Source organism: Bradyrhizobium sp. LB14.3 (genome assembly GCF_040547985.1).
GTDB lineage: Bacteria > Pseudomonadota > Alphaproteobacteria > Rhizobiales > Xanthobacteraceae > Bradyrhizobium.
The window spans coordinates 1-52435 of the sequence record NZ_JBEPQT010000026.1 but is presented as its reverse complement, the minus strand read 5'-3'; the positions used below and the strand labels follow the sequence as shown (position 1 = coordinate 52435).

Here is a 52435-nt window from a genome sequence, read left to right as displayed (position 1 = left end):
GCCGGAACGCAGACGCTGGCGCCTCGCCCTCGCGCACCTCGTAGTTCGAGGTGATGCAGATTTCGGCGAGGTCGGTGTCGAACAGCGTCGCCAGCATGTCGCGGTCGGCGACATAGATCACCGGCGAGGCCTCCAGCGACGAGCCGATGTTCTTGGCGGCGCGCTCGAGCTCCAGCGCGCCGGTGACGACGCGGCGGACGTTGCGGATCGCTTCCCACTTCGCGGCGAGCTTGTCGTTGCGCAAGCTTTCGAGGTCGTGGGGAAACTGTGTCAGGTGCACCGAGGGTTCGGCGTCGGGCCTGTACATCCGCCAGGCTTCCTCGGCCGTGAAGCTGAGGATTGGCGCCAGCCATTTCAGGATCGCGTGACACAGCAGGTCGATCGTGGTCAGCGCCGCCTTGCGCGTCGGCGAGGACGGCGGATCGCAATAGAGCGTGTCCTTGCGGATGTCGAAATAGAACGCCGAGAGCTCGCTGTTCAGGAAGGCGGACAGGGTCGCGACCACGGTCTTGTAGTCGAACTCCTGATAGGCCTTGTGGACGACGACAGCACGGACCGCGAGTTCGTGCAGCATCAGCCGTTCGAGCTCCGGCATCTCGGCGGCCGCGACCGCGTCGGCCGGCTTGTAATGATGCAGCGTGCCGAGCATCCAGCGCACGGTGTTGCGCAGCTTGCGATAGGTCTCGACTGTGTTCTTCAGGATCTCGGGGCCGATGCGCTGGTCGTCGGTGTAGTCGCAGGCGGCGACCCAGAGCCGCAGAATGTCGGCGCCGGATTCCTTGATGACGGTCTGCGGCGCGATGGTGTTGCCGAGCGACTTCGCCATCTTGCGGCCGTGCTCGTCCTGGGTAAAGCCGTGGGTCAGCACGATATCGTAAGGCGCGCGACCGCGCGTGCCGCAGCTCTCCAGCAGCGAGGAGTGGAACCAGCCGCGATGCTGGTCCGAGCCCTCAAGATACATCACGGTATCCTTGCCGCCGTCGACCTTGCGCTTGATGCCGGCGAGGCCGGGGAAGTGCACGGGGTCTTCGAGCACGAAGGCGTGAGTCGAGCCGGAATCGAACCAGACGTCGAGAATGTCGTCGACCTTCTGCCAGTCCTCGTTCGCGTGCGGCCCAAGGAAGCGCTCGCGCGCGCCTTTCGCGTACCAGGCGTCTGCGCCTTCCTTCTCGAAGGCTTCGCCGATGCGCGTATTGACGGCCTCGTCCTGAAGGATCTCGGCCGAGCCGTCGCCCTTCTCGCGCACGAACACGGCGATCGGCACGCCCCAGGCGCGCTGGCGCGAGATCACCCAGTCGGGCCGCGACTCGATCATGCCGTTGATGCGGTTCTCGCCGGATGGCGGCACCCATTGCGTCACCGAGATCGCATGCAGCGCGCGGGCGCGCAACGTGTCGTCGGACTTGGTCTTGCCGCCTGCCGCAATATCCTTGTCCATCGCGATGAACCATTGCGGCGTGTTGCGGAAGATTACCGGCTTCTTGGAGCGCCAGGAATGCGGATATTGGTGCTTCAGCCGGCCGCGTGCCAGCAGCATGCCTCTTTCGACGAGCGCCTTGATGACGGCCTCGTTGGCCTCGCCCTTCTCGCCCTTGTCGTTGATGACGCGCTTGCCGGTAAAGCCCGGGGCATGATCGGTATAGGCGCCGTTCTCGTCGACGGTGTAGGGGATTGCGGTGTTGATGCCGCGCGCATCGAGATCGCGTGCCTGCGCCGTCCAGGCGTCGAAGTCCTCGCGACCATGGCCGGGAGCCGTATGCACGAAGCCGGTGCCGGTGTCGTCGGTGACGTGATCGCCTGGCAAAAGCGGCACGATGAATTCGTAGCTGTCGGCAAGACCCTTCAGCGGGTGGGCGCATTCGATCGCGTCGATGGTATCGCCGGGGATGTCGCGGACCTTCTTGTAGGCGGTCACGCGCGCCTGCTTGAACACTTCTTCGGCGAGCGCGTCCGCAAGGATCAGGAGATCGCCCGTCTTGGCCCAGTTGTCGCCAGGGGCGTCCGTGACCTCAAAGAGGCCATAGGCGATCTTCGGCGAGAACGAGATGGCGCGGTTGCCCGGCAGCGTCCACGGCGTCGTGGTCCAGATCACGACGCTGGCGGAGGCGAGCGCACCATGCGCGGGCGAGGTGACCGGGAATTTTACCCACACCGTATCGGACGTGTAGTCCTCGTACTCGACCTCGGCTTCGGCGAGCGCGGTCTTCTCGACCACGCTCCACATCACCGGCTTGGAGCCGCGATAGAGCGTGCCGTTGGCGGCAAACTTCATCAACTCGCGCGCGATCTGGGCCTCGGCCGGATAGCTCATGGTGGCGTAGGGATGGTCCCAGTCGCCGATCACGCCGAGGCGCTTGAATTCCTCGCGCTGCACGCCGAGCCAGTGCGTCGCGTAAGCGCGGCACTCTTTGCGGAAATCGATCATCGCGGCACTGTCGCGGAAGTCGGGCTTCTGCTTGCCCTTCTTGCGATAATGCTCCTCCTCGACTTTCCACTCGATCGGCAGACCGTGGCAGTCCCAGCCCGGCACGTAGTTGGAATCGAAGCCGAGCATCTGCTGGCTCTTGGTGACGAGATCCTTCAGGATCTTGTTCAGCGACGTGCCGATATGGATGTTGCCATTGGCATAGGGCGGGCCGTCATGCAGCACGAACTTGTCGCGGCCCTTGGCGCTCTCGCGCAGCTTCTCGTAGAGGCCCATCTCGTACCAGCGCTTGAGGATCTCCGGCTCGCGCTGCGGCAGGCCGGCGCGCATCAGGAATTCGGTCTGCGGCAGGAACAGGGTCTTGGAATAGTCTTTGGCGTCGGACTTTTGGATGTCGGACTTTTGCGGCTTATCGGACATGGGGCTGACTGGCTCGGAAGTGCGCGGGAACGGATGGCGATGCGGAATCGCGGGGTGAAACGACAACATCCCGGTCTTGCGCCGAGCCGAAGGCTCAGGCGGAAGCCGGGCCGCTAATCCCTATGATGCGCCGCGCAAACATGGGGCCCTCCATAGCAGCCGGGCCGGCGAAGCGCAAAGGCCCGGCAGGCCGGCTTTGGGACCTCAGTCAATCGCTCCAAGCCTCGGAAATGCGTCAGGGGCGGCTGCCAGGATGGCGCGGGCGCGGGCGGAATCGTCGTCCATCTGGCGGATCAAGGCATCCAGGTCGTCGAATTTCAGCTCCTCACGGATGAAGCCGACGAAAGCGCAATCCAGCGCCTGCCCGTAAAGGTCGCCCTTGAAGTCGAACAGGAAGATTTCCAGCAGCGGGGCGCCATTATCAAACGTCGGGCGGCGGCCGAAGCTTGCCACCCCGTCCAGCCGCTCGGCGCCGCGACCGACCCGCACCGCATAGATCCCGTGCTTCAGGCCGCAATTCGCGTCGAGCCTGATGTTGGCGGTGGGATAACCGAGATCGCGGCCACGCTTCTCGCCGTGGATGACTTCGCCGGTGATGAACCAGGGTGCGCCCAGCATGGTGGTGGCCTCGTCGAGCTGACCTTCGGCGAGTGCGATCCGGATCGCACTGGAGGAGACCGGCCGCTCGTCGATATCGACATGCGGCTGCACGTCGACCTCGATACCGAGCCGGGGCGCCTCGTTGACGAGGAGGCTCGGCGAGCCGACGCGACCCTTGCCGAAATGGAAGTCGTAGCCGACGGCGATTCCGCCGATGCCCAGGCGCCCGATCAGGTCATGGTGAATGAAGTCTTGCGCGCTGGTCCCGGCGCGGGACTTGTCGAAGGTCATGACAACGGCGCCGGCAAGTCCGGTGCCGGCCAGAAGCCGCAGCTTGGCCCGCTCGTCCGTGAGGCGGAATTGCGGGGTGTTGGGGCTGAAAAACCGGCGCGGATGCGGCTCAAAGGTCAATGCCAGCGCAGGGCGGCCATGCGTCCGGCCCATTTCCAGGGCTGCAGCGATCACGGCGCGATGGCCGAGATGAACGCCGTCGAAATTGCCCATGGCGACCACGGCGCCCCTCGCAATAGCGGAGTCCGGCGTGGTGTCGCGGATAACGGTAAAATGCGGAGCCATCAGGGGAATTCTCGAGCCGGCGGGACCGGCCGGGACCGTGGCGCGACGGGCCGGATGAAGTCAAGCGGGAGGGGCGGCCGCATCGAATGCGATTTCCGTTCAACGGCGGCCTCCCCGGTTAACGCGCTGTTTAACGCCTCGGTGTTAGTCCTTGAGCGTGGAACCGCCGGCTCCGGTCTGGCAGGTCCGATCGTAATATTTCCTGGGTTTGCGTTGGGGGAGTCGAGATGGCGGTTGATTTGTCGATGTCGGTTCTGGTGGTTGATGACTACAGCACCATGATCCGTATCATCAGGAACCTCCTGAAGCAGCTTGGCTTCGAGAATATTGATGATGCCAGCGACGGTTCGGCAGCGCTGAACAAGATGCGCGGCAAGAAATACGGGCTCGTGATTTCCGACTGGAACATGGAGCCGATGACGGGTTACGACCTGCTGCGCGAAGTGCGCGCGGATCCGAACCTCGCCACCACGCCCTTCATCATGATCACGGCCGAATCGAAGACCGAGAACGTGATCGCGGCCAAGAAGGCCGGCGTGAACAACTACATCGTCAAGCCGTTCAACGCGGCGACGCTGAAGACCAAGATCGAGGCGGTCTTCCCGGACATGGCGAGCGCGTAAGGCGCAATCGAAGCCATCATCGAATTCGGAAGGCCCGGGCATCGTCCCGGGCTTTCTGTGCTGGATTTGTCATTCGGGGTTCGATGCTCACATCACCCCGGAATGACGATCAGCTCGTTACCACTTCAGTTCGCGCATCAGCGCCTTCGGCGGATGGCCGAACAATTCCAGTACCGAAGCCGGATCGAGCTGGTCGAGACCCTCGAACTCCTCGGCATGGATGCCGCGGGTCACGAACAGGCAATCGATGCCGAATTCGCGCGCGCCGGTAAGGTCGGTGCGCACGGAATCCCCGATCGCGAGTACCTTCTTGCGGTCGATCTGGTGACCCTGGCGTTCGCCGGCCAGCGCCATCGCGCGCTCGTAGATCGGCCGGTGCGGCTTGCCGTAGAAGAGCACTTCGCCGCCGAGCTCGCGATAGAGCTCCGCGATCGCGCCGGCGCAATAGATCAATCGGTCGCCCTTCTCCACCACGATGTCGGGGTTGGCGCAGATCAGCGTCAGCTTGCGCTCGCGCGCCTTCAGCATCATGCCGCGATAGTCTTCGGCCGTCTCGGTCTCGTCGTCATAGAGGCCGGTGCAGACGATGTAATCGGCCTCTTCCAGCGGTGCGAGCACCGCGTCGAGGCCGCGATAGATCGAGTTATCGCGCTCAGGCCCGAGCCAGAACATCTTGCGGCCGGGATGGTCGGCGACATAGAGCCGCGTCAGGTCGCCCGATGAGACGATCGCGTCATAGGTCTCGTCGGCGACGCCGAGCTTGCGCAATTGCCGCTGCACGGAGTCGGCCGGGCGCGGCGCGTTGGTGATCAGGATCACCGTGCCGCCATGGCTGCGATAGGTGTGCAGCGCCTCGCAGGCTTCGGGGAAGGATTCGAGGCCGTTATGGACCACGCCCCAGATGTCGCTGAGCACGACGTCCACGCCACCCACGAGTTCGCGCAGGCTCTTGGCGAAATGCAGCGTCGTCATGATGCGTGCGGCCGATCAGATGCGGCGCGCAAGCGCCGCGTTGCCGGTGACGCGCTGTGGCGGAGGCGCAGCTGATGTCGCGCCTGAGCTGGGTGTGCCGGAGCCATTCGATTCCTGAGTGTCCTGTGCCTGGTTCGACGGGGCCCCGGCGGTAGCAGATGCCCCCTCCGGCCGCAATGGTCGGGGCGGCGCGAACAAAAACCCCTGGCCGAACCGCACGTCGTAGTCGAGCAGGTCGATCACGGCGCGCTCGCCCTCGATTCGCTCGGCGATCAGGTCGATGCCGAAGCGGCCGAGCAGATCCGAGAGGTCCGAGGGGTGGATGTCCGAGGTCGACGCCTGTTTGGGGTCGAGCAGCAGGGACGCCGGCACCTTGATGAAGCGCACGCCGCGGTCGGCGAGCTCGCGCGGCTCGATGCGCAAATCCGTGACATGGTCGATCGAGAAACGGAAGCCACGCTGGGCGAGCGCAGCGAGGTTCTCAGTCTCGGCCGCGCCGAGATTGCGGAAGATCGATTGCTTGAATTCCAGCACCAGCGAGGGCGCCAGCGCCCGATTGGCTTCGAGGAAGTCGAGGTATTGCGCGAAGGTCGTGGAATTGCCGAGCGTGGAAGCCGCGACGTTGCAGAACACGCCGACATCCTTGTTGCGCACCATCAGGCGCCGCAGCACCTGCACACAGCGCAGCATCACCATGTTGTCGATGCGCCCGATCAGGCCGGAGGCCTCCGCGAGGCTGATGAACTCCTCGGCCGCGATCAGCTGGTCACGCTCGTCGCGCAGGCGCGTCACGGCTTCGTAGAAGCGGACCTTGCGCTGCGGCAGCGTCACCATCGGCTGGAGGAAGATGTCGATGCGGTTCTCGTCGATCGCGTTGCGCAGCGTCGTCAGCAATTGGGTCTGGTTGCGGCCGTTCGCCGTCTGAACCGGATTGGCGGTCTGGATCTGGATCGCCGGTGGTGCCGGTCGTGGCGGCGGCGCGGGGACTGGGGCAGGGGCAGCCGGCCGCTCCTCGTCGAACGGAGCCATCAGGTCGAGCGGCCCCTCCGGCTCCAGCCTCGCGACCGGAGCGGGAGCCGGAGGCGGCGCGTTGCCGGCCATCAGATCCTCATGAGCCGACACGGTGGTGGCGAGCTGCCTGACCAATCCGCCGAGCTCGTTGATCTCGCCGACCACCGACTGGATGCGGTCGGCGTTGGTCGAATTGGAGGAGGCGATGCGTCCTTCGATCGTGGCAAGCCGGCGGCCGTACTCGGCCACCTGGCGGGCGAGGTCGGCGGTGCCGCGCGAAAGGTCGGCGATCTGGCCGCCGACGTCGCTGCGGTCGCGCAGCCGCATCGACACTGCATTGTAGAGGATCAGGAAGGTCAGCGCCGTCAGCGCCACGATCGCGGATTCGGTTCCGCTGATGCCGGCGACCGCGTACAGCACAAGGCCGAGCGAGGCCGCGACCAGAACCATGCAGATGGCGATGAAGATCGTCGAAATACGAATCATGCCGCGCGTTACGCCTCAAGAGCTGACTGCCTGACCGGGAAAACACGGGTGGCGTTTCGAACCCGTCACGCCCTATGCTCCCCCAAGCGAGCATGACGTTAGCATCATTGTTGATTCGAGGGGATAGCGGCCCTCCTGCAGAGTCAGGACGGCGCCGCAGCGCCGACCGTGTCGGCCGAGACGGCCTGACGGGTGCCAAGCGGCTTGGGCGGCCCGGTGGTCGTGTCGTGCAGGGTCTGCCGTTCGACCTCCGAGTTCAGCTCGGCCCCGAACATGATGACGATGGCCGACATCCACATCCACGTCATCAAGCCGATCGCAGCGCCGAGCGAGCCGTAGGTCGCATTGTAGTTGGCGAATTCCGAGAGATACCAGGACAGCAGCGCCGAGCCGGCGATCCAGAGGATCGCGGCCGTCACCGCGCCGAGGCTCAGCCATTGCCAGCGCGGCGCATCGCGGCTGGGCGCGAAACGGTAGAGGACGGCGAGCGCCGCAAGGAGAATGACGAACAGCACCGGCCATCGCGCCAGCGCCACGATCAGCTTGCTTTCGGGCGCCATGCCGAGATGATTGAGCGCGAGCGGGAAGGCGACGACGGCGCCCACCATCAGCAGCAGGGCAACGATGCCACCGACCGTGAAGGCCAGCGAGACCGCGTTAAGCCGGATGAAGCTGCGCTTTTCGCGCTCTTCATAAGCGACGTTGAGGGCGTCGAAGATGGCTTTGACGCCGGCATTGGCGCTCCAGATCGCGAGCACGAGGCCAAACAGGAAGGTGACACCAAGCGTCGCACCGCCGTTCGACACGACGCGCGCCACCTGGTCCTCGACGATCTGGAACGCACCCTCGGGCAGCATCATCGCGAGCGACTGCAGGTTGGAACTGATCGTCGAGGGATCGGCGAACAGGCCATAGAATGAAACCAGAGCTGTGACGGCCGGAAAGATCGCGAGCAGCCCGAAGAAAACGACGCCGCCGGCGGTCGCGAGCAGGCGATCGTCGCCGACGCGCTGATAGGTGCGCCAGAAGATGTCTTTCCAGCCAGCCCAGGGGATCGCGAACGGGCTTTTCGAGCGGCGGCCATGGCCGGGCTGCGTGGCTGCGCCTGTCGGGCTCGTTTCCGGCGAATTCGCCTCGCTGTTGCGATGGTCTTGCGGAGGTCCCGGCCGGATCAGGCCGGAATCCTGGAAATACCGTTCTGCAGTGAGCACAAACACGGTCGTGGCTGCCACCAGCAGCCAGCTGTCGAGTTGCTCGGCGCGCCGCACACGCATTTAGCTGTCCGCTCCGTGGCCGTGACGCCGCCGACGCGCTGCCGTGAGCCCTACCAGCCCGACAGCCGCGAGCATCAGCCCGAGTTGCACGGGCCGGTTGGATCGAACCGGCCATGTGCTGCCGCCATGTCCTCGTTCGTGGCCGCGTTCGCCCGGCGCGAGCGGCACCAGGGGAATTGTCGTCGCGACCTCTTTCACCGCCTGCTTTACCGTTCCGCGCGGGATGCGCGGGGTGGCGATAGCCGCGCGCAGGCGGCTGGCGAGCGGCACGATCGGCTTGGTCTTGCGCTTCATCTGAGCCATGGCCACGCCGGCGCAGGCGCCGGCCAGCACCAACAGCACGCCGCCGACGGCGCCGAACCCCCAGAATTGTCCGTAATGGATTGCAACCCAGCGGTACAGCGCGATCAGGCCGACGAAGAAGGCTGCAACGACGAACAAGCCGGCAACCGCGAGCAGTCCGGCCGCAACCGCGTACGACGTCATGCGCCCTGTGGCTTGATTGCTCCGGTCACGGGCATAGGACCGGGCGGCGCGCTTGAGATGGTTGAGCTTGAGCGCGACGCCGGCGCGCAGCAATTCGCCCGATGGCGCGAGCATGCGGATATCCTCCGAGAGCGAGACATTCGTCCGGGGATGAACGTGGCGGTATTTGACTTGTTCCGACGAGGTCTGCCGGTCGTGACGGATCAGCCGAGATCGGCTGCCGCGATCCAGAACACCTCGCCCTCGGAATCCTCGGTGTCGAGCCAGAGCAGCGGCAGCTCCGGGAAGGCCTCGTCGACCAGCTCGCGGCCGCGGCCGATCTCGCAGATCAGCCCGCCATCCGGCGTCAGGTGTTCGGGCGCCTCGCGCAGGATCCTGCGCACCACGTCGAAACCGTCGGCACCGCCGTCGAAGGCGAGCTTCGGCTCGGCCCGGCACTCCGGCGGCAGCGCCGCCATGCCTTCGGCGTCGACATAAGGCGGGTTGGTGATGATCAGGTCGTATCTGGTGTCGCCGAGCGGGGCGAACAGGTCGCCGCGATGCAGGCTGATCCGGTCATCGAGCCCGTATTCGCCGACATTTCGGCGGGCGACTTCGACCGCGCCCTTCGAGATATCGACGGCGTCTATCGTGGCGTTCGGGAAATGATGCGCGGCGAGAATAGCGAGGCATCCCGACCCTGTGCAGAGATCGAGCACGTGCTCGACGGCGGCGCGATCGTCGATCAGCGAGCCGGCTTCGCCGTCGCCGCCGAAATGCGAATCCAGCAGCTCGCCGATGAAGGAGCGGGGAACGATGACGCGCTCGTCGACATAGAAGGGCAGGCCGCGCATGTAGATCTTGTTGACGAGATAGGCGGCCGGTTTGCGCGTGGTGACGCGTTGATGGATGAGATCGATGATGGTCTTGCCCTCGGCGGCCGTGACGCGCGCGTTGGCAAAAATCTCGAACTGTTCGGGATGCAGATGCAGGGCTTCACAGACCAGGAAGGCCGCTTCCGCGACCGGATCGGTCGTGCCATGCGCAAAGGCGAGCTTGGCCTCGTTGAAGCGGCTCACCGCATAGCGGACGAAATCGATCAGCGCGACAAGCTCGCCGCGGCCCACTTTCGCGAGCTTTGGCGCGGCGCGACCGCGCATGGTCTTTTTGGATGTTGTTGCCATCAGGGTCGGGTCCAGCGTGCGGCGGCTTCGTCGTCGCGGGCCTGGGCCTCGACCCAGCCGGTGCCGGTGGCGCTCTCTTCCTTCTTCCAGAACGGCGCGTTGGTCTTGAGATAATCCATCAGGAACTCGGCTGCCTGGAACGCCGCCTGGCGGTGCTGCGAGGCGGTCAGCACCAGCACGATGTTCTGGCCGGGCATGAACCGGCCGACGCGATGGATCACAGTGACACCGTTGAGCGGCCAGCGCGCGGTGGCCTCGTCGGCGTGACGCCTGATCTCTTCCTCCGCCATACCAGGATAATGCTCGAGCGTGAGCGCGGCGATCTTTGCACTGTCCTCGTCGCCGCGGCAGATGCCGGAGAAGCTCACGACCGCGCCGATGTCGGTGCGGCTCCCGGTCAGGACCGCGATCTCGCGCGCGATGTCGAAATCGTCCTGCTGGATACGGATGGTGACGGGGCACGCGGTGACGGGAGAGGCGGTGACGGGAGAGGTCATGGCCTAGCCGCCGGTCATCGGTGGGAAGAACGCGATCTCACGGGCGCCCGCGATCGCGGCGTCCGGCTTGACGTGGGTATGGTCGATCGCGGTGCGGATCACCTTCGGCTTCTCGAACGCGTAGGCGTAGGCTTCGCTTTGGCCGGATAGCCAGGCGATCAGCTCTTCCACCGTGCGTACGGCCGCAGGCGGTTCGATCGTCTCCTCGGCCTTGCCGACGCGCTCGCGCACCCAGGCGAAGTACTTCACCTTCATCCCTCATCCTCCTTGATGAGGTGATGGATGCCGGCGCGGAAATAGTCGTAGCCGGTGTACATGGTGAGGATTGCCGAGGCCCAGAGCAGGACCAGTCCGACCATCGAGACCATGGGTATCACCTCATCGCCGGCCGGACCGGCCAGCAGGAAGCCGATGGCGATGAGCTGAACGGTTGTCTTCCACTTCGCAAGTTTGGTCACGGGCACGCTGACGCGCAGCGCGGCGAGGTACTCGCGCAGGCCCGAGACCAGGATCTCGCGGCACAGGATCACGATGGCAGCCCACAGCGACCAGCCGTGGATGATGCCGTCGGCGGCCAGCATGAGGAGGCACGAGGCGACCAGCAGCTTGTCGGCGATCGGATCGAGCATTCGGCCGAACGCCGATTGCTGATTCCATATCCGCGCGTAATAGCCGTCGAGATAGTCCGTGACCGCGGCCGCGATGAAAATGGCGACCGCAACCCAGCGCAGCCACAGAGGGCCGTCCACGATCGACTGCGCGTAAATGCACCCGACCACGACCGGGATCGCAGCGATCCGGCCGTAGGTCAGAAGGTTCGGGAGGGACATCGCGCGGCTGGTCGTCCCTCGTGTCGTGGCGATGTTCATCCGTCCTACCAATACCGCTGCAGCCTGAAGGTCAACCGGTCCGCTCCCCAAATGGGGTGCGAGATGCGACGACCATATGACCGCGGCCCCTTTAGATCACCCCGGCTGGGGGTGGAAATAGTCGAAAATCTTGCGGGCGCTTTCGGCGCTCACCCCCGGAACCTTGCCGAGATCGGCGATCGAGGCCCGTTCGATCTCCTTCAGGGTTCCGAAATGATGCAGCAAGGCACGTTTGCGTGACGGACCGATGCCCGCAATCTCCTGCAAACCGGCCTCGCGGATGTCCTTCTTGCGCAGCTTGCGGTGCGAACCGATGACGAAGCGATGCGCCTCGTCCCGCAGCCGCTGGATGAAATAGAGCACGGGGTCGCGTGGCTCCAGCTTGATCGCCTCGCGCTCCGGCATGAACAGGGTCTCGCGGCCGGCATCCCGGTCCGGCCCCTTGGCCACCGACATCAGCGCCACCTGGGTCAGGCCGAAATTCGTAAAGATCTCCCGGACGGCGTTGAGCTGGCCGCGGCCGCCGTCGATGATCACGAGATCCGGCCATTGCGGGAAATCATCGTCCTTGGCCTTGTCGTTTTCCTTGGCCGCACTGTCCTCGGGTGGATTGATCAGGCGCTTGAAGCGGCGTTCGAGCACCTCGCGCATCATCCCGTAATCGTCGCCGGGCGTGAGCCCTTCCGACTTGATGTTGAACTTGCGGTACTGGTTTTTCACAAAACCGTCCGGGCCGGCGACGATCATGGCGCCGACCGCGTTGGTGCCCTGAATGTGGCTGTTGTCGTAGACCTCGATCCGCTTCGGCGAATGCGGTAGGCTCAGCGTCGTGGCCATGGCGTCGAGCAGGCGGCTCTGCGTCGCGGTGTCCGCGAGCTTGCGGCCGAGCGCCTCGCGCGCGTTGGTGAGCGCGTGGGCGACGAGCTCCTTCTTCTCGCCGCGCTTCGGCGTGGAAACCTCGACTTTGCGGCCGGCCTTGATCGCCAGTGCACTGGCGAGCAGCTCGCTCTCCTCGATCTCGTGCGAGAGCAGGATATTCCTCGGCGGCGGCTTGTCGTCGTAGAACTGGGCGAGGAAGGAGCCGAGCACTTCCTCCGGCGTATACGTTTTCTCCGCGCGCGGAAAATAGGCGCGGTTGCCCCAGTTCTGCCCGGTGCGGAAGAAGAACACCTCGACGCAGGAGAAGCCGCCCTCCTGGTGGATGGCGAACACGTCGGCTTCTTCCACCGTGCGCGGATTGATGCCTTGCTGCGACTGGATCGCAGAGAGCGCGGCGAGGCGGTCGCGGTAGAGCGCGGCGCTCTCGAATTCGAGCTCGCCGGAAGCCTTCTCCATCTCGCCAGCGAGCTCCTGCTTCACCGCCTGGCTCTTGCCCGAGAGGAAGTCGGTCGCCTCGCGCACCAGCGTCGTGTAGCCGGGGAAGTCGATCTCGCGGGTGCAGGGGCCGGCGCAGCGGCGGATCTGGTAGAGCAGGCAGGGCCTGCTGCGGCTCTCGAAGAAGGAATCCGTGCAGGAGCGGACCAGGAACGCGCGCTGAAGCGCGGTGATGGTGCGGTTGACGGCGCCGGCGGAGGCGAACGGGCCGAAATAGCGACCGGGACGGGTCTGCGCGCCGCGGTGCTTCAGGATCTGCGGCGCCCAATGGTCGCCGGTGATCAGAATATAGGGAAACGACTTGTCGTCGCGCAGCTGCACGTTGAAGCGCGGCCGAAGCTGCTTGATGAGGTTGGCTTCCAGCAGCAGCGCTTCGGTCTCGGTGTTGGTCGAGATGATTTCCACGGTAACGGTGGCGGCGATCATGCGCAGGATGCGCGCCGGCAGCGGCGCACTCTGACGCGCATAATTCGACAGGCGCTTTTTGACGTTCTTGGCCTTGCCGACATAGAGCACGTCGGCATTCGCACTAAGCATGCGGTAGACGCCGGGCGAGGTGGGGGCGAGGCGAACCGCGCGCTCGATCGCCTCATGGCCGGTCGCCAGCGGCTCTTCGCCGACCGTGCCGCTCTCTTCCGGGATATCCGGCAGCCGTGCATCGTCCTCGTCGTCACCGCTTGCGGTCGCGGGATCGAGGTCCGGGGGCGCCGTTTCCGTTTCCTGGGGCGGGACGTCCGGCACGTTGCCGTGCACGGGTTTACGCGCGTGCATGTCGTCCGGATCGTCGGTGGAATCGTGAACCATGGAGCGAATTTAGGCGCTTGGGGTGCTGATTTGAAGTTCCGGCCGTGCGGCACGCACAGAATGGCGGCGCAGTTCCCGGTAACGCTTGCTTAAGCCTGTTAACAGCGCGGTAACCCGACTTAACAGGCCTTTAACTTAAAACTCTCGATAAATCTTACACGAAAAGGTCTTGGTTCCGTAACCATGCGGTTTTGCCTCGCGCGGCGGCGCAGGCATCGCACCCGGTGACGGCAGTTGCGTTGGAGTGTGTGATGAAGAGGCTCGTTGTGGGCGCAGCTGCGTTGGTTGCAGCCGGCTGGACGGCTTCGGCAAAGGCGGCCGATCTCAATTACGGGCAGCGTGCGCCCTACACGGTCAATCAGCCGCTCAACGGCTATAGCTGGGCGGGCCCGTATCTCGGCGGCAATCTCGGCTACGAATGGGGCTCGGTGAACAACAATCCCGCAAAGCCCTCCGGCTTCGTCGGCGGTGTTCAGGCCGGCTACAATTTCCAGAACGGCCCGTGGGTGTTCGGCGTCGAGGGCGACATCCAGGCCACGGGTGCCGACGACACCTTCGCGCCGTGGAAGTTCTCCAATCCGTGGTTCGGCACCCTGCGCGGCCGCGCCGGCTATGCCTTCAGCAACGTGCTGGTCTACGGCACCGCGGGCCTCGCCTTCGGCGAGCTGCGCGCGCAGACGTTCGGCTGGACGGAGTCGCACACCAGCGCCGGCTGGACCATCGGTGCCGGCGCGGAAGTTGGGTTCGCGCCGAACTGGAGCGCCAAGCTCGAATATCTCTACATTGATCTGTCGACGAGTCAGTTCGCGATTACAGGCGTGTCAAACGGCTATAGCGCCAGCGTTGTGCGCGCAGGCGTGAACTATCACTTCTGATACCCAAAGAAGAAAATACCGGACTACAGCCTCCCGGCCGCTCGCGGCCGGGATTTTTTTGGGGCCGGTGTTTTCGCGTGGGACTCGCTAGGAAAGGATGACTAAATCGACCGCCTTCGGCCCCTTCCCCTTCTTGTCCGGTTCGACTTCGAAAGTAATACGCTGTCCTTCGGCAAGGTCCTTTAATCCGGCCCGCTCCACGGCAGTAATGTGCACGAAGACGTCGCGGCCGCCGTCGTCCGGTTTGATGAATCCGTAGCCGCGCTCGCCGTTGAAAAACTTGACCGTTCCCGTCATGGCCATCGGGAAACTCCCCCTCATTGCTCCTCCGTCGCGACGCAGACGCACGTCACGACATGACCGGGCCTTACGAAGCCCGGGAGCTGGCCATCCTTGGGCAGACCATTCGGTCCGACTGGATCTTTCTTAGGCCTTCACTCCGCCGCAACCATTCGCGGAAGCGGAACGTAAAGCCAGTCACGGAAACAGCATAATACGGTTCTTTGCAGATTGACTACGGCTCTTGCATATTTTTCCCAAGAATGCCGGAGTGTTAGGGCCTCGGCACCTCTAATCGGAATCTGGCAGCGCCACCCTGGCCGAGCGGCATTTCCAGCTCGGGCAGGATCGTCTTGAGCTCGCCCTGCAGCGTGTAAGGCGGATTGACGATCAAGAGCCCGGTGGAGGTGAGAGTTGCGCCGTCGGCTTGCGGCGACACACTGAATTCGAGGCGCAGGCAATTTCCCGGCGGCTTTGCTGCGGCTGCGAGGCGCGCCACTGATTGCACCAGCGCGTCGGTGGCGCGCCGGCTCTTGGCGGGATACCAGATTACATAGATACCGGTCGGCCATTTCGCGAAAGCGGCCGAGAAGGCCTCGCCCAGCTTGTCGAACTCGTCCTTTGCCTCGAACGGGGGGTCGATCAGCACGAGCCCGCGCCGTTCCTTCGGCGGCACGAAAGCCGGCAGCGCCATCCAGCCGTCGAGATCGACCACGCGGGCCTGCTCGTCGTGGCGCAGCACGCCGATCAGCGCTTTCCGCGCCTTCGGCTCGAGTTCGCAGGCGACGAGGCGGTCCTGCGGCCGCATCAGGGCGCGCGCGATCAGCGGCGAGCCCGGATAAGCCTTGAGCTCGCCCTTCGGATTGTAGGCGCGGACGATATCGAGATAGGGCTTGGTCAGCGCGATGGTGTCGTTCGAGAAACGCGCCTGCATCAGCCGGGCGATGCCCGTCAGCCACTCGCCGCCGCGGCGGGCCTCGTCGCTCTCGAGATCGTAGAGGCCGGCGCCTGCATGGGTGTCGATGACGCGGAAGGCGCCCGGCTTGTCCTGGAGATAGGTGACGATGCGCGCCAGCACGATGTGCTTGATGACGTCAGCGAAGCTTCCGGCGTGAAAGGCGTGGCGGTAATTCATGCAAGAGCACTACGCCACGTGACGGCTTGAGCAAAGAGGCACGACGCCTGGGCTACCCACCCCTGATCGGCGGCATCGTCACCTGGTCGCGGCGGCAGGCGCGGCGGTCGATCTCCTCGCAGGCGCGGAATTGCAGATCCTTGCTGAGGCAGATGCGGACTTCGGACAGCCGCGTCCGGTTGCACGTGATCGAGACGGCGGCGTTGCCGAGGCCCGGATTGGCCTTGATGAAGGCCTCCTCCACCTCCGCCGGCGCCACGGTCTTGGCCTGCGATAGATCGAGATATTCGGCCGGAATCTTGATCGCGGCGCGCGCCTTTCGGATCGTTTCGAAATAGCTGCGGTCGGCGAGCCCCGAGCAGGTGCCGTGCTTGTCCCACTCGTTGAAAATCAGCCCCGGCGCCGGCATCAGATCGAGCATCGAGGAGACGATGCTGCGATTCAGCCGCGGCGACGGCCGCTGGCAATATTCCGGAAAACCGTTCTCATATTGCGGCCACAGACCATGCACCACGAAAGAATAGGGCCGTCCGCTGCACTGGATCTGCGAGCGGCCGCCGCGCTCCGCCGCTTCCTCGCAGAAGGAGGGCGACCACGACAGCGACAGCACATAAAAATCGAATTCGCCGGGCGCGTTCTGCCGCTTGTCCTCGGCCTTCGCGCCGCCGGCTAGCGCAGCCAGTCCGGCCGCAAGCGTCAGCGAGATCATCAGGCGGGAGAACGAATGCAATCTGGAATGAAACATGGCGGCGCCCCTCAACTAGACTGTGCAACAAGCCTAGCAGGCGGCAGGAACATTTCAAGAACAAAATTCAGATGGCCGTTCAGCCGACCGAATCAGAGCTTCTTGGACTGAGGCTGGGCTGCTTAAGGCTTGGCGGCGCGGCAGGACGGGTTGTAGGCCCAGTTGCGGTCGAGCCCGACCACGCACCATTCGACGCCCTGGCCGAAGCTGGCGAAGCCGCCATCCTCGATGATCGAGAAGTGCACCTTGCGCATCTTGCCGTCCGTGAGCATGGCCTCGCCGCTGCAAAAGCGGCGCGGAATGTTATCGGGTGCCCAGGGCCGGAACGCGGTCTCGCGAACCGCGGCGAAGCCGGTGATCTTCAACGAGGAATTCCAGAACGAGCTTTCCTTCTCCAAGAACTGGGAAGCGATCGTCGGCAGCGCCCTGTCGCATTCGGAGACGTTGCCGTCATAGCGCGGCCCGCTCAGCCAGAAATTCAGCTCCAGCGGATTGGCGGCCCTGGCCTCACCGAGCGACAGCGCCCCGAACAGGAGGCCGAGCACGGCGGCAAAGCGGAGCGATTTCAGGGAGGTCGAGGCGCGCATGGGCAATCCAGACAGCATGATCTGCGAGGGACGGACGGTGCCGTGAAGGCCGCGCGGGGTCAAGTGCAGCGCGGCAACACTCGCCGACGAGTTGACCACAAGGTCGCAGCAACCGGCCTTCCGTTCTTTCCACCGCCGCCCCGGCACCGTAAACTGCCGCCAACCAATCGGAGTGACGGGAATGCGAATCATTGCGGCCGCGGGCCTACTTGCCTTGGGTATGATGGCGAGCCAGTCGGCGCGCGCCGATATCCTTCCGGTGCCTCCGTTCAAGGGCAACGACACCGGCGGCATCATCGCCTATTCGATGGCAACCCAGGTCGATGCGCGGCAGGTCGCGGTCGATCATTGCGCGCGCTACGGAAAGGTCGCGAAATTCCTGGGGGTGCAGGCCTATGAGGGCGGCTACATCTCGTTCTCATGCCGCTGGGTGCCCTATGGCGCTGCCGACAAGCCGATCCGCACGCTCTACTGAGGCGTTTTCGTAACGCCAGCAATCTCTCAGCCGGGAGCTTCTCACATGACGCGCAAACTCGCTTTGCTCGGCTCGGCCCTTTGCCTCGTCTTGTCGGCCGGCGTCGCCAGCGCCGACGATCTGCCGATGCGCAAAGCCGGTCTCTGGGAATTGAAGATGCTCAGGACCGGTACGTCCGTGCCCGAAATGACCATGCAGCACTGCACCGACGAGACCGTCGACAAGGAGATGAACAACAACGTCTCCCCGATGGCCAAGCAGATCTGCGCCAAGCAGGACATCAAGAAGACCGCGACCGGCTATGTCAGCGATTCCGAGTGCAGTGTCGCGGGCATCAGCACGACCTCGCATGCCGAGATCACGGGCGATTTCAATTCGGCCTACACGGTGAAGACCTCGTCGCACGCACGAGGTGGCGCCGCCGGCGCCGCGGGGCGCGATTCCACGATGACACTCGAAGCCAAGTGGCTCGGAGCCTGCAAGCCCGAGCAGAAGCCCGGCGACATCGTGATGCCGGGCGGCTTCAAGATGAACGTGCGTGACATCGACAAGCTGAAGGCGTTGCTGCCGAAATAGGGCTATTGCGGCTACATCCGTTACACCGGTATCCGCACGCTCGCCCTTAATCCACCCATCGGGCTATCGCCGAGCGTGATGTCGCCGCCATGCGAGCGGGCGATGTCGCGTGCGATCGCGAGGCCTAGGCCGGTGCCGCCTTCGTCCTGGTTGCGTGCGTTGTCCAGCCGCAGGAACGGCTTGAACACCTCTTCGCGCAGATGGGCGGGAATGCCCGGCCCGTCGTCGTCGACCGTCACGGTCAAATAACGGTGATCGCGCTGGCCGGTGATGCCGATGCTTTTGCCGTAGCGGGCGGCGTTGGTGACGAGGTTGGCGAGGCAGCGCTTGAACGAGGCCGGCTTCACCGTGACCACGGGCAGCCCGTTGAACGCGACGGTCGCGGTGTGGCCGTGGCGTTCGGCGTCGCTGCGCAGCTCCTCGAGCGCCTGCGCCATGTCGGTTGGCTGCGACTGCTCGCCGGAATCGCCACGGGCAAACGCGAGGTAATCTTCCAGCATCATCGACATCTCGTCGACGTCCTTGCGCATGCCCTCCATTTCGGGGCTGTCGCCGATCAGCGCCAGTTCGAGCTTGAACCGCGTCAGGATCGTGCGCAGATCGTGACTGACGCCGGCGAGCATCGCGGTGCGCTGCTCCATCGTGCGCTCGATGCGCGATTTCATTTCGAGGAAGGCGACCGACGCGCGCCGCACCTCGCGCGCGCCGCGCGGCCTGAAGTTCGGCGCCTCGCGGCCCTTGCCGAAGCTTTCGGCGGCGTCCGCAAGACGCAGGATCGGCTTGATCTGGTTGCGCAGGAACAGCACCGCGACGATCAGCAGGATCGAGGACGTTCCCACCATCCAGAACAGGAAAATCTCCGAGTTCGAGGCATAAGCGGCGCTGCGCTGCGCGAACACGCGCATCACGGCATCGTCGAGCTGGATCCGGATCTCGACGAGGTTGGAGCGGCCGACGGTGTCGATCCAGAACGAGCGCCCGATCTGGCGGCCGAGCTGCACCGACAGCGTCTGGTCGAGCAGCGAGAAGAACGGCTTTGGTCCGGGCGGCGGCATGTCGCCGGCCGGGAGGAAATCGACGACGAGGCCGAGGCGCTGCTGCGCGATGCGGCGGATCTGGTCGCGGTCCTTGTCTTGCGGATAGCCCTTGTAGACGTCGATCAGCGCGGCGATGTCCTGCACCACCGCCGCCGATAGGCGCCGCGTCACCGTGTTCCAGTGCCGCTCCATGAACACGAAGGCGACGACCGACTGCAGGATCACCATCGGCACGATCATGATCAGCAGCGCGCGGGCATAGAGGCCGGTCGGCATCCAGCCCTTGAATGCGTTGCCCATCCAGCCATTGACGGCGGAGACGCGGCCGGCGGCGCTCTTCAAAAGCGTCAGGCCGGTATCGATCGTGCTCATAGGGGGCGCTTCACTTCACAAAACTCAAGGCGAGGCGACCAGCCGGTAGCCGATACCGCGCACCGCCTGGAGGAACAGCGGATTGGCGGGATCGGTCTCGATCTTGCGCCGCAGGCGGTTGATCTGCACGTCGACGGCACGCTCGTTGACGCTGCCATTGCCGGTCAGCGCGCTGCGCGGCACGGTCTCGCCGGGCGTCTCCGACAGGATCCGCAGCATCTCGCGCTCCCGGTCGGTGAGGTGGATGACGTCTTCGCCCTGGCGCAACTCGCCGCGGTCGAGATGGTAGACGTAGGGACCGAACGCGATCTTCTCGACCGCTGCGGCCTGCGGCGGCGGCGCGGCGCGCTTGAGGATGTTGTTGATGCGCAACGCGAGCTCGCGCGGCTCGAACGGCTTTGCGACGTAGTCGTCGGCGCCGATCTGCAGGCCCTCGATGCGGGCTTCGGCTTCATGCCGCGCCGTCAGCATCACGATCGGCACCGAGGAGGAGGTCCGGATGAAACGGGCGAGATCGAAGCCGGTCTCGCCGGGCATCATGACGTCCAGGATCAAGAGGTCGAAGTGCAGGCCCATGAGCTTCGCGCGCGCGTCGCTGGCGCTGCCGGCGGTCGAAACGCGATAGCCTTCGCCGGCGAGAAAGCGCGAGAGCAGATCGCGGATGCGGCGGTCGTCGTCGACCAGCAGGAGATGCGGGGCATCGTCGGCCGGGCGTGCCGGCGGGCGGGCGAGCGTGGCAGCGAGCGGCACGGTCACTCCTTGGCGTCGTGGTTGACGGAAGCGAAGATTGTCTCGAGCACCTTGTCCGGATCCTCGCGATCGATCATCGCGCGCAGGAAGCGCTTGACGGTCTCGGCATCCTGCGGCGCCATCTCGGCGAGCGCCCTGGTGATCCGCGTGGTCTGGAGGCCGGCGAGCTTCTGCACCAGCGCCTCGCCCTTCGGTGTCGCAAAGAGCAGGCGTTGGCGGCGATCATTGTCGCCGGTCTTCTGCACGATATAGCCCTCGTCCAGGAGCTGCTTGAGCACCCGGCCGAGCGATTGCTTGGTGATGCGCAGGACGTCGAGGAGATCGGCGACCTTGAGACCGGGATAGCGATAGACGAAGTGCATGACGCGGTGGTGAGCCCGGCCGAAGCCGAACGCCTCCAGCTCCTGGTCGGGATCGCCGACGAAATCGCGATAGGCGAAGAACAGCAGCTCAATGATATCCCAGCGCAAATTGCCTCCGTCGCCTGCCGCCGGCCGTGGCTCGGCAGCGTCTTGAGGGGGAGTCGCGAAATTTATGTCAGGCATATTGACGTATCTTGGGTCCAATGTTACAAAACGGCCAGCTCGCACGAAATTTTAAATCGTTTCACTGCGGGCGGCATTTCCAGGAGCGGTTGGTGAGCGCCGAGCAGGCGGCGACAGCCGGATCAGATCTACCGTGCGATTGTCGAGCGGTGTTCGACAAAACATACTGGACTTCTGCCTTCCGCAAAAGCATGTCCTCGGCGACATGCTGGCCACGGAAACCGGCCGTAACAAGGCTGGCGTTGGTCCGGCCAGTAACCTAGTCAAGCCAGCCGAGCCCGGAAAAGGGCAGGCGGGCGCCAGAACAGCGCCGCCACCGGCAGCGGGAGGCCTAAGGACATGAGCATGAAATTCGACATCCAGCCGGCATCCAATCCGATCCCCGAGAAGGACCGCGTCGCCAAGCTGGTGGACCCGGGTTTCGGGAGGGTCTTCACCGATCACATGGCGGTGGTTCTTTACAACCAGGCCAAGGGCGGCTGGTACGAGGCGCGCGTTGAGGCCCGCGCCAATTTCCAGATCGATCCGGCCGGCGCCGTCCTGCACTACGCTCAGGAAATTTTTGAAGGCCTCAAAGCCTACAAGCGCGACGACGGCGGCGTGAACCTGTTCCGTCCCGACGCCAATGCGCGGCGCTTCAAGGACTCGGCCGATCGCATGGCGATGGCGCAGCTCCCCGAAGACATCTTCATCGAGGCTGTCGAGCAGGTCGTGCGTATCGACCGCGCCTGGATGCCGGGCGGCGAGGGCAGCCTTTACCTGCGTCCCTTCATGATCGCGAGCGAGACCTTCCTTGGGGTCAAGCCGTCCTCCGAATACATTTTCGCGGTGATCGCCTCGCCGGTCGGCTCCTACTTCAAAGGTGGCCCCGCGCCGGTGTCGATCTGGGTTTCAGAGAACTACACGCGCGCCGCGGTCGGTGGTACCGGCGCCGTCAAATGCGGCGGCAATTACGCTGCAAGCCTGCGGGCGCAGGCCGAAGCCATCCAGCACGGCTGCGATCAGGTCGTCTTCCTGGACGCGGTCGAGCGCCGCTACGTCGAGGAGCTCGGCGGCATGAACGTGTTCTTCGTGTTCGAGGACGGCTCGCTCTCGACGCCGCCGCTCGGCACCATCCTGCCCGGCATCACCCGCGACTCCATCATCGCGCTGGCGAAAGATGCCGGCAAGACCGTGCGCGAGGAGCCGTATTCGATCGACCAGTGGCGCAAGGATGCGGCCAGCGGCAAGCTGAAGGAAGCGTTTGCCTGCGGCACGGCGGCCGTGATCTCGCCGATCGGCAAGGTGCGTTCGGTGAGCGGCGATTTCGAGATCGGCGGCGGCGCCGCCGGCCCCATCGCCATGGGCCTGCGCAAGCAGCTCATCGACATCCAGTACGGCCGCACCAACGATCCGCACAACTGGATCCGCAAGGTGTTTTGAGGTCTCGTGTCCCGGACGCGCTGCAGCGTGAAACGCTGCTGCGCAGAGCCGGGACCCATCCCGCCGCGGATGGACCCCGGATCAGCAGCGCACCACGTCGCCAAGAGGCGGCGCGTTGCGTAGCATCCGGGGAACGCCAGCCGGCATGCCATGAACTCGCTTGCACGACCGCGCGACAAAGTCCGAGACATCATGGCATCCGGACATCGCGATCATGGCTTCCACGCTTTCCCAACCCCTGAAATGGGCCGTTCTCGCCGCAATCACTGGCGTCACCGTCTTCGGCGTCCTGACGATCGGCGCCAAGCCGGAGGTCTCGGCCGAGGACCGCTCGCCGATCGTCGACGTGCGCACCACCGATCCGGAGATGAACACCGCGATCGCGCGCGCCCGCGGCACGCTGCCGACTTTCTGGGCCTCCTACGAGGCGCCAAAACCGTCGGAAACCGGGCATGCCCTGAAGGTGCACTTTTCCACCCGCAAGGGCGGCGAGCACATCTGGATCGCCGACGTGAAAAAGCAGCCCGACGGGACCTATTCCGGCTTCTTCGCCAACGAACCGCGCGATCTGCCGGGTAAGCGGGCAGGCGATCCGGTCAAGTTCACTGAAGCCGACATCTCGGACTGGATGCTCATGCGCAACGCCAAGATCGTCGGCGGCGAAACCATCAAGCCAACGCTGAAGTCGCTGCCGAAGGCGGACGCCGATGCCCTCAGGGCGCGGATGGAGAAGCCGTAGGGCAAGCCGGCAGTTGCCGCACCCCGCGTCGGCTGGTAAATGCCGCGCATGGCCGAAAAATCCAAAAAACCCCAGAAACTGAAGGCGCGGCTGCCGCGCGGGCTCGAAGATCGCGATCCCGCCGCAATCCGGGCGACGCGCGAGATGGTGGAGAAGATCCGCGCCGTCTACGAGCTCTACGGGTTCGAGCCGGTGGAAACGCCGGCGATGGAATACACCGACGCGCTCGGCAAATTCCTGCCCGACCAGGATCGTCCGAACGAGGGCGTGTTCTCGTTCCAGGACGACGACGAGCAGTGGATCTCGCTGCGTTACGATTTGACCGCGCCGCTTGCGCGCTATGTCGGCGAGCGATACGGGACCGACGGTCTGGTCTTGCCCTATCGCAGCTACCGCGTCGGCTATGTCTTCCGCAACGAAAAGCCCGGCCCCGGCCGCTTCCGCCAGTTCATGCAGTTCGATGCGGACACGGTGGGCTCGGCGACGCCGGCGGCGGATGCCGAGATCTGCATGATGGCGGCGGACACGATGGAGGCGCTTGGTGTTCAGCGCGGCCAGTACGTCGTGAAGGTCAACAACCGAAAAGTGCTCGACGGCGTTCTGGAAGCAATCGGGCTCGGCGGCGAAGAGAACGCGGCACGCAGGCTGACCGTGCTGCGCGCAATCGACAAGCTCGACAAATTTCCCGCCGAGGAAGTGCGCAAATTGCTCGGTCCCGGCAGATGGGATGGCGGCGAAGAAGGCAAGGGCGACTTCACGAAGGGCGCCAATCTGAGCGCGTCTGAGGCCGACGTTGTTCTCGCCATCACCAAACCGCGCGATGATTGGAAAGAGGCCATCGCCGCGGCAGAAACTTACCTCGCCAAGAGCGAAGTTGGCCAGGCGGGCGTGAGCGAGCTGGAAGAGATTGCCAAATTGGTTACGGCATCGGGCTACGGCGCTGATCGCATCCGTATCGACCCCTCCGTCGTGCGCGGCCTCGAATATTACACCGGCCCCGTCTACGAGGTCGAACTGCTTCTGGACACCAAGGACGAGAAGGGCCGGCCGATACGGTTCGGCTCGGTCGGCGGCGGCGGGCGCTTTGACGGCCTGGTCTCGCGCTTCCGTGGTGAGCCGGTGCCGGCGACCGGATTTTCGATCGGCGTGTCGCGGCTTCAGGCCGCGCTGACGCTGCTCGGAAAGCTCGATACAAAACCCGAGTTCGGCCCCGTCGTCGTCACCGTGTTCGACCGCGACCGCGTTGCCGACTACCAGAAGATGGTCGCGAGCCTGCGCACGTCCGGCATCCGCGCCGAGCTCTATCTCGGCAATCCCAAGAACATGGGCAACCAGCTCAAATATGCCGACCGCCGCAACGCGCCCTGCGTTATCATCCAGGGCTCCGATGAAAAAGCCCGCGGCGAGGTGCAGATCAAGGATCTGATCGAGGGCGCGAAGGCGGCTGCTGCGATCGCTTCCAACCAGGAATGGCGCGAGAGCCGCCCGGCGCAGTTCTCGTGCAGTGAAGCCGACCTCATCACCAAAGTGCGCGAGGTGTTGGCGCGCCATGACGTGAGCTGGGGCTAGCCATTCGCTGACGCCGCCATGCCCGGGCTTGTCCCGGGCACCCACGTCCTGTTTGATGGCGCCCGTCAATGGCCGGTGTTCGGCCCCAAGGGAGAGAAAAATGCCTGAGATCACTGTCAGCATGGCCGAAGGCCGCAGCGACGAACAAAAGGCCGGCATGATGCGCGACATCACCCAGGCACTGGTGAAGAATCTCGGCGTCGACGCCGATGCCGTGGTCATCCAGATCAACGAAGCCCCGCTCCGCCACAAGATGAAGGGCGGCAAGACCTTCGTGGAGCGCGCGGCGGCTGCGAAGAAATAGCCACTGCTCTAGCGCCAATCACAACTGTCGTCCCGGCCTAGTGCGCAATTGCGCACGGGGGGCCGGGACGACGCCGAGCAAGCAACATGGACGCACGCGACTTCATCACAATCGGCATGAACGCCGAGCGCATGCTGGTGGTGCCAGTGGAGCGCACGGTCGGGCATTTCGTGCCCGGCATGCCCATGGTCTACGCGACGCCGATGATGATCCTGGAAATGGAGATGACGTCGGGCGATGCGATCCGCCCGGCGCTTCAGCCGGGCTGGGTCACCGTCGGCACCGAGGTCGACATCCGGCATCTTGCAGCAGCTCTGGTCGGCGCGACGGTGCGGACGACCGCGAAGGTCGTCGCGGTCGAGCGCCGCGTCATCCGCTTCGAGGTCGAGGCTTTCGAGGGCACGCGAAAGCTTGGCGAGGGCCGCCACGCGCGCGGGCTCGTCAATGTCGAGATGTTCAACAAGCGGTTGGGAACGACGTAGGAGCCGCTTGCTCTGCCCTCATCCTGAGGAGACGGCGCAGCGGTCGTCTCGAAGGATGGCTCGCGGGCGAGAGCCGGGCCTGCATGGTTCGAGACGGCGCTTCGCGCCTCCTCACCATGAGGGGATAGCTTCCTTACTTCGCCAGCTGCTTCGACCGCTTCGTCGCCGCCGCGATCGCGCGGATCATCAGATCGCGCAGGCCGGGCTCGCCCATCAGCACGCCGAGGGCTGCGGCGGTGGTGCCGCCGGGCGAGGTGACGTTCTGGCGCAGCGTGCCGGAGGGCAGCTCCGACTGGTGGAGAAGTTCACCGGAGCCGGCGACGGTTTCGCGGGCGAGCTTTGTTGCCAGCGCCTCGGGCAGGCCGGCCTCGACACCGGCGCGCGCGAGCTCTTCGGCGAGCAGAAACACATAGGCCGGGCCCGATCCGGACACCGCGGTGACTGCGTCCATCAGGCTCTCATCGTCGACCCATTCGACCGAGCCGGTGGCGCGCAGCAGCGCATCGGCCACCGCGCGCTGGCCGGTGCTGACGTTGTTCGCGGCGACGGCCACCGTGATGCCGCGACCGATCGCGGCCGGCGTGTTCGGCATCGCGCGCACCACGGCGCCGCCGCAGACCTCCTCAAGCGAGGCGATCGTGGTACCCGCCATGATCGACACCACCGAGGTCTTGTCGGAGACGAATGGCTTCAGCTTTGCGCCGGCCTCGCGGAACATCTGCGGCTTCACCGCGACGACCATCGTCTCGACCGGGCCTACCGTCGTCACATCGGGATTAAGCGCAACGCCCTTCGCGGCAAGTGCGGTGATCTCGGGCGAGATGTGCGGATCAACCACAGCGACGCGGCGCGGATCGAGCCCGCCCGAAAGCCATCCGGTCAGCATCGCGCCGCCCATCTTGCCGGCGCCGGCGAGCAGGATGGTGCCGGTGATGTTTTTGAGAGTGCTGTTCGCCATCGCTGTTGCCAATGCCGTCGTCCTGGCGAAGGCCAGGACCCATTACCCCGGCTGGTTCTAGAGGAAGGATGGCAGGGCAACAAGCATCGCGAGCTACGCAAAGACCTCGCGGTATCGGTCCTGGCTTTCGCCAGGACGACGATGGAGAAAGCTGGGCTCGCTCGCCGCCTCGGGAGAGTGTGCTTACGCCTCGCCCACCGTGTCGAACATTGCCGCGTCCATGGCTTCCGTCGTGGTCTTGCCCGCCCACACCACGAACTGGAACGCCGGAAAATAGCGCTCGCAGGCGTGGATGGCGCCGGCGAGCATGGCTTCGCATTGCGCGGTGGAGGCGGCGAGCCCGCCCGGCAGCACCAGGGCCTGCCGGTGCATAATCATGCCGGTGTTGCTCCACAGGTCGAAGTGCCCGACCCACAACTGCTCGTTGACCGCGGCGACGAGCCGCTGCACCTCCGGTCGCCGCGCAACCGGAATCTTCATGTCGAACGCGCAGGCCAGATGCAGCGCCTCGATCTCGCCCATCCAGGTGAAGGAGATCTGGTAGTCGGTCCATTGTCCCTTGGAGACAATCGTGAGTTCGTCTTCGCCGGAGCGTTCAAACGGCCAGTTGTTGCTGGCAGCGATATCCTCGACCACCGCGAGCGGATGGTTTTTCGAATCGATAGTGCCTTCGAGCAGGGACATGCCGTCTCGACCTCTTGCCTTTTTGTTGTCTCTGATACGCACGCGCTTGGTCCGGCGCGCGCTTCCTTAACGTCGTTAAGGCGTTCCCCTCGGAGTCGCTGTAGCGATGCCGGGATCAGCGCGGGCTTGTCGCGGATCAACTGATGTGATTTGCGGAATCTGCGCAACCGGCTGCCGAGTCCGTCCACAAGCCATGACTCGTTCGTCCACAGCTCATCTCGGCCACAATTATTAACGTGGGATGTCCCAACCGGGATGGAGGAGAACAAACCGGAATCGGATTCGCGTGGAATGCCCGATCGTTAATTCCGCCCTGCGAGGGCCGGGTCGCCAAAGCGGCATGGGACCATGCGATTTTCCCATGCGGAACGTACTTGCTGTGGCAGCTCGCCGGCGTCATATTTCCCTCAGGCCGTTCATTCCGGACGGCCGATGTTCTCAGGGCGGGGTGAAAGTCCCCACCGGCGGTAAGGGCCGAAAGGCCTAAGCCCGCGAGCGCCTTCCTCAAGGTCTCTTGCCGCAGGGAAGGGTCAGCAGATTCGGTGTAACTCCGAAGCCGACGGTTAAAGTCCGGATGAAAGAGAACGGTCGGTGGCAGACGCATCGCAGGATGCGGCTGTTTGTCGTTCCGTGTGCCCTGATTCTGGTCCTTAACTGAGGAAAGCCATGAATCAGATGTTGCAAGACCCCCAAACCGAAACGTCCCAACCAACCCAAACGCCGCCGCCGGTTCCACAGGATCCCGCGACGGAGCATCCGCGCTTCGCAAAGCCGCAGCGGGTGGCCTTCGTGCAGGCCTGCTGGCACCGCGACGTGGTCGAGGAGGCCCGCATCGCCTTCGTGAGGGAGGCAGAAGTGCGTCACCTCAATCATGTCGACGTGTTCGAGGTGCCGGGCTCGTTCGAGATCCCGCTGCATGCGCAGATCCTCGCCAAGACACGGCGCTACACCGCGATCGTCGCGGCCGGCCTCGTCGTCGACGGCGGCATCTACCGCCACGAGTTCGTCGCCGACACCGTGATCAAGGCGCTGATGGATGTGCAACTGCGTACCGAGGTGCCCGTGTTCTCCGCGGTGCTGACGCCGCAGCAATTCCACGAGACCGAGGTGCACTACGATTTCTTCCGCAGGCATTTTGCGATCAAGGGCGTCGAGGTCGCGGCCGCCTGTGCGGAGACATTGCTCGGTCTGGAGCGCCTGCGTGGCCAGGTCGCGGCGGGAATTGTGTAACGCAGCGCAATGACCAGCACCCCTCATCCCGAGGAGCGCGAAGCGCGTCGCGAAGGATGAGGGGCGATTGCTGCCGTGTTCGTCATCACCCCAGCGACACCCCCGCCTTGGCGCGGCTGATCCCGAGGGTCAGGATGCGTTGCAGGAGTTCCGGGTATTTAAGCCCGTCATGCTGGGCCGCCGTGGCGAACTCCTGGCTCTTGGCGATCTCGGGATTGGGATTGGCTTCGATGAAATATGGCGTGCCGTCGGTGGCGAGACGGAAGTCGATGCGTGCATAGCCGTCGAGGCCAAGCGTCCGGTAGATGCGCTTCGCGGCCCGCTGGATGCGGGCGGTGACTTCGGGCGCGAGGTCCTTCGCCAGCCCGTCGACAATGCCGACCTTCTCCTGATAGTCGGTGTCGTGCTTGGCCTTCTCCGTGGCGATATGCCGTGACGAGCGGCCGCCCATGCTGCCGAATTTCAACTCCCAGACCGGCAGAACGCGTAAGCGATTGTTGCCGAGCACGCCGACGTAAAGCTCTCGCCCCTCGATGAACTGCTCGGCGATAGCGGCGGATTCGACCCGCTCGTGGATGAAGGCAACCCGCTCCGCCAGCTTCTCGTCGGTGTCGACGATCGATGCCTGCGAGATGCCGAACGAGCCATCCATGTTCAGGCTCTTGACGATCAGCGGCAGCGCAAGACGGGTCGGGCGTTTCACCTTGCGGCGCATCGGGAAGACGGCAAAGGCCGGCGCGGCGATCCGGCGGTGATGCACCAGCGTCTTGGACAAATCCTTGCCGCGCGCCAGGATCAGGCCGCGCGGATTGCATCCGGTATAAGGGACCTTCATCAGCTCGAGATAGCTCGCGATGTGCTGGTCGAAGGCGACGTTGTTGTGGAATTCCTCTAGCAGCGTGAAAACCACGTGCGGCTTGAACTCCTCGATCGCTACGCGCACCGGCTTGATTTCCTCCTGCGCGCCGAGTGGCCGCACCTCGTGGCCGGCCGCGCGCAAGGTGCTCACCACGTCGTATTCCGTTTTCCACGCATTGATCTCCTGTGCGGAGTATCCGTCGGAGGAGTCCGGGGGCAGGAAGTCCGGATGCATCAGCACGAGAATACGGAGACGTCTCATAGTGCGATCCATTTACGCCGAGACGGGCCAAACAGCGCGTGCATCGTCTTGGCGGTCACGAGGACGGTGAAATCGAGAGCGAGCTTCTGTTCGGGGCCGACGGCGCGCAGATCTAGCTCGCGGCAGCGGGAGATCATGTCATCGAGCACGGCATCGAGCGTGAGCTGGTTCTCGCCGGTCCATCGCGAGACCAATTGCCTGATCTGCGAGCGGTGGCGCCTGATCAGGGTCGAAGCCGGCTTTGAGCGGTGATGCCGTGGATCGGCTGAAAACAGCCGGGAGAGATCGCGGTCGTAGGTCTTCGGGGGCGTGAAGGCGTAGAACGCCTGCTTCTTCTTGTAGTGCTCTTCGAGCGTCTGGCTGAGCCGGCCCAGCGGATCGACACGCTCCCGCGTCGTGACCGGCGGCCGCTTTCCCGCGATCTCGCCCATCAGCTCGTCGATATATTCGAGCTTCTTCAGTGCCGGCCAGCCGGCATATCGCGTCCGCCAGTTCGAGCGCGGCCGCAGCCACACCGCAAAGGTCTCGGCGAAATCCTCGTCCGGATGGCTCTGCGCATACCACAGCCGCAGATGCTGGACGTAACGCCTGCTCGCCGGATTGGGCCGGTAATAGCGCGGATAGTGTTTCGACGACGGGCCGAACAATTGCTGCCAGCGCCGGCGGCGTTGCAGCTGATAGCCGTGCTGTATGGCGTGGCCCGCTTCGTGACGGAGGATGGCCATGCATTCGCGCCAGGTTCCGCCCTCGACGTCGAACATCATCTTCTTCTCGAGCTTCATCAGGCGGGGATGGGCGAGATAGAAGGGGATGGCGATGCCGGGGACGCCTCCCGGGCTGAACCATTCGCTCGAGATCCAGGTATGCGGCCGCAGCCGGATGCCGCGCTCCTCGAGCTCCTCATGGAGCGTGCCGACACAATCATCGAGCCAGGTGCCTTCGACCGTAACCCTCAGGCTGGAGAGCCGTTGCTTGAGCAACTCGTCATCCGACAGCTTTTCCCAAGCGAATTTCCGGCGTGGCATCAGGCATCCAGAGGGCAGAGATGACTCGGTATCCGGATGATGTCATGGGGCGGGGCCGGCAACAACCCGCGAGGTCTTCGAGGCGTGCCGCGGCGCGTCGGCGCCCGTGGCCATGTGGTGCGCAAAGTGAAGCGTGCTCACCGATTGCGCCGCAAAGAAAAAGGTGGACACGGCGCCTCGCGCCTTTGCTCACCCTGCGACATCGCGAAGCTAATCAATCGAACAGGCTCGACACCGATTCTTCCGCCGCCGTGCGCGCGATCGCGTCGGAGATCAGGCTGGCGATCGGCAGCGTGCGGATGTTCGGCGCCTTGCTCACCGCATCCGTCGGCAGGATCGAGTCGGTGATCACGAGCTCCTTCAGCTTGGAGTTTGTGATGCGGGCGGCCGCGCCGCCGGAGAGCACGCCGTGGGTGATGTAGGCGTAGACGTCCTTGGCGCCCTTGGCGATCAGCGCGTCGGCTGCGTTCACCAGCGTGCCGCCGGAGTCCACGATGTCGTCGATCAGGATGCAGGTGTAGCCGGCGACGTCGCCGATCACGTTCATGACCTCGGATTCGCCGGCACGTTCGCGGCGCTTGTCGACGATCGCGAGCGGGGTGTTGATGCGTTTGGCGAGGCCGCGGGCGCGTGCCACGCCGCCGACGTCGGGCGAGATCACCATCGTCTTGGAGAGGTCGAACTTGTCCTTGATGTCCCGCACCATCAGCGGCGCCGCGTAGAGATTGTCGGTCGGGATGTCGAAGAAGCCCTGGATCTGGCCGGCATGCAGGTCGAGCGTCATGACGCGGTCGACGCCGGCCTGCGTGATCAGATTGGCGACGAGTTTTGCCGAGATCGGCGTGCGCGAACCTGATTTGCGATCCTGCCGGGCGTAGCCGAAATAGGGCAGCACCGCGGTGATGCGGCGCGCCGAGGAGCGGCGCAGTGCGTCGGTGATGATCAGCAATTCCATCAGATGGTCGTTGGCCGGGAACGAGGTCGACTGGATGATGAAGGCATCCGAGCCGCGGACGTTCTCCTGGATCTCAACGAAGATCTCCATGTCGGCGAAGCGCCGTACCACTGCCTTGGTCAGCGGCAGGTCGAGACCTTGCGCGATGGCCTGGGCGAGAGCCGGATTGGAGTTGCCGGCGACGAGCTTGATGGAGCCGTTCTTGGCCGACATGGACGCTTCCTCCCGCGCTTTGTTGGACAGGATGTTCAACATCAGAGAATACCCACTGGAAGCACGGTTACGACGGGCGAGGAAATATCAGGCGGAGGGCTGCAATGGCAACCCGGGATGCTACGTTTTCCCTGCGAAATCCTGAGTCCGGCCAACGGTTTGGCCTGAAGTTGGGGCCGTGGTTTAGCGGGGGTTATCGCTCGGCATAGCCGAGCGCCGAGGCCGGCATCCCGGCCGCCGGAGCCTCCGGGATCACGCTCGCCACGGCCGGCCCGCGCAAGCCGGGAGCCGAGCCCGGCGCATCCGGTGTGCCATTGATCATGTTGGAAAGTCCGCTGAATCCGGCCTGGGCGATCTTCCGCAGCACGAGGTCGTCAGCGGCGCCCCACGGATCGCGGCCGCCCTTGGCGGACGTGGGTTCCTCGCCGGAAAGGCGCAGCGCGCGCTGCTGGTTGGCGTCGTAGACGTCCCAGACCCAGGCGATCACGGTTTTGCCGCGCACAATCTGGGCGGAGAGGTAGCTGCGCACGCGGTAGGCGGCCGTCCCCTCGCGGGAGACCACGGACAGGCTGCGCAGCTTGGATTCGCTGTCGAGCACGCCGACCATGCGGTCGAACACTTGCGGCGGCGGCCCGTCGATCGATTCGAACGCGACCGTTGCTCCAGAGCCGGCGCTCGGCGCCATCGCATAGGAGTTCGCAGCACCACCGCCGCCGGCGCAGCCGCCAAGCGCGCAAGCAACCGCAATCGATGCGGCGGCGATCGCGGCGCGCATGATTGTCCCGGTTTGGAGCAGGCGGGTTGACGCTTCCCTCATCGCGCCTTGCGATATCGTTAAAATCGCTTAACGTCTAGGGCAGGCAGGACACAGGGCTTAACCGATCAGGCCAGCGTGCATGGGGAGCGGTCGATGAGAGACCCGGCTTTTGGCTTGATCATCGCGTGCCTTGCCGCAGGCCCGGTGGCCGCAGAGGAGAGCGCTGCGGAGGTCATTCAGTCCTTCGGATTGGTCGGGACGTGGTCGGTCGATTGCAAGCGCGATCCAAATCAGGCTTGCACGAGCAACGGCTGCGGCGCGCGGATGACATACATTGTGCCGCCCTCGGGATCGCCGACAATCAGGAACGTGATAGGGACGTTTTCGCCCGGCCAGGTGCGGACATTCATCAGCACGATCTACGCGGCGACCCGCATCGCGGCCGACAAGATCAAGTTCGTGTCCGTTCAGGATCCTCCGGCGAGCGTCGCGGCGGTGTGGTGGCGTCAGCCTGGCGAGCCTTGGGAGGTTGTCCTGTTGAAGGTTGGCGACAAGTATCGAACATTTTCCGCGCATCGCGAGGACAAGAAGAAGTTCGACGTCGAAGAAGGCTTTTACGTCCGGCCGCCGCCGCCACCCCCGCCCGCCAAGACATATGACGAACTGCCGACGAAATGGGATCGCACCCAGCAGCAAGCGCCGTTGTTTGAAAAGTGCAGCGACTGACGCCTACCCTTCGAGCACGATCGCGTGAACGTGGCGGCCGTAATCCGGCTCCTTGCGATGCACCGAGCGGCGATAGCTGAAGAAGCGCTCGTCGCCGTAGGTATCGAGGCCGAGATCGTCGATCATCAGGATGCCCGCGGCTTCCAGACGTTTCCGGATGAAGCCGGCGAGGTCGAACATCGCGTGGCCTTCGCGCACCGACGGGATGAAGAACATGGCGTTGTCCGCATCCGCCTCGATGAAGCGCGCCACGAACTCGTTACCGACCTCGTAGCTGTCCTGGCGGATTAACGGGCCGATCGCGGCGATGATGCCGCTGCGCGAGGCGCCGAGCTTTTCCATCGCCGAGATCGTCGCTTCCAGCACGCCGGTGAGCGCACCCTTCCAGCCGGCATGTGCGCCGCCGATCACACGCGCGTTGGGATCGACGAACAGCACCGGTCCGCAATCGGCGGTGGAGACGCCGAGCGCGATGCCCGGCACCTTCGTCACCAGCGCATCGCCCTTCGGCCGCGGCCCGTCCGGCCACGGCGTGTCGGCGACGCGCACGTCGGGCGAATGGATCTGGTGCAGGCTGAGAAAGCGTTCCGGCGCGACGCCGACATGCTCGGCCATGCGGCGGCGGTTCTCTGCGACAAGGGCCTGATCGTCGTTGGAGCCGAGCCCGCCGTTCAGCGCCGAATAGATGCCGCGTGAAACGCCGCCCTCGCGGGTGAAGAAGGCGTGGCGCAGGCCGGGCACCGCCGACAGCAGCGACGAGCCAAGCGTCATGACGCGTCCCTGGCCTGTTCGAGATCGCTCAAGCCCGCAAGGCCGGTCAGACGCGGCTCGGAGATGCCGAGCACCTTGAACATCGAGCCCATGCCGCTGCGCCCGGTATCGGTCAGGCGCTTGAGCGCGATCGAAATGTCGGTGGCGACATCAGGCGTCGCCTTCTGCATCAGCGCGGCTGCACGGGTCTCGATGCCGACGCGCTTGAGGAAATCGCCCTGCGTCACCGGGCCGTGCACGTGGGCGCCGACATCCTCGGCCGCGCGCGCCAGCGCCTGGAAGTCGACATGGGCGGTGACGTCGGCCTGGCCCGGTGCCTTCAGGGGATCGGTAAAGGTGTGGCGCGCGATCGCCTGGAAGGTGTCGCCGGCATCGCTGCGCAGATGGCCGTAGTCGATGATCAGCGCCGCGCCGTCCTGGTCGCGCACGCGGCTGGCGAGCTTCATAACCTCCGCATCGGGCCGCCATTCGAACACGGCCCCGACGGGCGCGGCGCGCACCAGAGACGGCAGCAGCACCTCGAAGCGCGGCGTCGGCTCGGCCGCCGCGCCGAACTGAAGTTTTCCGTTGGCGTCGACCTCGATCACGCGCTCGTGCCAGCCGTTCTCGTGGCGGACCATCTGGTGGATCGGCAGCACGTCGAAATATTCGTTGGCGAGGATGATGCTCGGTCCCTCAGGCACGTCGTCGATGCTGTCGTGCCAGGCGATGTTGCGTACGCCCGCCAGCGTCGCACTCTGCCGGTCGCGCAGGACGGGATTAACCTCGACCATGTGGATGTGAAGCGCCTGGTAGAGCGGCGGCAGCACGCGGAGCGCACGCAGCGCATCCGCCATCATGGTGCCGCGGCCGGGGCCGAGCTCGATCAGCCGCAGGAATTGCGGCGAGCCCATCTGCTTCCACACCGAGGCGGTCCACAGGCCCAAAAGCTCGCCGAACATCTGGCTGACCTCGGGCGCGGTGGTGAAGTCGCCTTCTCGTCCCAAGGGATCGCGCGAAACGTAATAGCCATAGCGCGGGTGCATCAGGCACAGTTCCATGTACCGCCAGACCGGCATGGGGCCTGAGGATTTGATCAGCGCCTTGATCGCGTTGAGTAACGGCTGGTCGGTCACGGCCTATCTTCTCAAAAGGAATTAACGAATAGCCCCTGCGGGCTCGGGCGCACCGCGCCTGATAGCCAATACAATAAGTATGCCGCCGACAATAAGCATCGGGATCGACAACAGCATGCCCATGGTTAATCCGCCCCAGAGATAACCGAGCTGGACGTCCGGTTCGCGGAAATGCTCGCCGATGATCCGGGTCAGGCCGTAGATCAGGATGAAGCTGCCGAGAATGAGCCCCGGCCGCTTCAAGGCGCCGCGGCGGATCATCACGGCGAGGATGATGAAGAGCAGGAGACCCTCCATGCCCGCTTCGTAGAGTTGGCTCGGATGGCGCGGCACGTCACCACCGGTCGGAAAGACCATGGCCCAGGGCAGGCTCGGGTCGGCGGGGCGGCCCCACAACTCGCCATTGATGAAGTTCGTCAACCGCACCAGGAAAATCCCGACCGGCGCAACGCCGCAGGTGATGTCGCCGAGCGACAGGATCGAGATGCCGTTCTTCCAGGCGAACCACATCACCGCCACGACGCATCCGAGGAAGCCGCCATGGAAGGCCATGCCGCCTTCCCACAATTTGAAGATGGCAGCCGGATGTTCGACGAAGAAGGGCAGGTTGTAAAACAGGACATAACCGGTGCGGCCACCGAGAATGATGCCGAGCGTCACCCACAAGATGAAATCGTCGATCTGCGGCAGGCTGATCGGCGAGGTGCCGGCCCATAGCCTGTCGTTCTTGATCAGTGCACGTGCATAGAGCCAACCGAAGGTGATCCCGCAGATATAGCCAAGCGCGTACCAGCGGATCGCGAACGGTCCGATCTCGACCGCGATCGGACTGAACGATGGAAAGTCGATGAGCAGAAAGGGCATCGCGCCTTGCTTCTACAGAGTGAAGGGCAAGCAGCGGCCCCGTTGGAGCTGCGCCCCCTCTCCCGCTTGCGGGAGAGGGTTGGGGTGAGGGTGTTTCCGCGTTCGAGATAATCTCCGTGTGGAGAGAACCCCCACCCGGCGCTTCGCGCCGACCTCCCCCACAAGCGGGAGAGGTGCACCGAGCTCGCGGATAGATCGATCCATCCCGTTCTACACGAGATTGCGGCGATAGAGCGCCAGCAGACGCTCCCAATGCCGCTCGGCGGCGTCGCGGTCATAGACCGGACGCTTGGGGAAGGCGAAGCCGTGATGGGTGCCCGGATAGATCTCGACCTCGGCTTTGGCGCCGCTCATGCCCTGCTTCACCTTCTCGATGATCTCGGCAGGTGCGTAGATGTCGGTCTCGGCGCAGGCGAAGTACAGCTCGGCTTTGGTCTTGGCTGCCGCGAGATGCGGGCTGTCGTCCTGGTCGGTTGCGAGCTGCGTGCCGTAGACCGAGGCGGCGGCCTTGACGCGATCGGGGAAATGCGTGGCGGCGTTGACGGCGTAGCGGCCGCTCATGCAGTAGCCGACGGTGCCGATCAGCTTGGTGTTAGCGGCCGCCTGACCCTCGGCATAGTTCAGCAGCGCGCGCGTGTCGTCCATGATCATGGGGATCGTGAGCGACCCCATCAGCGCGAACATGCGTTTGCGCTCCGGCGCGTTCGGATCGGCCGGCAGCGCGCCGAGCTCCATCACGCCGGAGCGGTAATAGAGGTTCGGCAGCATCACGTAATAGCCCGATGTCGCGAGCCGGCGCGCCATGTCGCGCAGCTCTTCGCGGATCGCCGGCGCGTCCATGTAGAACAGGATGACCGGAAACGGCCCGCCGCGTTCGGGATGGCTGATGAAGGTTGCGGTGTGACCGTCCTTGGTGGGGATCGCGATCTGCTGGTCGATCATCTCGAGCGCCTTTGTCATTCTTCTTATGCAGGGACGTTGAATACGATTGCAAGGAAACCGGGGCATGACAAGGATACGTCGATCGGCCCTTGAACCGGGCCAAACGGATTGCCATTGTCTCCCGGCGCGTTCGCGCAGAGTTTATCGAAGGCCGCCAGGAGACCGACATGACCCAGACCAACAACCGGTTTTTCGACGAGATCGGTCGGCTGATGAACGATGCCGCCGGCGCCGCCCAGGGCGTCAAGCGCGAGGTCGACACCGTGTTGCGCACCCAGGCCGAAAAATTCCTGCGCGACATGGACCTGGTCAAGCGCGAGGAGTTCGAGGCGGTCAAGGACATGGCCCGGCTCGCCCGCGAAGAGAACGAGGCCCTGAAGGCTCGCATCGTGGCGCTGGAAGCCAAGCTCGGCGGCTAAGGCGCCAACCCGGAACGAACCGCGGCATGAAGTTCCCGGGTTTCGCCGCTCCATCCGGGCTAGCCGGTCCTTACCGGCGGCCCATTCTCCTTGTCATTTCCGCATCTTCCGGGTAAAAGCCCGCCACGTCCGCGGCCCCCGCACCCCTGGAGGCTTGCTGCGGCGTATGCCATGGGCCGCCTTGCGGCCCATTAACTTTTGCAAAAACAAGGACTTAACGTTATGGCGACCGTCAAGGAATTGAAGGCGACCGCACGTCCGAAGAGCGGCAAGGGGGCCGCCCGGGCTGAGCGTCGCGCCGGGAGAGTGCCCGGAGTGATCTATGGCAACAACCAGCCCCCGCTGACGATCTCGATCGAAGATCGCGAACTGCGCACGCGCATCCTTGCCGGCCGGTTCCTGACCACGCTGGTCGACATCGATCTCGAAGGCAACAAGCACCGCGTGATTCCGCGCGACTACCACCTCGATCCGGTCAAGGACTTCCCGATCCACGTCGACTTCATGCGGCTCGGCGAAGGCGCCACCATCCGCATCAGCGTTCCCTTGCACGTGGTGAAGGCTGAAGGTTCGCCCGGCGTGAAGCGCGGCGGCGCCGTGAACATCGTTGCGCACGCGATTGAGCTCGAGTGCGGTGTGGAGAACATCCCGCAGTTCATCGAGGTTGATGTCGGTTCGCTCGAAATCGGCCACTCGCTGCATCTCTCCGACATCAAGCTGCCGGCCGGTGTGAAGGCGCTGACCTCGGAGGACGCGACCCTTGTGACCATCGTGCCGCCGTCCGGCTACGCCGAAGAGCAGAAGGCTGCGGCTGCTGCTCCGGCTGCGGGTGCTGCTGCTCCGGCGGCCGGTGCTGCCGCTCCTGCTGCGGGTGCTGCTCCGGCAGCGGCTGCCAAAGCTCCCGCTGCCAAGGCTCCCGCCGGCGGCGACAAGAAGAAGTAATCTCTCAAAGCCGGCGCGCGGTCTCTGATCGCGCGCCGAGCGAGGGGCGCGCCGCGTCATGCGACTCTTTGTTGGGCTCGGCAATCCCGGCCCGAAATTCGCACGTAACCGGCACAATGTCGGCTTCATGGCCGTCGACGAGATCGCGCGGCGTCACGGTTTCGCGCCATGGCGCCGCAGGTTTCAAGGCGAGACCTCGGAAGGCACGCTCGGTACTGAGCGCGTGATCCTGCTCAAGCCGGCGACTTACATGAACGATTCCGGCCGCAGCGTTCAGGAAGCGGCAAGCTTCTTCAAGATCGCACCGGGCGACGTCACCGTATTCCATGACGAGCTCGAACTGCCGCCGGGCAAGGTGCGGGTGAAGGTCGGCGGCGGCATCGCCGGCCACAACGGCCTGCGCTCGATCTCGGCGCATATCGGCAACGAGTACCGCCGGGTGCGGCTCGGCATCGGTCATCCCGGCGTCAAGGAACTGGTGCACGGCCACGTGCTGTCGGACTTCGCCAAGGCCGACAACGACTGGGTGGCGACGCTCTGCGACGCGGTGGCCGAGCACGCGGCACTGGTTGCCAAAGGCACGGACGCGACCTTCGCCAACAGGGTGCATCTCGCCATGCAGGCGAAGGGATTTTTGACCAAGGACGACAACGGCAAGGAATAACGCTCGTGGGATTTAAATGCGGGATCGTCGGATTGCCCAATGTCGGCAAATCGACCTTGTTCAATGCGCTGACCGAGACGGCCGCGGCGCAGGCGGCGAACTATCCGTTCTGCACGATCGAGCCGAATGTCGGCGAGGTCGCGGTGCCGGATCCGCGGCTCGACAAGCTCTCGGTCATCGCCAAATCGGCGCAGATCATCCCGACCCGGCTGACCTTCGTCGACATCGCCGGCCTCGTGCGCGGTGCGTCCAAGGGTGAAGGCCTCGGCAATCAATTCCTGGCCACCATCCGCGAGGTCGACGCCGTCGCGCATGTCGTGCGCTGCTTTGAAGATTCCGACATCACCCATGTCGAAGGCAAGATCGCCCCGCTCGCCGACATCGAGACCATCGAGACCGAGCTGATGCTCGCCGATCTCGACAGCCTCGAGAAGCGCGTCGACAACCTCTCCAAGAAGGCCAAGGGCAACGACAAGGACGCCAAGGAGCAGCTCGACCTCGTCAATCGCACGCTGGTGCTGCTGCGCGAGGGCAAGCCCGCGCGCCTCGTCGAGCGCAAGGCGGAGGAGGAGCGCGCTTTCGGGATGCTCGGCCTGCTGTCGTCCAAGCCTGTGCTCTACGTTTGCAACGTCGAGGAAGGCTCGGCCGCGACCGGCAATTCGTTCTCGAAGGCGGTGCAGGAGCAGGCTGCCAAGGAAGGCGCCATTGCCGTCGTCATCTCGGCAAAAATCGAATCCGAGGTCGCCACCATTTCACGTGACGAACGCGCCGACTTCCTGGAGACGCTGGGTCTCGAAGAGGCCGGCCTCGATCGCCTGATCCGCGCCGGCTATACGCTGCTCGACCTCATCACCTATTTCACGGTGGGCCCGAAGGAAGCGCGCGCCTGGACCATCTATCGCGGCACCAAGGCGCCGGGTGCGGCCGGTGTGATCCACACCGACTTCGAGAAGGGTTTTATCCGCGCCGAGACCATTGCGTATGAGGACTATGTCGCGCTCAACGGCGAAGCCGGTGCCCGCGATGCCGGCAAGCTGCGCCTCGAAGGCAAGGAATACGTCGTCGCCGACGGCGACGTGATGCATTTCAGGTTTAATACGTAAGATTCTGGAGTTCGTGCCCCGGACGCAGCGCAGCGCTTCTTCAGCGGTGCGCTGCAGAGCCGGGGCGCAGGAGTCTTGATTGGGGATGCATGGGTCCCGGCTCTGCGTCGCGTCTTTCATGCCGCGCCGCGTCCGGGACACGGAAGCCCTACCGCAATCCGCCGCCCTGGTCCCGGATCGCGCCGAGATGCTCGTTGATGCGGAAGATGATCAGGATCAGCTCCGCGACGATGCGCGAGAACACGATGCCGACGACCACGCTCGCGATCGACGACAGCAGCATCAGGAAACCGCCGAACGGGCTGATCGCCATCATCGCGAGGCCGGAGAAGATGCCGGAGAGGCCGAACAGGCAGATCAGCGCGATCACCAGCCAGTAAAAGGTCTTGATGATCGTCGGCGTGATAAAGCGGTCCCACTGAAACAGGTCGCTGAATGAAAACATCTCTTTCCCCCGGGCGAATCGCGCCCCCGCCGCGTCAATTGACCAAAAGGCGGGTCCGGTCCGACTCGTCGAATGTAGCACGAGCCATGCGGGCCGGCGGGTTGAGATTGCCGCAAAGTGCGGCCACAATCTGTCATTCCCTCAAAGCTTTCCCAAGATGACCCTGACCTTCGAAGATTTTCCGCCCGGCCGGTTCGGAACATTCGGCCCGCGCCATGTCACCCGCGACGAGATCCTGGCTTTCGCCGCCGAGTTCGATCCGCAGCCGATGCACCTCGATGAGGACGCGGCCAGCAAGAGCATGCTGCGCGGCTTGTCCGGCTCGGGCTGGCATCTCTGTTCGCTGATGATGCGAATGATGGCCGACGGCTTTATCACCCGCGCCGCCTCGCTGGGTTCGCCCGGCGTGGACGAGGTGCGTTGGCTGTCGCCGCTGAGACCTGGCGACGACCTCATGCTCGACGTCGACGTGCTGGAAGCGCGTACCTCGAAGAGCCGCCCCGAGCTCGGCATCGTCAAGTTCAAATGCACCGTGCGTAACGCGGCGGGGCAGGCGCTGTGTGAGATGACCTCGCCGATCCTGATCAAGCGGCGCGAAGGGGCGGTTTGATGCGGTTCTTCGAGGACATCGAGATCGGCCATCGTCGCGAGATCGGCGCCTACAATTTCACGGCGGACTCCATCAAGGCGTTCGCCGCGAAGTTCGATCCGCAGCGTTTTCACCTCGACGAGGAGGAGGGCAAGAACTCGCTGTTCGGCGGGCTCGCGGCCTCGGGCTGGCATGTCGGCTCCGCCTGCATGAGCCTGCTTGTCGCGGACGGCCAGCGTTTGGCGCGTGAGGCCGCTTCGCGCGGCGAGCAGATCGCGGTGTGGGGCCCGTCGCCGGGCTTTCGCGATCTGCGCTGGATCCGGCCGGTGCTCGCCGGTGACACCGTCGCTTACGCCAACGTCGTCATCGACAAGCGCAGCTCCGCCTCGCGTCCCGGCTGGGGCATCTTGACCGCCCGCACCACCGGCACCAACCAGCGCGGCGAGGAAGTCTACGCCATCACCGCCAGCGCCTTCGTGCCGATGCGCGTGCAGGGCGGTTAGATTCGTTCCAGGATGAACGGCGAAAACAGCGTGCGAGTGTTGCTCCCGCGCTATGGACGCGATTCCGGGTGGCTGCCATAAGCCTGCGCAACATGGTTTTCCCGCGAAGCAGTTGGCGGAACCATCGAGTTGCTAACCAATTATGAACCTGTCGCTGTCTATTTGATCGATCTGGGCAGAGTACAGGGGACAGAGGACCATGGCAGACCGCGGCGCACTCAAGCTGGTCGGATTCATCTTTGCTACCGCGACGCTGGCCGTGATGCTGGTCGCCGGCATGGTGGTGACGGGCTATGCCGATGGCGGCTACACCCTGGAAGCCTCAAGCGTCGACGCGAGCCGTTAAGAGTTCGTTAACTCCGCGGGCCGCAACGCGGCCTCCGCCTTCAGCGGCTATAGACGAACGCCAATATGGCGATCGCAACCGCCAGCAATCCGACAAAACGCAGCATGATCGTGCCGAACTGGTTCGGCGCCGGCCGCAGCGGTATCGGGTCCGTGTTGTCGGGCCGAATGCTTTCCATGAAATTCCCCCGGCCCGGCCGCAGGGTGCGGGCGCTCGGCATTGGTCGCCAGGGAGGGGTGGAAAGTTCAAATCGGGGAACGAGACCCCACGAATCAAAACCGCCACGTCCCTTTCGGAACGCGGCGGCTGGTGATGCGTGATGCCAGCGATCAGCTGTTGCGCAGGCCGTCGGCGGCGCGCTTCCACTGCGAGACGTTGTCGGCGATCATGCGGGTCGACTTCATCGCGGCCTGGCTGAGCTGGGCGTAGCCGGAGATCTCGCGCTGGACGCGCTGGCCTTCGGCGTGGAGCAGGTCGCGCAGGCTCTCGAGCTCGGAGATCAAATTCTCGATCTCGGCGAGCGAGGTGCCGGCGACGCGCTGGATCAGCGAATTGACGTTGGTGACGGTGGCCTCGGCGCTCGGATCGAGCGGCGGCGCGTCCGTGGCGGTCGCTGCCGGACGGCGCAGATAGGCGATGTCGTTGCGGACGAAGTCACGGATGCCGGCTTCGACTTCCGTCACTGCGGCGAGGTTGGTGTCGATGGTTTCGGGCTCGGTGGTTTCGGTCTTTTCCGGACGCATGGCGTTCATCGTTATTCCCCTGTTCGCGTTGAGCGCAGCGCGAGTGTCCCCCGCACGACGACGTCGGTCAGGGGACTAGGGCGTCGGATTTTGGCCGCAACTTGGCCGAGATGCGGCAAGGGCGGTCCATTCGGGGGTTTTGCCGTGGCGTATGGTTACGAGAGTCTGAACGCCGCTCGCGGGGAGGGATCGGGCGCTTGGCTACCAGCTCTTCTTGAAGCCGGCCGTCAGGCTCTTGTTGATCGCCCCTTGCGAGGTCTCGCCGACCGAGCCGGAGACGGTGACGTTGTCGAACAGCTTTTGCTCGGCGCCGACCTTGCGCAGCCATTTGTCGTCGGTGGTCGACAGCGACTGGCCCGCGGTGATGCTGGTGCCGGTGTCGGTGATGGTGACCTTGGCCGACTGGTCGGTCTCGTAATTCCGCGTGATGTGGCCGCCGACGCCGGGGAGCGCGGTGGTGCCCTGCTGGTTGACGCTGTAGCCGTTCTGGAGTGTCAGCGACGTGTCGTTCGACAGCGGCACCGACTTGGTCAGCGAGGCCCCGAGCTTGCTCTGTTCGGCGCCGGGGTCGACGCGGGCCTCCACCGCGGTCTTGTCCCAGATCGCGCCCGCGCCCGGCGCGGTCGCGGCCGCCCAGGCGCTGCCGGATGACTGAGGGACGCTGCCGCCATTGGTGGCCTTTTGTGCCAGGAGCTCGGACATCGTCCGCGGCTCGTTCGTCACTGTCATGTCGGCGCCGATACGGGCGTCCCAGAACGAGGATACCGACTGCTTCACCGTCACCGCCGAGGAGCCGTTGGCGTTGGCGTTCGTCGCCCAGTTCAGCCCGTCCTTGGCGGCGGCCTGCGCGCGCTTCTTGGCGGTAATGATGTCGTTGAGCGTGCCGGCGTCGATCGCGAGCTGGCCCCAGTCGAGCTTGTCGATGTCGATACTGCGGAGCACGTCGGGGTCGTTGACGTCGGGGGCCTCCGCCGCCTCGGCGTCCTCGTCGGGCACTGCGGCCGTGAGCGGAATGATCTGCGCCGAAACCGTCAGCACCGATCCCAAAATGAACGCGGCCGCCAGCACCGGCAGCCTGGTCCAGCCAAAACCCGTCGCGAATTCCATCGTCCTGCCCGTCAGCCCAGTTCACGCTGAGAATGCGGAACCATCGTTGCGAAATTGTGGCGGTTCCATCAACCGCGAACCAACGGGCCGCGCGAAAGGCGCGCGCCCGATGACGAGCTTCTCCACGATTGCATCCGGCGGGGCTGGAGGCCAGGACGCGTCGCGGGGAGCATCAGCCATCGGTCCCGAACAGCGGGGCCCGTTGGTGTCCCTTTCAGCCGACGCTGGTCATCTTCGGCAGATGAATGGCGCGGCCGAGTGCCTGCTCGACCAAATCAAACGTGTCGATCAGCACGCGCATGCTGGTGAGCTTGCCCGCCCTGAATTGGGCGAACTGCGCGACCCGCAAGCTGATCGGCTTGCTGGAATCCAGCGCGGTCAGCGAATAGCGCAGCATCGACGCCGCGGAATCGACGCCGAGCATGATGCTCTCGCGGTCGAAGCGGCGGACCTGGAAATTGTCGGCGAGCTGGCGGATGACCTCGAGCACGGCGTCCTTGCCCTGGCGCGCGCCGAGGAACGGAAACATGTCGATCGGGCCGTACAGCGCCCACTCGACGTCCTCGTCGATCAGGGCCTCGATATCCTCGAAATGCCGGTCGTTGATCGCGCGATGCAACGCACGCGAGAAACGCCAGAGACTGTGCTCTGTCATTTTGGGCAGTCCTGAAGCTGGCTTGCGAAAAACAAAAAAACCACCCCAAGCACACAGGAAAGATGCCGCGGGGTCGCTCTACTCATTTGTATACGAACAAAATACGTCATTTCGGCCAAAACGCAATTCACGTTTTCGCAATGCACAATTGATCCCGGTTTGTGGGATTTGCAGTAGACCCCGTAGTTTACCGGTCCGGCCGGTCGGAGAGAGAACTACGCCCTGTCCACCCGATCGCCCACGATCAGCGGGCCGATCTCACGTTCCAGCACCTGCTGCACCAGGTCGAAGGAATCGATGATCTCCCGGATCTGCGCCACCTGGCCGTTGCGGAAAGTGTAGAACACGGCCATGTCGACCTGAATGATGCGGTCGTTGCTGCGCTTCCTGAAGAATACGCGCAGATAGGCCGCGACCGTGTCGCCTTCGGCGACGATCTGCGGCACCTCGTAGCGGATCTCGGCGTATCGCTCCTGCACGGTGCGCCAGAATTCGCCAAGTTCCTTCTTGCCATGGCAGGGACCCATGTGCGGCAGCACGTCGATTGGCGCGTGGGTGAGGAAGTCGACGTCGTCGGTGCAGCACGACAGCGCGGCCTGGAGGTCGCTGCCGGCGATGGCATCGAGCAGATGCAGCACGCGCTGCCGATTGAGCGTCTCGACTGTCATTCCGCCCGTCCCTCATTGGCCGTGTGGAATTTGCGCGCAAAGCTAACGCGCGGCCTCGGACACCGGCAATCCGCAACACCACAGGGATGTTGCAGATGATATGACGCGCAAGCGCAATGCCAGGTTCATGGCTGCAATTAGGGGTTGAGCGGCCTGGCGCCTGCACAAGTTCATACCGCGTTCGGCTGCATGGCGCGCGAAGCCTTGTACGAACGCACAACACCATGAGGCCTCACGCTTATGGAACCGCGACGCGCCCGCGCTCGTTGAAAGGCCGACACCGCATTCGGAGACATCGATCCATGAAATCCCTCGCCGCCATCGCCGCCGCACTTCTCATGCTGGGAGCGACCTCCGCCGCCAATGCCAGGGGCTGCATCAAGGGCGCCGTCGTCGGTGGCGTCGCCGGCCATTATGCCGGCCATCACGGCGTGCTCGGCGCCGCCGCCGGCTGCCTCTACGGCCGCCACCACGCGAAAGAGCAGCAAGAGCAGGAGAGGCAGCGGCCGCGGCAGAGCCAGGTGAACGGGCAGGGCAAGCTGTAGTCCTGTCATTTAGAGACGACGACCCCGCCGCCGCATCGGCGGTCCACTCCCTCCCCCTGCTTGCGGGGTGAGGCGGAAAGCACCGCCCGCCGAACCAGCGTGACCCGTCTCACATCACGCCTCGGACACCGCAGCTAACGTCCTCCCCATGTCATCAGGGAGACGTGCCATGGCGGCCCTCGCCACCATCAGAAAGTCCAGCCTGCACAATGCGCTCGAAGGCCTCGCGCTGACCGCGACGCTGCAGAGCTTCCCGACCTTCGCCGCCGCCGCCTTCCTGCTCAAGCTGGTCGGCAACCACGACCTCGTCGGCGACCCCGGCGTCGCCATCTTCGTCGCCATCGCCTCACTCGCCCATGCACTGCTTGCGGTGACCCTGGGGCCGAGCTTCCCGGCCTTGTTCAAGACCGTCTACGAGCCAAAGTTCTTCGAGGCCCATCTGTCGCTCGCCGACAAGATCACCGCGTGGCGCACCCAGCCGGTCGCCTCGCTCCAGCTCATGACCATCGTGCTGCTGCTGTCGGTGATGGCGGTGGTGACGGCGAGCGTGGGGTAAGCGTGCCGAAATCCGGCCCGCTCAACTGGCTCGAAGGCTTTGCGCTCACCACAATCCTACAGGGCTTCCCGATCTTCGCCGCCGCGCCACTGATGATGAAGCTGCTAGGAGACTACCGCGGCAGCAGTCCCGTGCTCACCATCGCGTTGGCGTCGGTCTTCTACGGCATCTTCGCCGTCTCGGTCGGCTCGGCATTCCCGAGGCACTTCAAGAACGGCTATGAAGCGGAGTTCCTCGACGCCAGCCTGTCATTCTCCGAAAAAATTGCCCGCTGGCGCGCAAAGCCCGCGACATCGCTGCAACTCATGGCGTCAGTGCTGCTGCTGTCGCTGCTGGCGACGCTCGCGGGGTGAGGGGGCGTTGTCCTCATTCTTGGGCGCCGGCGAGCCTGAAATCTATAATCACGTGCGGTGCCGGCGGCTCTACGCTCCCTACCTCTTCTTCCACCCACCTCTATGCCCCGGCGCCCCTCCGCTCGAGCGCGGCGATGGCCCGAACTCCGGCCCCGACTGCTTTGAATCCGTCGGCTGGATGATCCGGCTTTCGCCGCCGAACGGCTTTGACGGCGGCGCGCGGTCCGCGCGGTAGGGCAGCGATTCCGGGCCGTGCATCTCGTCGAGATGCGGCTTGTGCACCTTCGAGCCGCTGCCGCCGCCGCTCGCTTTCAGCGCGGAGCTCACGGTCTTCTTCTTCATGGCGCTGACCGGCAAATTGGCGGCGTCGCCGTATTTCTTCGCTCCCGCATAGGCGCCGGCCTTGCCCTGCACCGTGCGCTGCTTGACCGTGGGGTCGTCGACCACGGCGAGCTCGGTGGCCCGCAGGCGCTTGACTTCGTCGCGGAGGCGGGCGGCTTCCTCGAAGTTCAGATCGGCGGCGGCCTCGCGCATCCGTGTTTCCAAATCGCCGAGCACGGCTTCGAAATTATGGCCGATCGAAATGATGTCGTCGGTCATGTCGTGACCGCCGACCTCGACCAGCACATGATCGCGCTCGTAGACGCTGTTCATGATGTCGCCGATCGACTTCTTCACGCTCTCCGGCGTGATGCCATGCGCGGTGTTGTACTCGACCTGCTTTTCGCGGCGCCGGTTGGTTTCTGCGATCGCGCGTTCCATCGACCCCGTCATCTGGTCGGCGTAGAGGATCACCTTGCCGTCGACGTTGCGCGCGGCGCGGCCGATGGTTTGAACCAGCGACGTTTCGCTGCGCAAAAAGCCTTCCTTGTCGGCGTCCAAAATCGCGACCAGCGCGCATTCGGGAATGTCGAGGCCTTCGCGCAGCAAATTGATGCCGACCAGCGCGTCGAACGCGCCGAGACGGAGATCCCTGATGATCTCGATGCGTTCGATGGTGTCGATGTCCGAGTGCATGTAGCGCACGCGAATGCCCTGCTCGTGCAGATATTCGGTGAGATCCTCCGCCATGCGTTTTGTGAGAACCGTGACCAGCGAGCGATAGCCGGCCAGCGCGGTGGCGCGGACCTCGCCGACGAGGTCGTCGACCTGGGTGCGGGCGGGGCGAATATTAACCGGAGGATCAATAAGTCCGGTCGGGCGGATCACCTGCTCGACGAACACGCCGCCGCTCTCGTTCAACTCCCAGCCGCTCGGTGTCGCCGACACCGCGACCGTCTGCGGCCGCATCATGTCCCACTCCTCGAAGCGCAGCGGGCGGTTGTCCATGCACGACGGCAAACGGAAACCGTATTCGGCCAGCGTCGCCTTGCGGCGGAAGTCGCCGCGGAACATGCCGCCGATCTGCGGCACGGTGACGTGGCTCTCGTCGGCGAACACCAGTGCGTTGTCGGGGACGTATTCAAACAGCGTCGGCGGCGGCTCGCCGGGCAGGCGCCCGGTGAGATAGCGCGAATAGTTCTCGATGCCGGCGCAGCTTCCGGTCGCCTCCATCATCTCGATGTCGAAGGTGGTGCGCTGCTCCAGCCGCTGTGCTTCCAGCAGGCGGCCCTGGTCATGAAGCTGGTCGAGCCGCATCTTCAATTCGGATTTGATCGACTTGATCGCCTGCACCAGCGTCGGGCGCGGCGTCACATAATGCGAATTGGCGTAGATCTTGATGAATTCGAGCTCGTCCTGCTTGTGGCCGGTGAGCGGGTCGAATTCCTCGATGTTCTCGACGGTGTCGCCGAACAGGTTCACGCGCCAGGCACGGTCCTCATAGTGCGCCGGAAAAATGTCGATGACGTCGCCGCGCACGCGAAAGGTGCCGCGGGTAAAATCGGCCTGAGTGCGCTTGTATTGGAGGGCGACGAGGTCGGCGATGAGCTGGCGCTGGTCGATGCGCTCGCCCTTCTTCAACGCAAATGTCATTGCGGTGTAGGTCTCGACCGAGCCGATACCGTAGATGCAGGACACCGACGCAACGATGATGACGTCGTCGCGTTCGAGCAGCGCCCGTGTCGCGGAGTGGCGCATGCGGTCGATCTGCTCGTTGATGGACGAGTCCTTCTCGATATAGGTGTCGGTGCGAGGAACGTAGGCTTCGGGCTGGTAGTAGTCGTAATAGCTGACGAAATACTCGACCGCGTTGTCGGGGAAGAAGCTCTTGAACTCACCATAGAGCTGGGCGGCGAGCGTCTTGTTCGGCGCCAGGATGATGGCGGGCCGTTGCGTCTTCTCGATCACCTGCGCCATGGTGTAGGTCTTGCCCGAGCCGGTGACGCCGAGCAGCACCTGGGTGCGGTCGTGGCGCTGGATGCCTTCGACCAGCTCGGCGATCGCGGTCGGCTGGTCGCCGCGCGGCTCATAGTGGGACTTGAGCTCGAAGCGCACGCCGCCTTCGGACTTTTCCGGGCGCGGTGGCCGATGCGGCGTCCACACCTGCGTCGACCCGTCGTCCTTGCGGAACTCCGGCCGGCCATCGCGGATCAGCGCGTCCAGCGCATCCGCCGTTGCCTTGACGCCGAGCGCCTCCATCTTGCTGCGCGGCGGACGCGCCAGCGCTTCGGCATCGTCCTCTTCAGTCGGAAGACCAAGCTGACGGGCCAGTTCCGGATCGAGCGTCGGGATCGTGGCCGCGGTTCCGTAATTGGCTTGCGGTGTCTCGTCGAAGCCCGCGTCGCGCGCCCCCGGCGGCTGCGGATTCGGCCGCAGCGGCATCGGCCTGGCATGAGTCCTGGCCGTATCCTGCGGAAACTCTCTCGGAGTCGACGCCCGTGCCCGATGCGCGGCGGCCTCGCCGCCGGAGCGGCGGTCGCGCGAATTGTCCGGCGGCGGCTGGAGCCCGGTACCCGACCCAAGCCCGGCATCGCCGCGATTGATCGCGGGATTGAGCAGCTCGGCCAGCGCCGGCCCGATCGGCTGCACGTCAGGACGTGACGCCTTGGAATTTGGCGCCTTCGGGTTGGGGGCCTTGGTCTTGGGGGATTTGCCGGATTTATCTGAGGATGCAGGTTTCTTCGCCATGCTCCGAATATGGGGCGAGTCCGCCCCGCAATAAAGAGCGAATGCTCGTCCTGGGTCAGCATGCTGACAGCAGGTTGGCAGCAGGCCGGAAAGATTACGCCGCCGGCACCGGCCCCTCGTCCCCGGCTGCCCGGCGCGGTTCGAGGATGTCGAGATGGATGCCGCCGCAATCGGTGCAGCGCATGGTCCAATACTCGCATCCGGCGCGGCCGCTGATCACGCGGAGCACCGTGAGATCGCCGTCGCATTCCGGGCAGCTGCACAACACATTGCGGGCGTAAATCCTCGGCCGCGGCGTGTCTTCGAATTCGATGGCTGACATGAACCGGTCCCCCTTTACCCTGCGCCGTCCCTGGGTTCGCTTGCAATCCCGCTCGCTTATTCGTCGTCGCTGTCGTCGGCCCGTCGGCGGAAGCGATCGATGTGATGCTTGGCATCGGCAATCGCGGCGTCGGGATCGGGCCAGGCGAAGCCGACTTCCATGGCCGGAAACAGCACCCCGTCGATGGCAACCGGGCTGAAATCGGCGCGCCTGATCCGGGCGTGCCACAGCCCCTTGCCAGCTTCGAAAGATTCGATGTCAAAGCCGTCGTAGATGGTCGTCATTGTAGTCCCCAAAATGTCCCGCTTGAGCGTCTTGTTGAAGGGTCAGGGGACCACGTTTGCGGATTCCGGGATGTGAAGCCGTTCACAAGCGGCGGGCTTTTTTGGCCGCCAGCCTAGTTCCGCGCCGAGCTGCGGCCGGTTCGCCGGACGGGACGGGCGGCAGGTTCCGACGCCGCGCGCATGATCCAGCGGCGGAAGGCGGCAAAGTCGCGCTGCTCGGTCTGGAAGCTGCGGTAGAGCAGGTACCAGCGCATGCCCTTGGGCACCGAGAGGTCGAATGGTGCGACCAGCCGGCCGGCGGCGAGATCGTCGTCGATATAGGGCCGGATGCCCATGGCGATGCCGAGCCCGTCGGCAGCGGCCTGGAGTGCCTGGCCGTAGAACTGGAACTCCGGACCGCGCGCGTTGATCCTTGTAAGGCCTGAGGCCTTCAGCCAGATCGGCCAGTCCTCGGGCGAATGCTCGACGCGGATCAGGCTGGGGCCTTTGAGGTCCGCCGGCCGCTTCAGGCTGGAAGCGAGCCGGGGCACGCAGACCGGCGTGAGGTCGCCGGCAAACAGCGGCTCGGCCACCAGCCCCGGCCAGTCACCGGTGCCGAGCTTGATGCCGCAGCTCCAGTCCTCGCCGAACGGCACCGACGCGCCGCCGGTGGTAAAGCGCACCTCGATGTCGGGCTCTTCGTTGCGAAACTCCGACAGGCGCGGGATCAGCCAGCGCATCGCAAAGGTATGGCCGACGCCGATGGTGAGCACGCGGACGCCCGAGGGTGCCGTCACCTGGGCGGTGAGGCTTGCGAGCGCATCGAAGATCGGCGTCAGCCCGCTCTGATAGGCGCGGCCTGCCTGCGTGAAGAGCAGCTTGTTGGCCTTGCGCTCGAACAGCGCGACGCCGAGCCGTTCTTCCAGGATGTGCACCATGCGGCTGACCGCGGCGGCCGATACGCTCAGCTCGAGGCCGGCCGCGGCAAAGCTGCCGGCCCGCGCCGCGGCTTCGAATGCCTTGATGCCGTTGAGAAACAGCAAGCGCCGCAAATGACCGACCCTCAGGAAAGCTGATGCCAGGCCAAGATAACTCAGTTTGCGCGCCGGAGGCAAGCGCGGCACGTTCTCCTTCGCTTCTCCCCGCGTGCGGGGAGATGGCCAACAGGAGATTCTCTCGTGACGCCGATCATGATCGCTGCCCTTGGATTGCTGATGGTCGGCACCGCGTTCCTGTCGGGCCTGTTCGGCATGGCCGGCGGGTTGATCTTGATCGGTGTGCTGTTGGCTTTGATGCCGCTGCCCACCGCGATGGTGCTGCATGCGATCACGCAGATGGCGTCCAATGGCTGGCGCGCGTTTCTCTGGCGCGCGCATATCCGCTGGCGGCCGGTCGCGAACTATATGGTCGGCGCGGCTGTCGCGCTCGCGGCGTGGTCGATCGCCCGATATGTGCCGGACAAGCCAGTCGCGCTGCTGCTGCTCGGCACCACCCCGTTCATGGCGCGGCTGCTGCCCGCAAACATCAAGCCGGATCCCGACCGTCTCTGGCAAGGCACCGTCTACGGCACGATCTGCATGGGCCTGATGCTGATGACCGGCGTATCGGGGCCGCTGCTCGACACCTTCTTCCTCGGCGGCGATTTCGGCCGGCGCGAGAAAGTGGCGACCAAAGCGATGTGCCAGCTCGTCAGCCATTTCACCAAGCTGATTTATTTCGGCGGCGTCATCGACCAGGCCGCGACGCTCGATCCGGTGCTCGCCGGGGTCGCGATCTTGGCATCGATGCTCGGCACCACGCTGGCACGCCGCCTCCTCGAAGCCATGACCGACCAGCAATTCGTGGCCTGGTCGTACAAGCTGATCACCACCATCGCCTGCTACTACATCGGCTATGGCGGCTGGCTCCTGCTTCGTACGCCGGTGCTGGCGGCCTTCGACAAGGGAGGTTTGCAATGAGCGAGACCGCCGATCCGCTGGTGCTGGACTTCGTCGAATGGGTCGCGCGCGAGCCGCGCGCCTATGCCGAGGTCATTGCGACCTGGAAGACCTCGTGCCCACGCCTCACAATCTGGGAAGACGCCGCCGACCGCGGCTACGTCGCGCGCGAAACGCGACCCGGAATAGGACTGATCATCGCGGTGACGGAAGACGGCGAAAGGCTGCTGCGCACGAACGGGCGTTAGCTCTCGCCACATCCGTCATTGCGAGCGCAAGCGAAGATTCCATGGGGAGTGGATAGCGACCAGGTCTGAGGCCAGACTGAGGTTGCTGAATCACTCAACCTGGAGACAATGATGTTGCTCAATCAT

61 protein-coding genes and 1 riboswitch (1 of these 62 cut by a window edge) are annotated in these 52435 nt (G+C 64.7%); of the genes, 23 read left to right on the top strand and 38 right to left on the bottom strand.

The annotated features are described in order from the left end of the window. A protein-coding gene (gene ileS / locus ABIB00_RS31685) for an isoleucine--tRNA ligase (RefSeq protein WP_354107060.1) crosses the window boundary here: on the bottom strand, positions 1-2845 show its 5' portion. Its footprint begins 170 nt before the window's first position; the window shows 2845 of its 3015 coding nt (coding positions 1-2845); it begins with the start codon at positions 2843-2845; its stop codon lies off the left edge, out of view. 204 nt (positions 2846-3049) lie between these two features. Continuing rightward, positions 3050-4021 carry a bifunctional riboflavin kinase/FAD synthetase gene (locus ABIB00_RS31680; RefSeq protein ID WP_354107059.1) on the bottom strand — a complete coding sequence of 324 codons (972 nt, stop codon included), beginning with the start codon at positions 4019-4021 and terminating at the stop codon, positions 3050-3052. A gap of 227 nt (positions 4022-4248) precedes the next feature. Between ABIB00_RS31680 and ABIB00_RS31675 the strand changes: the two genes are divergently transcribed. Continuing rightward, on the top strand, positions 4249-4644 hold the full coding sequence (locus tag ABIB00_RS31675) for a response regulator (RefSeq protein WP_007596883.1): 396 nt from the start codon (positions 4249-4251) through the stop codon (positions 4642-4644). A gap of 117 nt (positions 4645-4761) precedes the next feature. Here the strand turns inward: ABIB00_RS31675 and ABIB00_RS31670 are convergent, their stop codons facing one another. The 9 genes from ABIB00_RS31670 to uvrC form a co-directional block, all read right to left on the bottom strand. After that, positions 4762-5616, bottom strand: a complete 855-nt coding sequence (locus tag ABIB00_RS31670; protein WP_247352956.1) for a TIGR01459 family HAD-type hydrolase — start codon at positions 5614-5616, stop codon at positions 4762-4764. Between the two features lie 15 nt (positions 5617-5631). Then, the gene (locus tag ABIB00_RS31665; protein WP_354107058.1) at positions 5632-7113 is read right to left on the bottom strand and encodes an EAL domain-containing protein; all 1482 of its coding nucleotides are present in this window, start codon (positions 7111-7113) and stop codon (positions 5632-5634) included. Positions 7114-7256: 143 nt separating this feature from the next. Beyond that, entirely contained in the window at positions 7257-8387 is a 1131-nt protein-coding gene (locus tag ABIB00_RS31660) for a YihY/virulence factor BrkB family protein (protein ID WP_354107057.1), read from the bottom strand. Then, positions 8388-8987 carry a phage holin family protein gene (locus ABIB00_RS31655; protein ID WP_247352959.1) on the bottom strand — a complete coding sequence of 200 codons (600 nt, stop codon included), beginning with the start codon at positions 8985-8987 and terminating at the stop codon, positions 8388-8390. Between the two features lie 89 nt (positions 8988-9076). Beyond that, positions 9077-10036 (bottom strand): 50S ribosomal protein L3 N(5)-glutamine methyltransferase, encoded by a 960-nt coding sequence (prmB, locus tag ABIB00_RS31650; RefSeq protein ID WP_354107056.1) that lies wholly within the window; start codon positions 10034-10036, stop codon positions 9077-9079. Next, complete coding sequence (locus ABIB00_RS31645) at positions 10036-10533, bottom strand: molybdenum cofactor biosynthesis protein MoaE (protein ID WP_354107055.1); 498 nt, start codon at positions 10531-10533, stop codon at positions 10036-10038. Before ABIB00_RS31645 ends, prmB begins: the two co-directional genes overlap by 1 nt. Before the next feature lie 3 nt (positions 10534-10536). Further along, positions 10537-10788: a molybdopterin converting factor subunit 1 gene (gene moaD, locus ABIB00_RS31640; protein ID WP_354107054.1), complete on the bottom strand. Its 252-nt coding sequence runs from the start codon at positions 10786-10788 to the stop codon at positions 10537-10539. Beyond that, on the bottom strand, positions 10785-11402 hold the full coding sequence (gene pgsA / locus ABIB00_RS31635) for a CDP-diacylglycerol--glycerol-3-phosphate 3-phosphatidyltransferase (RefSeq protein WP_247352966.1): 618 nt from the start codon (positions 11400-11402) through the stop codon (positions 10785-10787). Before pgsA ends, moaD begins: the two co-directional genes overlap by 4 nt. A gap of 96 nt (positions 11403-11498) precedes the next feature. Continuing rightward, positions 11499-13580 (bottom strand): excinuclease ABC subunit UvrC, encoded by a 2082-nt coding sequence (gene uvrC, locus ABIB00_RS31630; protein ID WP_354107053.1) that lies wholly within the window; start codon positions 13578-13580, stop codon positions 11499-11501. Positions 13581-13831: 251 nt separating this feature from the next. Here uvrC and ABIB00_RS31625 point away from each other — a divergent pair, with 251 nt between their 5' ends. Then, positions 13832-14455 carry an outer membrane protein gene (locus tag ABIB00_RS31625; RefSeq protein ID WP_247352969.1) on the top strand — a complete coding sequence of 208 codons (624 nt, stop codon included), beginning with the start codon at positions 13832-13834 and terminating at the stop codon, positions 14453-14455. Positions 14456-14542: 87 nt separating this feature from the next. On the opposite strand, the gene ABIB00_RS31620 is transcribed toward ABIB00_RS31625, so the two are convergent. From ABIB00_RS31620 to ABIB00_RS31605, 4 genes are all read right to left on the bottom strand, one after another. Then, positions 14543-14758: a cold-shock protein gene (locus tag ABIB00_RS31620; protein ID WP_092029496.1), complete on the bottom strand. Its 216-nt coding sequence runs from the start codon at positions 14756-14758 to the stop codon at positions 14543-14545. A gap of 250 nt (positions 14759-15008) precedes the next feature. Next, a complete protein-coding gene (locus ABIB00_RS31615; protein WP_247352971.1) occupies positions 15009-15869 on the bottom strand; it encodes a 23S rRNA (adenine(2030)-N(6))-methyltransferase RlmJ in 861 nt (286 codons plus the stop codon). Positions 15870-15921: 52 nt separating this feature from the next. Continuing rightward, complete coding sequence (locus ABIB00_RS31610) at positions 15922-16614, bottom strand: ribonuclease T2 family protein (protein ID WP_247352972.1); 693 nt, start codon at positions 16612-16614, stop codon at positions 15922-15924. Positions 16615-16736: 122 nt separating this feature from the next. Further along, positions 16737-17201: a hypothetical protein gene (locus ABIB00_RS31605; protein ID WP_247352974.1), complete on the bottom strand. Its 465-nt coding sequence runs from the start codon at positions 17199-17201 to the stop codon at positions 16737-16739. A gap of 181 nt (positions 17202-17382) precedes the next feature. Here ABIB00_RS31605 and ABIB00_RS31600 point away from each other — a divergent pair, with 181 nt between their 5' ends. Continuing rightward, positions 17383-17676, top strand: coding sequence for a hypothetical protein (locus ABIB00_RS31600; RefSeq protein WP_247352976.1), 294 nt, complete (start codon positions 17383-17385; stop codon positions 17674-17676). A 45-nt stretch (positions 17677-17721) separates the two neighbouring features. After that, positions 17722-18252 carry a DUF3617 domain-containing protein gene (locus ABIB00_RS31595; RefSeq protein ID WP_354107052.1) on the top strand — a complete coding sequence of 177 codons (531 nt, stop codon included), beginning with the start codon at positions 17722-17724 and terminating at the stop codon, positions 18250-18252. Positions 18253-18272: 20 nt separating this feature from the next. Here ABIB00_RS31595 and ABIB00_RS31590 read toward each other — a convergent pair whose 3' ends face one another. From ABIB00_RS31590 to ABIB00_RS31580, 3 genes are read right to left on the bottom strand one after another with little or no spacing between them, the layout of a single operon-like run. Continuing rightward, a complete protein-coding gene (locus ABIB00_RS31590) occupies positions 18273-19661 on the bottom strand; it encodes an ATP-binding protein (RefSeq protein WP_354107051.1) in 1389 nt (462 codons plus the stop codon). A gap of 24 nt (positions 19662-19685) precedes the next feature. Next, positions 19686-20417 (bottom strand): response regulator, encoded by a 732-nt coding sequence (locus ABIB00_RS31585; protein WP_247352981.1) that lies wholly within the window; start codon positions 20415-20417, stop codon positions 19686-19688. Next, positions 20414-20956 (bottom strand): MarR family winged helix-turn-helix transcriptional regulator, encoded by a 543-nt coding sequence (locus ABIB00_RS31580; RefSeq protein WP_247352983.1) that lies wholly within the window; start codon positions 20954-20956, stop codon positions 20414-20416. The genes ABIB00_RS31585 and ABIB00_RS31580 overlap by 4 nt, the downstream gene beginning before the upstream one ends. Before the next feature lie 339 nt (positions 20957-21295). Between ABIB00_RS31580 and ABIB00_RS31575 the strand changes: the two genes are divergently transcribed. The 5 genes from ABIB00_RS31575 (at position 21296) to ABIB00_RS31555 (ending at position 25472) form a co-directional block, all read left to right on the top strand. Further along, entirely contained in the window at positions 21296-22378 is a 1083-nt protein-coding gene (locus ABIB00_RS31575; protein WP_354107050.1) for a branched-chain amino acid aminotransferase, read from the top strand. A gap of 214 nt (positions 22379-22592) precedes the next feature. Continuing rightward, positions 22593-23117, top strand: coding sequence for a YegJ family protein (locus ABIB00_RS31570; RefSeq protein ID WP_354107049.1), 525 nt, complete (start codon positions 22593-22595; stop codon positions 23115-23117). 48 nt (positions 23118-23165) lie between these two features. Continuing rightward, positions 23166-24686 (top strand): histidine--tRNA ligase, encoded by a 1521-nt coding sequence (gene hisS, locus ABIB00_RS31565; protein WP_354107048.1) that lies wholly within the window; start codon positions 23166-23168, stop codon positions 24684-24686. Between the two features lie 55 nt (positions 24687-24741). After that, positions 24742-24990 (top strand): tautomerase family protein, encoded by a 249-nt coding sequence (locus ABIB00_RS31560; RefSeq protein WP_256467622.1) that lies wholly within the window; start codon positions 24742-24744, stop codon positions 24988-24990. Positions 24991-25076: 86 nt separating this feature from the next. Next, positions 25077-25472: a thioesterase family protein gene (locus ABIB00_RS31555; RefSeq protein WP_247352989.1), complete on the top strand. Its 396-nt coding sequence runs from the start codon at positions 25077-25079 to the stop codon at positions 25470-25472. A 133-nt stretch (positions 25473-25605) separates the two neighbouring features. On the opposite strand, the gene proC is transcribed toward ABIB00_RS31555, so the two are convergent. Next, entirely contained in the window at positions 25606-26430 is an 825-nt protein-coding gene (gene proC, locus ABIB00_RS31550; RefSeq protein ID WP_354107047.1) for a pyrroline-5-carboxylate reductase, read from the bottom strand. Positions 26431-26613: 183 nt separating this feature from the next. Continuing rightward, positions 26614-27114, bottom strand: a complete 501-nt coding sequence (locus tag ABIB00_RS31545) for a type III secretion system chaperone family protein (RefSeq protein ID WP_354052651.1) — start codon at positions 27112-27114, stop codon at positions 26614-26616. A 430-nt stretch (positions 27115-27544) separates the two neighbouring features. Continuing rightward, a riboswitch (FMN riboswitch) is annotated at positions 27545-27704 on the top strand. Positions 27705-27780: 76 nt separating this feature from the next. Here ABIB00_RS31545 and ABIB00_RS31540 point away from each other — a divergent pair. Next, a complete protein-coding gene (locus ABIB00_RS31540) occupies positions 27781-28344 on the top strand; it encodes a 6,7-dimethyl-8-ribityllumazine synthase (protein WP_354052649.1) in 564 nt (187 codons plus the stop codon). 85 nt (positions 28345-28429) lie between these two features. Here the strand turns inward: ABIB00_RS31540 and ABIB00_RS31535 are convergent, their stop codons facing one another. The 4 genes from ABIB00_RS31535 to ABIB00_RS31520 all read right to left on the bottom strand — a co-directional run bounded on the left by ABIB00_RS31535 (position 28430) and on the right by ABIB00_RS31520 (position 32474). After that, complete coding sequence (locus tag ABIB00_RS31535; protein WP_354107046.1) at positions 28430-29464, bottom strand: D-alanine--D-alanine ligase family protein; 1035 nt, start codon at positions 29462-29464, stop codon at positions 28430-28432. After that, positions 29461-30489, bottom strand: coding sequence for a putative zinc-binding metallopeptidase (locus ABIB00_RS31530; RefSeq protein ID WP_354107045.1), 1029 nt, complete (start codon positions 30487-30489; stop codon positions 29461-29463). The genes ABIB00_RS31535 and ABIB00_RS31530 overlap by 4 nt, the downstream gene beginning before the upstream one ends. Positions 30490-30703: 214 nt before the next feature. Further along, positions 30704-31657: a ribose-phosphate pyrophosphokinase gene (locus ABIB00_RS31525; RefSeq protein ID WP_247352999.1), complete on the bottom strand. Its 954-nt coding sequence runs from the start codon at positions 31655-31657 to the stop codon at positions 30704-30706. Between the two features lie 193 nt (positions 31658-31850). Then, positions 31851-32474, bottom strand: coding sequence for a hypothetical protein (locus tag ABIB00_RS31520; RefSeq protein ID WP_354107044.1), 624 nt, complete (start codon positions 32472-32474; stop codon positions 31851-31853). Between the two features lie 93 nt (positions 32475-32567). Between ABIB00_RS31520 and ABIB00_RS31515 the strand changes: the two genes are divergently transcribed. Beyond that, positions 32568-33140, top strand: a complete 573-nt coding sequence (locus ABIB00_RS31515) for a hypothetical protein (RefSeq protein WP_354107043.1) — start codon at positions 32568-32570, stop codon at positions 33138-33140. 3 nt (positions 33141-33143) lie between these two features. Here ABIB00_RS31515 and pgeF read toward each other — a convergent pair whose 3' ends face one another. From pgeF to ABIB00_RS31495, 4 genes are all read right to left on the bottom strand, one after another. Further along, on the bottom strand, positions 33144-33911 hold the full coding sequence (gene pgeF, locus ABIB00_RS31510) for a peptidoglycan editing factor PgeF (protein ID WP_354107042.1): 768 nt from the start codon (positions 33909-33911) through the stop codon (positions 33144-33146). Then, positions 33908-35026 carry a class I SAM-dependent methyltransferase gene (locus ABIB00_RS31505; RefSeq protein WP_354107041.1) on the bottom strand — a complete coding sequence of 373 codons (1119 nt, stop codon included), beginning with the start codon at positions 35024-35026 and terminating at the stop codon, positions 33908-33910. Before ABIB00_RS31505 ends, pgeF begins: the two co-directional genes overlap by 4 nt. 21 nt (positions 35027-35047) lie before the next feature. Then, positions 35048-35890, bottom strand: a complete 843-nt coding sequence (gene lgt, locus ABIB00_RS31500; protein ID WP_354107040.1) for a prolipoprotein diacylglyceryl transferase — start codon at positions 35888-35890, stop codon at positions 35048-35050. A 210-nt stretch (positions 35891-36100) separates the two neighbouring features. After that, positions 36101-36832, bottom strand: a complete 732-nt coding sequence (locus ABIB00_RS31495; RefSeq protein WP_354107088.1) for a dienelactone hydrolase family protein — start codon at positions 36830-36832, stop codon at positions 36101-36103. A 167-nt stretch (positions 36833-36999) separates the two neighbouring features. Here ABIB00_RS31495 and ABIB00_RS31490 point away from each other — a divergent pair, with 167 nt between their 5' ends. The 4 genes from ABIB00_RS31490 (at position 37000) to ychF (ending at position 39960) form a co-directional block, all read left to right on the top strand. Continuing rightward, on the top strand, positions 37000-37251 hold the full coding sequence (locus tag ABIB00_RS31490; protein ID WP_247353013.1) for an accessory factor UbiK family protein: 252 nt from the start codon (positions 37000-37002) through the stop codon (positions 37249-37251). 222 nt (positions 37252-37473) lie between these two features. Beyond that, positions 37474-38193: a 50S ribosomal protein L25/general stress protein Ctc gene (locus ABIB00_RS31485; RefSeq protein WP_247353015.1), complete on the top strand. Its 720-nt coding sequence runs from the start codon at positions 37474-37476 to the stop codon at positions 38191-38193. Positions 38194-38251: 58 nt separating this feature from the next. Then, a complete protein-coding gene (gene pth, locus ABIB00_RS31480) occupies positions 38252-38857 on the top strand; it encodes an aminoacyl-tRNA hydrolase (RefSeq protein WP_247353017.1) in 606 nt (201 codons plus the stop codon). Between the two features lie 5 nt (positions 38858-38862). Next, positions 38863-39960, top strand: coding sequence for a redox-regulated ATPase YchF (gene ychF / locus ABIB00_RS31475; RefSeq protein ID WP_354107039.1), 1098 nt, complete (start codon positions 38863-38865; stop codon positions 39958-39960). Between the two features lie 148 nt (positions 39961-40108). Here ychF and ABIB00_RS31470 read toward each other — a convergent pair whose 3' ends face one another. Then, entirely contained in the window at positions 40109-40405 is a 297-nt protein-coding gene (locus ABIB00_RS31470) for a DUF4282 domain-containing protein (protein ID WP_211381495.1), read from the bottom strand. Between the two features lie 157 nt (positions 40406-40562). Here ABIB00_RS31470 and ABIB00_RS31465 point away from each other — a divergent pair, with 157 nt between their 5' ends. The 3 genes from ABIB00_RS31465 (at position 40563) to ABIB00_RS31455 (ending at position 41843) form a co-directional block, all read left to right on the top strand. Further along, positions 40563-41015: a MaoC family dehydratase gene (locus tag ABIB00_RS31465; RefSeq protein ID WP_247353019.1), complete on the top strand. Its 453-nt coding sequence runs from the start codon at positions 40563-40565 to the stop codon at positions 41013-41015. After that, positions 41015-41497 carry a MaoC family dehydratase gene (locus ABIB00_RS31460; protein ID WP_247353020.1) on the top strand — a complete coding sequence of 161 codons (483 nt, stop codon included), beginning with the start codon at positions 41015-41017 and terminating at the stop codon, positions 41495-41497. Before ABIB00_RS31465 ends, ABIB00_RS31460 begins: the two co-directional genes overlap by 1 nt. Positions 41498-41696: 199 nt before the next feature. Further along, positions 41697-41843: a hypothetical protein gene (locus ABIB00_RS31455; protein ID WP_354107038.1), complete on the top strand. Its 147-nt coding sequence runs from the start codon at positions 41697-41699 to the stop codon at positions 41841-41843. Positions 41844-41883: 40 nt separating this feature from the next. Here the strand turns inward: ABIB00_RS31455 and ABIB00_RS31450 are convergent, their stop codons facing one another. The 5 genes from ABIB00_RS31450 to ABIB00_RS31430 form a co-directional block, all read right to left on the bottom strand. Then, entirely contained in the window at positions 41884-42021 is a 138-nt protein-coding gene (locus ABIB00_RS31450) for a hypothetical protein (protein WP_187437467.1), read from the bottom strand. A gap of 151 nt (positions 42022-42172) precedes the next feature. Then, on the bottom strand, positions 42173-42595 hold the full coding sequence (locus ABIB00_RS31445; protein WP_354107037.1) for a hypothetical protein: 423 nt from the start codon (positions 42593-42595) through the stop codon (positions 42173-42175). 192 nt (positions 42596-42787) lie between these two features. Then, positions 42788-43693 carry a hypothetical protein gene (locus tag ABIB00_RS31440; protein WP_354107036.1) on the bottom strand — a complete coding sequence of 302 codons (906 nt, stop codon included), beginning with the start codon at positions 43691-43693 and terminating at the stop codon, positions 42788-42790. 214 nt (positions 43694-43907) lie between these two features. Continuing rightward, entirely contained in the window at positions 43908-44348 is a 441-nt protein-coding gene (locus tag ABIB00_RS31435) for a nuclear transport factor 2 family protein (protein WP_354107035.1), read from the bottom strand. Positions 44349-44563: 215 nt separating this feature from the next. Then, a complete protein-coding gene (locus ABIB00_RS31430; RefSeq protein WP_354107034.1) occupies positions 44564-45016 on the bottom strand; it encodes a nuclear transport factor 2 family protein in 453 nt (150 codons plus the stop codon). Between the two features lie 302 nt (positions 45017-45318). Between ABIB00_RS31430 and ABIB00_RS31425 the strand changes: the two genes are divergently transcribed. The 3 genes from ABIB00_RS31425 (at position 45319) to ABIB00_RS31415 (ending at position 46470) form a co-directional block, all read left to right on the top strand. Beyond that, the gene (locus ABIB00_RS31425) at positions 45319-45561 is read left to right on the top strand and encodes a hypothetical protein (protein WP_247447884.1); all 243 of its coding nucleotides are present in this window, start codon (positions 45319-45321) and stop codon (positions 45559-45561) included. Between the two features lie 169 nt (positions 45562-45730). Beyond that, entirely contained in the window at positions 45731-46117 is a 387-nt protein-coding gene (locus ABIB00_RS31420; RefSeq protein WP_354107033.1) for a hypothetical protein, read from the top strand. Between the two features lie 2 nt (positions 46118-46119). After that, positions 46120-46470 carry a hypothetical protein gene (locus tag ABIB00_RS31415; RefSeq protein WP_354107032.1) on the top strand — a complete coding sequence of 117 codons (351 nt, stop codon included), beginning with the start codon at positions 46120-46122 and terminating at the stop codon, positions 46468-46470. A gap of 78 nt (positions 46471-46548) precedes the next feature. Here ABIB00_RS31415 and uvrB read toward each other — a convergent pair whose 3' ends face one another. The 4 genes from uvrB to ABIB00_RS31395 form a co-directional block, all read right to left on the bottom strand. Next, a complete protein-coding gene (gene uvrB / locus ABIB00_RS31410; RefSeq protein WP_354107031.1) occupies positions 46549-49539 on the bottom strand; it encodes an excinuclease ABC subunit UvrB in 2991 nt (996 codons plus the stop codon). A gap of 94 nt (positions 49540-49633) precedes the next feature. Continuing rightward, the gene (locus ABIB00_RS31405) at positions 49634-49861 is read right to left on the bottom strand and encodes a hypothetical protein (RefSeq protein ID WP_354107030.1); all 228 of its coding nucleotides are present in this window, start codon (positions 49859-49861) and stop codon (positions 49634-49636) included. A gap of 56 nt (positions 49862-49917) precedes the next feature. Continuing rightward, complete coding sequence (locus ABIB00_RS31400) at positions 49918-50145, bottom strand: hypothetical protein (protein WP_247320737.1); 228 nt, start codon at positions 50143-50145, stop codon at positions 49918-49920. Positions 50146-50258: 113 nt separating this feature from the next. Continuing rightward, positions 50259-51176 carry a LysR substrate-binding domain-containing protein gene (locus tag ABIB00_RS31395; RefSeq protein ID WP_354107087.1) on the bottom strand — a complete coding sequence of 306 codons (918 nt, stop codon included), beginning with the start codon at positions 51174-51176 and terminating at the stop codon, positions 50259-50261. Between the two features lie 126 nt (positions 51177-51302). Here ABIB00_RS31395 and ABIB00_RS31390 point away from each other — a divergent pair, with 126 nt between their 5' ends. Both ABIB00_RS31390 and ABIB00_RS31385 read left to right on the top strand, forming a co-directional pair. Next, on the top strand, positions 51303-52082 hold the full coding sequence (locus tag ABIB00_RS31390; protein WP_354107029.1) for a TSUP family transporter: 780 nt from the start codon (positions 51303-51305) through the stop codon (positions 52080-52082). After that, positions 52079-52309 (top strand): hypothetical protein, encoded by a 231-nt coding sequence (locus tag ABIB00_RS31385; protein WP_354107028.1) that lies wholly within the window; start codon positions 52079-52081, stop codon positions 52307-52309. Before ABIB00_RS31390 ends, ABIB00_RS31385 begins: the two co-directional genes overlap by 4 nt. The last annotated feature ends 126 nt before the right edge of the window (positions 52310-52435 follow it).

Excerpts from the sequence above, each read along its gene's own strand:
- ABIB00_RS31680 (WP_354107059.1), bottom strand. The coding sequence starts at position 4,021 with ATGGCTCCGCATTTTACCGTTATCCGCGACACCACGCCGGACTCCGCT.
- ABIB00_RS31675 (WP_007596883.1), top strand. The coding sequence starts at position 4,249 with ATGGCGGTTGATTTGTCGATGTCGGTTCTGGTGGTTGATGACTACAGC.
- ABIB00_RS31670 (WP_247352956.1), bottom strand. The coding sequence starts at position 5,616 with ATGACGACGCTGCATTTCGCCAAGAGCCTGCGCGAACTCGTGGGTGGC.
- ABIB00_RS31665 (WP_354107058.1), bottom strand. The coding sequence starts at position 7,113 with ATGATTCGTATTTCGACGATCTTCATCGCCATCTGCATGGTTCTGGTC.
- ABIB00_RS31660 (WP_354107057.1), bottom strand. The coding sequence starts at position 8,387 with ATGCGTGTGCGGCGCGCCGAGCAACTCGACAGCTGGCTGCTGGTGGCA.
- ABIB00_RS31655 (WP_247352959.1), bottom strand. The coding sequence starts at position 8,987 with ATGCTCGCGCCATCGGGCGAATTGCTGCGCGCCGGCGTCGCGCTCAAG.
- prmB (WP_354107056.1), bottom strand. The coding sequence starts at position 10,036 with ATGGCAACAACATCCAAAAAGACCATGCGCGGTCGCGCCGCGCCAAAG.
- ABIB00_RS31645 (WP_354107055.1), bottom strand. The coding sequence starts at position 10,533 with ATGACCTCTCCCGTCACCGCCTCTCCCGTCACCGCGTGCCCCGTCACC.
- moaD (WP_354107054.1), bottom strand. The coding sequence starts at position 10,788 with ATGAAGGTGAAGTACTTCGCCTGGGTGCGCGAGCGCGTCGGCAAGGCC.
- pgsA (WP_247352966.1), bottom strand. The coding sequence starts at position 11,402 with ATGAACATCGCCACGACACGAGGGACGACCAGCCGCGCGATGTCCCTC.
- uvrC (WP_354107053.1), bottom strand. The coding sequence starts at position 13,580 with ATGGTTCACGATTCCACCGACGATCCGGACGACATGCACGCGCGTAAA.
- ABIB00_RS31625 (WP_247352969.1), top strand. The coding sequence starts at position 13,832 with ATGAAGAGGCTCGTTGTGGGCGCAGCTGCGTTGGTTGCAGCCGGCTGG.
- ABIB00_RS31620 (WP_092029496.1), bottom strand. The coding sequence starts at position 14,758 with ATGGCCATGACGGGAACGGTCAAGTTTTTCAACGGCGAGCGCGGCTAC.
- ABIB00_RS31615 (WP_247352971.1), bottom strand. The coding sequence starts at position 15,869 with ATGAATTACCGCCACGCCTTTCACGCCGGAAGCTTCGCTGACGTCATC.
- ABIB00_RS31610 (WP_247352972.1), bottom strand. The coding sequence starts at position 16,614 with ATGTTTCATTCCAGATTGCATTCGTTCTCCCGCCTGATGATCTCGCTG.
- ABIB00_RS31605 (WP_247352974.1), bottom strand. The coding sequence starts at position 17,201 with ATGCGCGCCTCGACCTCCCTGAAATCGCTCCGCTTTGCCGCCGTGCTC.
- ABIB00_RS31600 (WP_247352976.1), top strand. The coding sequence starts at position 17,383 with ATGCGAATCATTGCGGCCGCGGGCCTACTTGCCTTGGGTATGATGGCG.
- ABIB00_RS31595 (WP_354107052.1), top strand. The coding sequence starts at position 17,722 with ATGACGCGCAAACTCGCTTTGCTCGGCTCGGCCCTTTGCCTCGTCTTG.
- ABIB00_RS31590 (WP_354107051.1), bottom strand. The coding sequence starts at position 19,661 with ATGAGCACGATCGATACCGGCCTGACGCTTTTGAAGAGCGCCGCCGGC.
- ABIB00_RS31580 (WP_247352983.1), bottom strand. The coding sequence starts at position 20,956 with ATGCCTGACATAAATTTCGCGACTCCCCCTCAAGACGCTGCCGAGCCA.
- ABIB00_RS31575 (WP_354107050.1), top strand. The coding sequence starts at position 21,296 with ATGAGCATGAAATTCGACATCCAGCCGGCATCCAATCCGATCCCCGAG.
- ABIB00_RS31570 (WP_354107049.1), top strand. The coding sequence starts at position 22,593 with ATGGCTTCCACGCTTTCCCAACCCCTGAAATGGGCCGTTCTCGCCGCA.
- hisS (WP_354107048.1), top strand. The coding sequence starts at position 23,166 with ATGGCCGAAAAATCCAAAAAACCCCAGAAACTGAAGGCGCGGCTGCCG.
- ABIB00_RS31560 (WP_256467622.1), top strand. The coding sequence starts at position 24,742 with ATGGCGCCCGTCAATGGCCGGTGTTCGGCCCCAAGGGAGAGAAAAATG.
- ABIB00_RS31555 (WP_247352989.1), top strand. The coding sequence starts at position 25,077 with ATGGACGCACGCGACTTCATCACAATCGGCATGAACGCCGAGCGCATG.
- proC (WP_354107047.1), bottom strand. The coding sequence starts at position 26,430 with ATGGCGAACAGCACTCTCAAAAACATCACCGGCACCATCCTGCTCGCC.
- ABIB00_RS31545 (WP_354052651.1), bottom strand. The coding sequence starts at position 27,114 with ATGTCCCTGCTCGAAGGCACTATCGATTCGAAAAACCATCCGCTCGCG.
- ABIB00_RS31540 (WP_354052649.1), top strand. The coding sequence starts at position 27,781 with ATGAATCAGATGTTGCAAGACCCCCAAACCGAAACGTCCCAACCAACC.
- ABIB00_RS31535 (WP_354107046.1), bottom strand. The coding sequence starts at position 29,464 with ATGAGACGTCTCCGTATTCTCGTGCTGATGCATCCGGACTTCCTGCCC.
- ABIB00_RS31530 (WP_354107045.1), bottom strand. The coding sequence starts at position 30,489 with ATGCCACGCCGGAAATTCGCTTGGGAAAAGCTGTCGGATGACGAGTTG.
- ABIB00_RS31525 (WP_247352999.1), bottom strand. The coding sequence starts at position 31,657 with ATGTCGGCCAAGAACGGCTCCATCAAGCTCGTCGCCGGCAACTCCAAT.
- ABIB00_RS31520 (WP_354107044.1), bottom strand. The coding sequence starts at position 32,474 with ATGAGGGAAGCGTCAACCCGCCTGCTCCAAACCGGGACAATCATGCGC.
- ABIB00_RS31515 (WP_354107043.1), top strand. The coding sequence starts at position 32,568 with ATGAGAGACCCGGCTTTTGGCTTGATCATCGCGTGCCTTGCCGCAGGC.
- pgeF (WP_354107042.1), bottom strand. The coding sequence starts at position 33,911 with ATGACGCTTGGCTCGTCGCTGCTGTCGGCGGTGCCCGGCCTGCGCCAC.
- lgt (WP_354107040.1), bottom strand. The coding sequence starts at position 35,890 with ATGCCCTTTCTGCTCATCGACTTTCCATCGTTCAGTCCGATCGCGGTC.
- ABIB00_RS31495 (WP_354107088.1), bottom strand. The coding sequence starts at position 36,832 with ATGATCGACCAGCAGATCGCGATCCCCACCAAGGACGGTCACACCGCA.
- ABIB00_RS31490 (WP_247353013.1), top strand. The coding sequence starts at position 37,000 with ATGACCCAGACCAACAACCGGTTTTTCGACGAGATCGGTCGGCTGATG.
- ABIB00_RS31485 (WP_247353015.1), top strand. The coding sequence starts at position 37,474 with ATGGCGACCGTCAAGGAATTGAAGGCGACCGCACGTCCGAAGAGCGGC.
- pth (WP_247353017.1), top strand. The coding sequence starts at position 38,252 with ATGCGACTCTTTGTTGGGCTCGGCAATCCCGGCCCGAAATTCGCACGT.
- ABIB00_RS31470 (WP_211381495.1), bottom strand. The coding sequence starts at position 40,405 with ATGTTTTCATTCAGCGACCTGTTTCAGTGGGACCGCTTTATCACGCCG.
- ABIB00_RS31465 (WP_247353019.1), top strand. The coding sequence starts at position 40,563 with ATGACCCTGACCTTCGAAGATTTTCCGCCCGGCCGGTTCGGAACATTC.
- ABIB00_RS31460 (WP_247353020.1), top strand. The coding sequence starts at position 41,015 with ATGCGGTTCTTCGAGGACATCGAGATCGGCCATCGTCGCGAGATCGGC.
- ABIB00_RS31455 (WP_354107038.1), top strand. The coding sequence starts at position 41,697 with ATGGCAGACCGCGGCGCACTCAAGCTGGTCGGATTCATCTTTGCTACC.
- ABIB00_RS31450 (WP_187437467.1), bottom strand. The coding sequence starts at position 42,021 with ATGGAAAGCATTCGGCCCGACAACACGGACCCGATACCGCTGCGGCCG.
- ABIB00_RS31445 (WP_354107037.1), bottom strand. The coding sequence starts at position 42,595 with ATGAACGCCATGCGTCCGGAAAAGACCGAAACCACCGAGCCCGAAACC.
- ABIB00_RS31440 (WP_354107036.1), bottom strand. The coding sequence starts at position 43,693 with ATGGAATTCGCGACGGGTTTTGGCTGGACCAGGCTGCCGGTGCTGGCG.
- ABIB00_RS31435 (WP_354107035.1), bottom strand. The coding sequence starts at position 44,348 with ATGACAGAGCACAGTCTCTGGCGTTTCTCGCGTGCGTTGCATCGCGCG.
- ABIB00_RS31430 (WP_354107034.1), bottom strand. The coding sequence starts at position 45,016 with ATGACAGTCGAGACGCTCAATCGGCAGCGCGTGCTGCATCTGCTCGAT.
- ABIB00_RS31425 (WP_247447884.1), top strand. The coding sequence starts at position 45,319 with ATGAAATCCCTCGCCGCCATCGCCGCCGCACTTCTCATGCTGGGAGCG.
- ABIB00_RS31420 (WP_354107033.1), top strand. The coding sequence starts at position 45,731 with ATGGCGGCCCTCGCCACCATCAGAAAGTCCAGCCTGCACAATGCGCTC.
- uvrB (WP_354107031.1), bottom strand. The coding sequence starts at position 49,539 with ATGGCGAAGAAACCTGCATCCTCAGATAAATCCGGCAAATCCCCCAAG.
- ABIB00_RS31405 (WP_354107030.1), bottom strand. The coding sequence starts at position 49,861 with ATGTCAGCCATCGAATTCGAAGACACGCCGCGGCCGAGGATTTACGCC.
- ABIB00_RS31400 (WP_247320737.1), bottom strand. The coding sequence starts at position 50,145 with ATGACGACCATCTACGACGGCTTTGACATCGAATCTTTCGAAGCTGGC.
- ABIB00_RS31385 (WP_354107028.1), top strand. The coding sequence starts at position 52,079 with ATGAGCGAGACCGCCGATCCGCTGGTGCTGGACTTCGTCGAATGGGTC.